At 65.8% G+C, this 56801-nt stretch carries 47 protein-coding genes (1 of these 47 running past the window's edge); 22 read left to right on the top strand and 25 right to left on the bottom strand.

The features are described from left to right. Positions 1 to 712, bottom strand: partial view of a bifunctional sugar phosphate isomerase/epimerase/4-hydroxyphenylpyruvate dioxygenase family protein gene (locus PKKP23_RS24520; protein ID WP_126878793.1) — the 5' portion only. It extends 1223 nt beyond the left edge of the window; 712 of the gene's 1935 nt are visible here — the first part of the coding sequence; the start codon lies at positions 710 to 712; its stop codon lies beyond the left edge, outside the window. 308 nt (positions 713 to 1020) lie between these two features. Between PKKP23_RS24520 and aroQ the strand changes: the two genes are divergently transcribed. The 3 genes from aroQ (at position 1021) to PKKP23_RS24505 (ending at position 3796) form a co-directional block, all read left to right on the top strand. Then, a complete protein-coding gene (aroQ, locus tag PKKP23_RS24515; RefSeq protein WP_126878792.1) occupies positions 1021 to 1476 on the top strand; it encodes a type II 3-dehydroquinate dehydratase in 456 nt (151 codons plus the stop codon). Continuing rightward, positions 1473 to 2327 (top strand): shikimate dehydrogenase, encoded by an 855-nt coding sequence (locus PKKP23_RS24510; protein ID WP_126878791.1) that lies wholly within the window; start codon positions 1473 to 1475, stop codon positions 2325 to 2327. The genes aroQ and PKKP23_RS24510 overlap by 4 nt, the downstream gene beginning before the upstream one ends. Positions 2328 to 2419: 92 nt before the next feature. Further along, complete coding sequence (locus tag PKKP23_RS24505; RefSeq protein ID WP_240659127.1) at positions 2420 to 3796, top strand: MFS transporter; 1377 nt, start codon at positions 2420 to 2422, stop codon at positions 3794 to 3796. Positions 3797 to 3853: 57 nt separating this feature from the next. Here PKKP23_RS24505 and PKKP23_RS24500 read toward each other — a convergent pair whose 3' ends face one another. Then, positions 3854 to 4534 (bottom strand): TetR/AcrR family transcriptional regulator, encoded by a 681-nt coding sequence (locus PKKP23_RS24500; protein ID WP_026121590.1) that lies wholly within the window; start codon positions 4532 to 4534, stop codon positions 3854 to 3856. Positions 4535 to 4740: 206 nt separating this feature from the next. Then, complete coding sequence (locus PKKP23_RS24495; protein WP_126878833.1) at positions 4741 to 6009, bottom strand: NAD(P)/FAD-dependent oxidoreductase; 1269 nt, start codon at positions 6007 to 6009, stop codon at positions 4741 to 4743. A 351-nt stretch (positions 6010 to 6360) separates the two neighbouring features. Between PKKP23_RS24495 and PKKP23_RS24490 the strand changes: the two genes are divergently transcribed. After that, complete coding sequence (locus PKKP23_RS24490) at positions 6361 to 9510, top strand: transglycosylase domain-containing protein (RefSeq protein WP_126878790.1); 3150 nt, start codon at positions 6361 to 6363, stop codon at positions 9508 to 9510. A 101-nt stretch (positions 9511 to 9611) separates the two neighbouring features. On the opposite strand, the gene PKKP23_RS24485 is transcribed toward PKKP23_RS24490, so the two are convergent. The 5 genes from PKKP23_RS24485 to PKKP23_RS24465 form a co-directional block, all read right to left on the bottom strand. After that, positions 9612 to 10877 carry an ROK family transcriptional regulator gene (locus PKKP23_RS24485; protein WP_126878789.1) on the bottom strand — a complete coding sequence of 422 codons (1266 nt, stop codon included), beginning with the start codon at positions 10875 to 10877 and terminating at the stop codon, positions 9612 to 9614. 61 nt (positions 10878 to 10938) lie between these two features. Further along, a complete protein-coding gene (locus tag PKKP23_RS24480; RefSeq protein ID WP_126878788.1) occupies positions 10939 to 11736 on the bottom strand; it encodes an ATP-binding cassette domain-containing protein in 798 nt (265 codons plus the stop codon). A gap of 67 nt (positions 11737 to 11803) precedes the next feature. Beyond that, positions 11804 to 12796, bottom strand: a complete 993-nt coding sequence (locus tag PKKP23_RS24475; protein WP_017775452.1) for an ABC transporter permease — start codon at positions 12794 to 12796, stop codon at positions 11804 to 11806. A 62-nt stretch (positions 12797 to 12858) separates the two neighbouring features. Continuing rightward, positions 12859 to 13869 carry a sugar ABC transporter substrate-binding protein gene (locus PKKP23_RS24470; RefSeq protein ID WP_126878787.1) on the bottom strand — a complete coding sequence of 337 codons (1011 nt, stop codon included), beginning with the start codon at positions 13867 to 13869 and terminating at the stop codon, positions 12859 to 12861. 350 nt (positions 13870 to 14219) lie between these two features. After that, positions 14220 to 14960 (bottom strand): GntR family transcriptional regulator, encoded by a 741-nt coding sequence (locus tag PKKP23_RS24465; RefSeq protein WP_126878786.1) that lies wholly within the window; start codon positions 14958 to 14960, stop codon positions 14220 to 14222. Positions 14961 to 15506: 546 nt separating this feature from the next. On the opposite strand from PKKP23_RS24465, the gene PKKP23_RS24460 reads away from it, so the two are divergent. Then, positions 15507 to 16979 (top strand): NCS1 family nucleobase:cation symporter-1, encoded by a 1473-nt coding sequence (locus PKKP23_RS24460; protein ID WP_126878785.1) that lies wholly within the window; start codon positions 15507 to 15509, stop codon positions 16977 to 16979. Between the two features lie 104 nt (positions 16980 to 17083). On the opposite strand, the gene PKKP23_RS24455 is transcribed toward PKKP23_RS24460, so the two are convergent. Next, positions 17084 to 17539: a VOC family protein gene (locus PKKP23_RS24455; RefSeq protein WP_126878784.1), complete on the bottom strand. Its 456-nt coding sequence runs from the start codon at positions 17537 to 17539 to the stop codon at positions 17084 to 17086. Positions 17540 to 17655: 116 nt separating this feature from the next. On the opposite strand from PKKP23_RS24455, the gene PKKP23_RS24450 reads away from it, so the two are divergent. Continuing rightward, positions 17656 to 18651: a LysR family transcriptional regulator gene (locus PKKP23_RS24450; protein ID WP_126878783.1), complete on the top strand. Its 996-nt coding sequence runs from the start codon at positions 17656 to 17658 to the stop codon at positions 18649 to 18651. A gap of 28 nt (positions 18652 to 18679) precedes the next feature. On the opposite strand, the gene PKKP23_RS24445 is transcribed toward PKKP23_RS24450, so the two are convergent. After that, positions 18680 to 19690 carry a DUF2891 domain-containing protein gene (locus tag PKKP23_RS24445; protein WP_126878782.1) on the bottom strand — a complete coding sequence of 337 codons (1011 nt, stop codon included), beginning with the start codon at positions 19688 to 19690 and terminating at the stop codon, positions 18680 to 18682. A 293-nt stretch (positions 19691 to 19983) separates the two neighbouring features. Next, the gene (locus PKKP23_RS24440) at positions 19984 to 20763 is read right to left on the bottom strand and encodes a TetR/AcrR family transcriptional regulator (RefSeq protein WP_126878781.1); all 780 of its coding nucleotides are present in this window, start codon (positions 20761 to 20763) and stop codon (positions 19984 to 19986) included. A gap of 291 nt (positions 20764 to 21054) precedes the next feature. Between PKKP23_RS24440 and PKKP23_RS24435 the strand changes: the two genes are divergently transcribed. The 4 genes from PKKP23_RS24435 (at position 21055) to PKKP23_RS24420 (ending at position 26913) form a co-directional block, all read left to right on the top strand. Beyond that, the gene (locus tag PKKP23_RS24435) at positions 21055 to 22236 is read left to right on the top strand and encodes an isovaleryl-CoA dehydrogenase (RefSeq protein ID WP_126878780.1); all 1182 of its coding nucleotides are present in this window, start codon (positions 21055 to 21057) and stop codon (positions 22234 to 22236) included. Between the two features lie 68 nt (positions 22237 to 22304). Then, the gene (locus PKKP23_RS24430; RefSeq protein WP_017775461.1) at positions 22305 to 23912 is read left to right on the top strand and encodes a carboxyl transferase domain-containing protein; all 1608 of its coding nucleotides are present in this window, start codon (positions 22305 to 22307) and stop codon (positions 23910 to 23912) included. Between the two features lie 61 nt (positions 23913 to 23973). Beyond that, on the top strand, positions 23974 to 24762 hold the full coding sequence (locus PKKP23_RS24425; protein ID WP_126878779.1) for an enoyl-CoA hydratase/isomerase family protein: 789 nt from the start codon (positions 23974 to 23976) through the stop codon (positions 24760 to 24762). Between the two features lie 126 nt (positions 24763 to 24888). After that, a complete protein-coding gene (locus PKKP23_RS24420; protein WP_126878778.1) occupies positions 24889 to 26913 on the top strand; it encodes an acetyl/propionyl/methylcrotonyl-CoA carboxylase subunit alpha in 2025 nt (674 codons plus the stop codon). Between the two features lie 103 nt (positions 26914 to 27016). Here the strand turns inward: PKKP23_RS24420 and PKKP23_RS24415 are convergent, their stop codons facing one another. The 5 genes from PKKP23_RS24415 to PKKP23_RS24395 all read right to left on the bottom strand — a co-directional run bounded on the left by PKKP23_RS24415 (position 27017) and on the right by PKKP23_RS24395 (position 33093). Continuing rightward, positions 27017 to 27808 carry a phosphate/phosphite/phosphonate ABC transporter substrate-binding protein gene (locus PKKP23_RS24415; protein ID WP_126878777.1) on the bottom strand — a complete coding sequence of 264 codons (792 nt, stop codon included), beginning with the start codon at positions 27806 to 27808 and terminating at the stop codon, positions 27017 to 27019. Positions 27809 to 27826: 18 nt separating this feature from the next. Further along, entirely contained in the window at positions 27827 to 28912 is a 1086-nt protein-coding gene (locus tag PKKP23_RS24410; RefSeq protein WP_126878776.1) for a fatty acid desaturase, read from the bottom strand. Between the two features lie 283 nt (positions 28913 to 29195). Beyond that, on the bottom strand, positions 29196 to 30380 hold the full coding sequence (locus tag PKKP23_RS24405) for a PAS domain-containing sensor histidine kinase (RefSeq protein WP_233411910.1): 1185 nt from the start codon (positions 30378 to 30380) through the stop codon (positions 29196 to 29198). Between the two features lie 122 nt (positions 30381 to 30502). After that, positions 30503 to 31402 (bottom strand): DMT family transporter, encoded by a 900-nt coding sequence (locus PKKP23_RS24400; RefSeq protein WP_126878774.1) that lies wholly within the window; start codon positions 31400 to 31402, stop codon positions 30503 to 30505. Positions 31403 to 31647: 245 nt separating this feature from the next. Further along, the gene (locus tag PKKP23_RS24395) at positions 31648 to 33093 is read right to left on the bottom strand and encodes an NAD-dependent succinate-semialdehyde dehydrogenase (RefSeq protein ID WP_126878773.1); all 1446 of its coding nucleotides are present in this window, start codon (positions 33091 to 33093) and stop codon (positions 31648 to 31650) included. 252 nt (positions 33094 to 33345) lie between these two features. On the opposite strand from PKKP23_RS24395, the gene PKKP23_RS24390 reads away from it, so the two are divergent. Then, positions 33346 to 34659: an Nramp family divalent metal transporter gene (locus PKKP23_RS24390; protein ID WP_126878772.1), complete on the top strand. Its 1314-nt coding sequence runs from the start codon at positions 33346 to 33348 to the stop codon at positions 34657 to 34659. Between the two features lie 185 nt (positions 34660 to 34844). Here PKKP23_RS24390 and PKKP23_RS24385 read toward each other — a convergent pair whose 3' ends face one another. The 4 genes from PKKP23_RS24385 to PKKP23_RS24370 form a co-directional block, all read right to left on the bottom strand. Then, a complete protein-coding gene (locus PKKP23_RS24385) occupies positions 34845 to 36566 on the bottom strand; it encodes a lactate permease LctP family transporter (protein WP_126878771.1) in 1722 nt (573 codons plus the stop codon). Positions 36567 to 36721: 155 nt separating this feature from the next. Next, positions 36722 to 38176, bottom strand: coding sequence for a LutB/LldF family L-lactate oxidation iron-sulfur protein (locus tag PKKP23_RS24380; protein WP_126878770.1), 1455 nt, complete (start codon positions 38174 to 38176; stop codon positions 36722 to 36724). Beyond that, complete coding sequence (locus PKKP23_RS24375; RefSeq protein ID WP_126878769.1) at positions 38173 to 38937, bottom strand: LutC/YkgG family protein; 765 nt, start codon at positions 38935 to 38937, stop codon at positions 38173 to 38175. The genes PKKP23_RS24380 and PKKP23_RS24375 overlap by 4 nt, the downstream gene beginning before the upstream one ends. Continuing rightward, positions 38934 to 39713, bottom strand: a complete 780-nt coding sequence (locus tag PKKP23_RS24370; RefSeq protein ID WP_126878768.1) for a (Fe-S)-binding protein — start codon at positions 39711 to 39713, stop codon at positions 38934 to 38936. The genes PKKP23_RS24375 and PKKP23_RS24370 overlap by 4 nt, the downstream gene beginning before the upstream one ends. 141 nt (positions 39714 to 39854) lie before the next feature. On the opposite strand from PKKP23_RS24370, the gene PKKP23_RS24365 reads away from it, so the two are divergent. The 3 genes from PKKP23_RS24365 to PKKP23_RS24355 all read left to right on the top strand — a co-directional run bounded on the left by PKKP23_RS24365 (position 39855) and on the right by PKKP23_RS24355 (position 43408). Further along, entirely contained in the window at positions 39855 to 40658 is an 804-nt protein-coding gene (locus PKKP23_RS24365) for a FadR/GntR family transcriptional regulator (RefSeq protein ID WP_126878767.1), read from the top strand. 145 nt (positions 40659 to 40803) lie between these two features. After that, the gene (gene argG / locus PKKP23_RS24360) at positions 40804 to 42138 is read left to right on the top strand and encodes an argininosuccinate synthase (protein WP_017775474.1); all 1335 of its coding nucleotides are present in this window, start codon (positions 40804 to 40806) and stop codon (positions 42136 to 42138) included. A 97-nt stretch (positions 42139 to 42235) separates the two neighbouring features. After that, entirely contained in the window at positions 42236 to 43408 is a 1173-nt protein-coding gene (locus PKKP23_RS24355; RefSeq protein ID WP_126878766.1) for a hypothetical protein, read from the top strand. Between the two features lie 112 nt (positions 43409 to 43520). Here PKKP23_RS24355 and PKKP23_RS24350 read toward each other — a convergent pair whose 3' ends face one another. After that, positions 43521 to 44180 carry a transglycosylase SLT domain-containing protein gene (locus PKKP23_RS24350; protein ID WP_168724596.1) on the bottom strand — a complete coding sequence of 220 codons (660 nt, stop codon included), beginning with the start codon at positions 44178 to 44180 and terminating at the stop codon, positions 43521 to 43523. Between the two features lie 296 nt (positions 44181 to 44476). On the opposite strand from PKKP23_RS24350, the gene PKKP23_RS24345 reads away from it, so the two are divergent. Further along, positions 44477 to 45334, top strand: a complete 858-nt coding sequence (locus PKKP23_RS24345) for a class I SAM-dependent methyltransferase (protein ID WP_126878765.1) — start codon at positions 44477 to 44479, stop codon at positions 45332 to 45334. 144 nt (positions 45335 to 45478) lie between these two features. On the opposite strand, the gene PKKP23_RS24340 is transcribed toward PKKP23_RS24345, so the two are convergent. Beyond that, entirely contained in the window at positions 45479 to 46747 is a 1269-nt protein-coding gene (locus PKKP23_RS24340) for an MFS transporter (protein WP_017775478.1), read from the bottom strand. 198 nt (positions 46748 to 46945) lie between these two features. Between PKKP23_RS24340 and PKKP23_RS24335 the strand changes: the two genes are divergently transcribed. From PKKP23_RS24335 to PKKP23_RS24325, 3 genes are all read left to right on the top strand, one after another. After that, positions 46946 to 47668 (top strand): GntR family transcriptional regulator, encoded by a 723-nt coding sequence (locus PKKP23_RS24335; protein ID WP_126878831.1) that lies wholly within the window; start codon positions 46946 to 46948, stop codon positions 47666 to 47668. A gap of 106 nt (positions 47669 to 47774) precedes the next feature. Beyond that, a complete protein-coding gene (locus PKKP23_RS24330) occupies positions 47775 to 49109 on the top strand; it encodes an MFS transporter (RefSeq protein ID WP_126878764.1) in 1335 nt (444 codons plus the stop codon). Positions 49110 to 49166: 57 nt separating this feature from the next. Continuing rightward, positions 49167 to 50057: an amidohydrolase family protein gene (locus tag PKKP23_RS24325; RefSeq protein WP_126878763.1), complete on the top strand. Its 891-nt coding sequence runs from the start codon at positions 49167 to 49169 to the stop codon at positions 50055 to 50057. A 72-nt stretch (positions 50058 to 50129) separates the two neighbouring features. Here PKKP23_RS24325 and PKKP23_RS24320 read toward each other — a convergent pair whose 3' ends face one another. After that, entirely contained in the window at positions 50130 to 50423 is a 294-nt protein-coding gene (locus PKKP23_RS24320; protein ID WP_126878762.1) for a DUF1330 domain-containing protein, read from the bottom strand. 113 nt (positions 50424 to 50536) lie between these two features. Next, a complete protein-coding gene (locus tag PKKP23_RS24315) occupies positions 50537 to 51031 on the bottom strand; it encodes a RidA family protein (protein WP_168724595.1) in 495 nt (164 codons plus the stop codon). Positions 51032 to 51406: 375 nt separating this feature from the next. Between PKKP23_RS24315 and PKKP23_RS24310 the strand changes: the two genes are divergently transcribed. Further along, positions 51407 to 53737, top strand: coding sequence for a putative bifunctional diguanylate cyclase/phosphodiesterase (locus PKKP23_RS24310; protein ID WP_126878760.1), 2331 nt, complete (start codon positions 51407 to 51409; stop codon positions 53735 to 53737). Between the two features lie 156 nt (positions 53738 to 53893). Beyond that, the gene (locus tag PKKP23_RS24305) at positions 53894 to 54235 is read left to right on the top strand and encodes a hypothetical protein (protein ID WP_017775485.1); all 342 of its coding nucleotides are present in this window, start codon (positions 53894 to 53896) and stop codon (positions 54233 to 54235) included. Between the two features lie 68 nt (positions 54236 to 54303). Here PKKP23_RS24305 and PKKP23_RS24300 read toward each other — a convergent pair whose 3' ends face one another. Next, positions 54304 to 55443: a PTS sugar transporter subunit IIA gene (locus PKKP23_RS24300; protein ID WP_240659126.1), complete on the bottom strand. Its 1140-nt coding sequence runs from the start codon at positions 55441 to 55443 to the stop codon at positions 54304 to 54306. A gap of 173 nt (positions 55444 to 55616) precedes the next feature. On the opposite strand from PKKP23_RS24300, the gene PKKP23_RS24295 reads away from it, so the two are divergent. Beyond that, positions 55617 to 55829 carry a ParD-like family protein gene (locus PKKP23_RS24295; protein ID WP_126878759.1) on the top strand — a complete coding sequence of 71 codons (213 nt, stop codon included), beginning with the start codon at positions 55617 to 55619 and terminating at the stop codon, positions 55827 to 55829. Beyond that, positions 55826 to 56593, top strand: coding sequence for a type I methionyl aminopeptidase (gene map / locus PKKP23_RS24290; RefSeq protein WP_126878758.1), 768 nt, complete (start codon positions 55826 to 55828; stop codon positions 56591 to 56593). The genes PKKP23_RS24295 and map overlap by 4 nt, the downstream gene beginning before the upstream one ends. Positions 56594 to 56801 lie beyond the last annotated feature (208 nt).

Below are 56801 nucleotides of genomic sequence, written 5' to 3'. Positions count from 1 at the left end.
GCGACAGCGGTCCCGTGTAGCCGGCTTCCACCACGCGTGCCGTGAAGCCCGCCAGGTCGAAGTCGCCCTGGCCCGGGAAGCAGCGGTAATGGCGGCTCCATTCGAGCACGTCCATGGCGAGCTTCGGCGCGTCGGCAATCTGCACGAACGCGATGCGCTCGCCGGGGATCGCGGCGATCTCGTCGACGCTGTCGCCGATGGCGAGCGTGTGAAAGCTGTCGAGCACGAGCCCGAGGTTCGGATGGTTCACCGCGTTCACGAGCCGCCACGCGTGGCGATACGAATTCACGTGCCGACCCCACGCGAGCGCCTCGTAGCCCGCATACACGCCGGCCTGCTGCGCGGCGAGCGCGAGCGCGCCGAGCTGGTCGGCAATGAGCGCGTCGTCGCGAATCGTGTCCGGCGAAACGTTGCTGCACACGAGGATGCGGTTCGTGCCCAGTTCGTGCATCAGGTCGAACTTGCGCTTCGCGCGTTCGAGGTTGCGTGCGAGCCGCTCGCCGCTCACGCCCTCGAAGTCGCGAAACGGCTGGAACAGCGTGATTCCGAGCCCGAGGTCGGCGGCGATGCGGCGCACGTCGGCGGGCGACCCGTCGAAGTAGAGCAGATCGTTTTCGAAGATTTCGATGCCGTCGAAGCCGGCCGCCTGGATGGCGGTCAGCTTTTCGATGAGCGTGCCGCTCATGGACACGGTGGCAATCGAACGCTGCATGCAAGGCTCCTGCGGGGAGTCGGAGAGGGATCAGGAATCGCGATGAAAAGGCGCCGTGCGATGAGCGCACGACCGTTGCGCCGCACCATCGAACGTTCCATTTGTATCTGTCTGGTACACCGTTGCAGCACGGAAAGCACTGCTGCAATGAATTCGAGGCGGAGTTTATACAAACTAACTAGATCGTACAAATTATCGAAAACCCCCAAAGACACGTGCGGCATTCGGGCGCACACTGCGCGTCAGGCTGGAGAGGCGCGTGCGCAGCCGCCGCGTTTTCCGGGCACTCCTGACATTGAGAGGTCTTGATGAGTTTTGCGTCGGTACTGGTCCTCAACGGGCCGAACCTGAATCTGCTCGGCACGCGCGAGCCGCATATCTATGGAGCGGAAACGCTTGAGGACGTCGCGCGCCGCTGCCGCGAAGCGGGCGAACGTCTGGGTCTTGGCGTGGACTTTCGTCAGTCGAACGCCGAACATCAATTGATTGACTGGCTGCACGAAACGCGCGCCGCGGTGCAGGGTGTGGTGATCAATCCGGCCGCGTACACGCACACGTCGGTGGCCATTGCGGATGCGCTCTCGGCGGTCGCGAAGCCCGTGATCGAAGTGCACATCTCGAACGTGCATCGCCGTGAGGCGTTCCGGCATCACTCGTTCGTCTCGGCCGTCGCCGAAGCCGTAATCTGCGGATGCGGCACCGACGGCTACGTTTTCGCGCTGGAGCGCATGGCAACCATTTTGAAGAGCAAGGGCAAGCAATGAGTACGTCGTCGTTTCTGATTGGCCTGATTGGCGCGGGCATCGGTGGGTCGCTGAGTCCGGCCATGCACGAGGAGGAAGGGCGCCAGCTTGGTCTCAACTACGTGTATCGCCGCATCGACCTCGACGTGCTCAAGCTCGACGCGTCGGCGCTGCCCGAACTGCTCGCGAGCGCCGAGCGCCTCGGCTACAACGGCCTGAACGTCACGTTCCCGTGCAAGCAGGCCATCATTCCGCTGCTGCACGAACTTTCCGACGACGCGCGCGCGCTCGGCGCCGTAAACACCGTGCTGCTGAAGGACGGCAAGCGCATTGGTCACAACACCGACTGGTCCGGCTTCGCGCGCGCGTTCCGGCGCGGTTTGCCGGATGTGTCGCTCGAACGCGTCGTGCAGCTTGGTGCGGGCGGGGCCGGCGCGGCGGTGGCGCACGCCGCGCTGATGATGGGCGCGCGCGCGCTCACCGTATTCGACGTCGACAACGAACGCGCCAGCGCGCTCGCCGCCGACTTGCAGGCGCGCTTTCCGCAGGCCACGGTCGCGTCGGGCGGCGTGCTGGGCGATGCGCTCGCGCAGGCAAACGGCCTGATCCACGCGACGCCTACCGGCATGGCGAAGCTGCCCGGCCTGCCGCTGCCCGCGCATCTGCTGCATAGCGGCCTGTGGGTGGCCGACATCGTCTACTTCCCGATTCGCACGGCGCTCATCGAGGCGGCCGAGGCGGCCGGCTGCCGCACGCTGTCGGGCGGCGGCATGGCGGTGTATCAGGCGGTCGATGCGTTCGGCCTCTTTACAGGCCGCGAGCCCGACGCCGAACGTATGTACCGGCACTTCCAGTCGCTGCTGAACCGCTGAGGGCTACCGCCACTTTTCACGCTCATCGGCGCTCGTCGGTACGTACCCGCGCTCACTACAACAACATCGTTCGAATACACCTGGAGACAACCATGTCCGGATCAACCCAAACTGGCGACGAGCCTCTGATGCCCGCCGCCCGCACGTCCGCCGCCACCGCGCGGCGTTCGAAGGCGCGCTATCGCATTCTGGCGCTGCTCGCCGTCGGCACGATGATCAATTACCTCGACCGCACAGTGCTCGGCATCGCCGCGCCGCAGCTCACGAAGGAACTGGGCATTGGCGCCGCGTTGATGGGGCTGATCTTCTCGGCGTTCTCGTGGAGCTACGTCGCGGCGCAGATTCCGGGCGGCCTGTTTCTGGACCGCTTCGGCAGCCGCGTCACGTATTACCTTTCGATGACGCTGTGGTCGGTGTTCACGCTGTTGCAGGGTTTCGTGAGCGGCGTGGGCGCGCTGTTCGCGTGCCGTCTCGGGCTGGGCGTGACGGAGGCACCGTGCTTTCCGACCAACAGCCGCGTCGTGGCGACCTGGTTTCCGCAGCGCGAGCGCGCCATGGCGACAGGCACGTACACGGTGGGCGAGTACATCGGCCTCGCGTTCTTCAGCCCGTTCCTGTTCGCGCTGATGGGCGCCTTCGGCTGGCGCTCGCTGTTCTACGTGGTGGGCGGCGTGGGCATCGTGTTCGGCGGCATCTGGTGGCTGTTCTATCGCGAGCCGCGCGAGCATCCGGCGGCCAATCAGGCGGAACTCGATTACATCGAAGCGGGCGGCGGTCTCACGCATCGCAAGCCGGCCGATACCGCGGCACAAAATGCGCGGGCTGCGAGCGAAGGCAAGAAAGGCGGCTTCGAGTGGCGCACCATCGGGCGCCTGCTCAAGCACCGGCAACTCACGGGCATCTGCCTCGGCCAGTTCGCAGGCAACTCGACGCTCGTGTTCTTCCTCACATGGTTCCCGACTTACCTCGCCACCGAACGCCACATGGGCTGGCTCAAGATCGGCTTCTTCGCGATCATGCCGTTCATTGCGGCGTCGGTGGGCGTGATGTTCGGCGGCACGTTGTCCGACTGGCTGCTGCGCCGGGGCAAGTCGGCGAACGTGGCGCGCAAGCTGCCGATCATCGCCGGGCTGCTGCTCGCCTCGACGATCGTGCTGGCGAACTACGTCGAAAGCAACGTGACGGTGATCGTGATTCTCTCGGTGGCGTTCTTCGCGCAGGGTATGGCGGCGCTCGGCTGGACGCTCGTCTCCGACATCGCGCCGGACGGCCTGCTCGGCGTGACGGGCGGCATCTTCAACTTCGCCGCGAATCTTGCCGGCATCGTCACGCCGCTCGTGGTGGGCTTCATCGTGTCGGCCACGGGGTCGTTCGTCGGCGCGCTCGCGTTCATCGGCGTGATCGCGTTGGTCGGCGCGCTGTCTTATATCTTCGTGGTGGGGGACATCAAGCGCATCGTGCTCGACTGAACTCGACGGCTGCGTGGTAAAGAGCCGGGGCCCGAACGGGCCCCTGTTTGTTTGCGGTCAGGCTTCCTTGCGCACGAACCGCAGTACGGCGTCGGCGATCATCTCGCGATGCCGCGCCCGCAGCCGCGGATGCGACGGGTCGCGCCCGAACGCGCTGCCGAACGTATAGCGGTTCGACACGCGGTGAAAGCAGAACGAGCTGATGAGCAGGTGCAGGTCGATGGCGTCGATGTCGGGGCGGAACTGGCCCGCCGCCACGCCGCGCGCGAGCAGGTCTTCGATCGTGCGGATCACGCTCGCGTTGCGGCTCTTGAACGACTTCAGCTGCTCGATGTATTTCGCGCCGTGAATGTTTTCGATGGAAACGAGCCGCACGAAGTCGCGGTGCCGGTCGTGATAGTCGAAGGTGAATTCCACGAGCTTGCGCAGCCCTTCGGTGGGGTCCAGCTCACTGATGGGCAGGTCCTGTTCGAGCGTGCGGATGTCGCCGTACACCTTTTCCAGCACGGCCTCGTACAACCCTTCCTTGCTGCCGAAGTAGTAGTAGAGCATGCGCTTGGTGGTGTTCGTGCGCTCCGCGATGGCATCGACGCGCGCGCCGGAGAGGCCCATGGACGAGAACTCCTGGGTGGCCACCTCGAGGATGTTGCGCTTCGTCTGTTCAGGATCGTACTTGCGGCGGGCTTCGGACGGCATGCCGTCGGTTTCGGGGGCGGCGACCCTGCTTGCCTTTTTCATTGTGCGTTTCACGGGCATTGACGGGGCATTCTAGCATGGCGAAAAAGGCCGTCCGGCAAGGATTTGCGCGGTGATGGACCGGTGTTTCGCGCCTTGCTGACGGCTTGCGGATGCCTTGCCTATGGGTTGAGCCGATGGTTTTGGCGATAAACCCCAGGCGGCGCGCACGGCACCGCAGGCGACCAAAAAAACGTCGAACCGATCCCTCAACGCCCGCGGTCCGCGAACGCGTCGCGTGCCTGCATCGCCGTGTAGGTGAGCTGCGCGGCGGCGAGCCCGACGAGCCCGTACGCCCGCGTGAGCCCGAACGCGGCGAACGCTTCGGGTACGGCACGTTCGCCCGTGATGGCCGCGGCCAGCAGTTCGCCCGATACCGTCGTGGGCGCCATGCCGTGTCCGCCGAAGCCGACCGCGTACCAGACGCCGTCGTCGCTCTGCCCGATTTGCGGCATCTTGTGACGCGCGTAGCTCATGAGCCCGCCCCAGGCGTAATCGATACGCACGTCGTGCAGTTGCGGATAGACCTTGAGCAGGTCGCGCCTGAGCAGCCGCGCGATCGCCCCGGGCTCGCGCTCCCGCACCGAAATGCGGCCGCCCCACAGGATGCGCGTGTCGCGCAGCGGCCGGTAGTAGTCGAACGCGAAGCGCGTGTCGTAGACGGCGCTCTCGCAGGCGATGGCGTCGGCAAGCCGCGCGCCGAGCGGTTCGGTCGCCATCACGTAGGTCGCGATAGGCAGCACCGCGCGCTCAACGCGCCGGTAGACGCGCCGCGCGTAGCCGCCGCCCGCCATCACCACGTGCCGTGCCTCGATTTCGCCTTCCGTGGTCTGCACCACATAACCGCTGCCTTCGCGGCGCAAGGCGCGCACCGGTGACTGCTCGTAGAGCTGCGCACCGCCCGCGGCAGCGGCTTGCGCCACGCCGAGCACGTATTTCAGCGGATGAAAGTGGAACGCATTGCGTTCGAAGAGACCGCCGCGATAACGCGTGGTCTTGAGACGCGCGGCGAGTTCGGCTGCGCTGAGCGGCTCCCAGTCCACGCCGAACGACGTCTTCATCAACCGACGTTGCACATCGAGCCGCGCCGGGTCGTCGAACCAGTTCGCGAGGATCACGCCGGCGTCGGTTGCGTCGCAGTCGATTGCATAACGGCGGATGCGCTTGCGCATCAGGTCCACGGCCGACGTCGTGAGCGCGTAAAGCTCGCGCGCGCGGGGCGCGCCGAGAATGCGCAGCAACTCCGCGCAATCCAGGCTGTAGCCGCCGAACACGAACCCGCCGTTGCGTCCGGAGGCGCCGAAGCCCACCTGTTTTGCCTCCAGCACGACGACGTCGCGCACGCCGCGCTCAACGAGCCCAAGCGCGGTGGAGAGTCCCGCCAGCCCGCCGCCGACGATGCAGACCGCCGCGCTGTGCCGTCCGGCGAGCGCAGGCCGCACGGGGCGGGTGACAGTGGCTTCGTAATAGCTTTGCATGGCGAAGACAGGAAGGCGTAGGGGCGGGGGGGAGAGGGTGCCGGCGGGTACCAGCCGGTGCAGGTATTGCGATTGCTCGATCATGCATGAATGCACCAGGCTCGCACTTCATGCGTGACAGTCGGCAATCAACCGGCAGTATCGTGCAGCGCCGCACATTGCGCATAGGAACGGATATGAAATCCGGTGCCGCGCACGAGTGTGTTGTGGTGGCGCGACTGCTGTGAAGCGGTGTTTGTCCGTATTTCCCGAAGTCTGAAAGAGCGAGCTAGACTGTTAAAAAGTTGGGTTTGAAATGTGCAGTCTGGAAGTGCAGTGCAGCGATCTGGCCAACGCCAGGGAGAAGCCGCCATGAATCGGCCGCTGGTTCGATTTCCCGTTCGCGTCGCGAGCGCGGTATCCATCTGGAGATGGATCAAGTGGGGGCTTGTCGCCGCGATTCTCGTCGCCGCGGTCATTGCCGGTCGCATCATCCAGATCGAGATCGAGACCTCGCGGCTGCAGGCGCACTATCTTTCCGAGCTGACCCGCGACGTGGGCTTCACGGTGGGCTCCGGTCCGAGCGACAGCATCCGTTTTCCTTCCCACGGTCCCTACGACGAACGCCTCGGCTACGCGCGCATTCCCGCGTTCGAAGCGCGGCTCAAGGCGCACGGTTTTGCCATCGTGGCGCAGGCGCGCGATTCCGAACGCATGGCCGACCTCGCGGACCGCGGGCTCTTCCTGCCCTATCAGGAGAAAGACGACGCCGGCCTCGTGCTGCGCGATTCGAGCGGCGAGTCGCTGTTTTCGGCGCGCTACCCGATGCGCGTCTACGAGCGCTTCGACGACGTGCCGCCGCTCGTCGCCAACTCGCTGCTCTTCATCGAAGACCGCTACCTGCTCGCGGCGGACCAGCCGAACCGCAATCCCGCCATCGACTGGGGGCGCTTCAGCCGTGCCCTCTTCGACCAGGGCGCGCGCTTTTTCAACCGGCGCCAGCCGACGCCCGGCGGCAGCACGCTCGCCACGCAGATCGAGAAGTTCCGGCACTCGCCCGAGGGCCGCACCGCGACGCCGCCCGAAAAGCTGCGGCAGATCGCGTCCGCTTCGGTGCGCGCCTATCTGGACGGTCCGCAGACCATGCCGGCGCGCCGGCAGATCGTGGTCCATTACCTCAACTCGGTGCCGCTGGCGGCGAAGGCCGGTGTGGGGGAGATCAACGGCATCGGCGATGGCCTTGCGGCCTGGTACGGCCGCGACTTCGACGACGTGAACCGCATTCTGCGCGCACCGCAATCGGGCGCGACGCTCGACGAGCAGGCCCTCGCGTTTCGTCAGGTGCTGTCGCTCCTGATCGCGCAGCGCTCGCCGTCGCGCTTCCTCCTGCACGGCAATGCGGATCTGGAACGGCTCACGGACAGCTATCTGCGTCTGCTCGCGAGCGGCAGCGTGATTACGCCCGCGCTACGCGACGCGGCACTGGCGGCGCATCTGCAATTGAGCACGGCGCGGCCCGCGCATACCGTGCAGTCGTTCGTTGCGCGCAAGGCCGTGAACGCGGTGCGCACGTACCTGATGACCACGCTTGGCGTGAGCAACGTCTACGATCTCGACCGGCTCGACCTGACCGCCACCTCCACGCTCGACAACGCCGTTCAGCGCGCCGTGAGCGATCGCCTCGCGCAGGCCGCCACGCGCGACGGCGCGAACGCCGCGGGCCTCGTGGGCTTCGAGATGCTGACGCCGCGCGACGATCCTTCCAAGATCGCCTACAGCTTCACGCTGTTCGAAAAGCGCGGCGACTCCAACGTGGTGCGCGTGCAGACCGACAGCGTGAACCAGCCGTTCGACATCAACCAGGGCGCGCGCCTGAACCTCGGTTCCACGGCGAAGTTGCGCACGGTTGTGACGTACCTGCAGATCGTGAGCGATTTGCACGCGCGCTACGGCGCGATGACACCCGCGCAACTGAAGCAGGTGAAGCCCGATCCGTCCGACGCACTGACACGCTGGGCCGTGGACTACCTCCAGCACACGCCGGACCATTCGCTGCGCGCCATGCTGGACGCCGCGGTGGAGCGCAAATACTCGGCGAACCCCGGCGAAACCTTCTACACGGGCGGCGGCGCGCAGAGCTTCAACAACTTCGAGTCCAGCGACAACAGCCGCATCCTCACGGTCCACAAGGCGTTCCAGCACTCGGTGAACCTGGTGTTCGTGCGGCTCATGCGCGACATCGTCCACTACGAGATGATCCAGACCTCGGGGCCGCCGTCGCAATGGCTCGACGACCCTGCCGTGCGCCGCTCGTACCTCACGCGCTTCGCCGATCAGGAAAGCCGCGTGTACCTGAAGCGCTTCTACCTGAAGTACCACGGCAAGTCCGCCAGCGACGCGCTCGCCACGCTGCTGCACGACGTGCGCAAGTCGCCGCCGAAGGTGGCCACCGTGCTGCGCAGCGTGGCGCCCGACCAGCCGCAGGTCTGGTTCAACGCGCAGATGCGGGCGGCCCTGAAGGGCACGCCGGGCCAGTGGCTCACCGACGACGACCTCGCGAATCTCTACACGAAGTACGGCGTGGACCGCTTCAACCTGAACGACCGGGGCTACATCGCGCGCGTGCATCCGCTCGAACTGTGGACCGTGAACTACCTGCGCACGCACCGGGACGCAACGCTTGCGCAGACCCAGGATGCCAGCGCCCAGGTGCGCGCCTACACGTACTCGTGGCTCTTCAAGACGCGCTATCACGGCACGCAGGACCGGCGCATCCGCCGCATGGTGGAAGAGCGCGCCTACGAGGCGATCGGCAAATCGTGGCAGGCGCTCGGCTATCCGTTCGCGTCGATCACGCCTTCGTACGGCACGGCGATTGGCGCATCGGGCGACCGGCCCGCCGCGCTCGCGCAACTCATCGGGCTCATTGCGAACGGCGGCAACAAGCTGCCGACGCACAGCATCGAATCGCTCGAATTCGCGCAGGGCACGCCCTACGAAACGCGTTTCGCCAGAACGGCGACGCCGCCGCAGCCGTTGATCTCGCCGGAGATCTCGGCGGTCGTGCATGGCTTGCTGGGCGACGTGGTGCAAGGCGGGACGGCGCGCCGGCTGGCCGAGGGCATGACGTTCCCCGACGGCCGCACGCTCCCGGTGTACGGCAAGACCGGCACGGGCGACCAGCGCTTCAACGTCTATGCGCGCGGGGCACGGCTCATCGAGTCGCGCAAGGTGAACCGTTCCGCAACGTTCGTGTTCGCGATGGGCGACCGCTTCTACGGCACGCTCACGGCCTGGGTGCACGAGCCGTATGCCAGCCGCTACTCGTTCACGAGCGCACTGGCGGTGCAGTTGCTGAAGTCGCTGGCGCCGGCGTTGCAGCCGCTCGTGGATGCGCCGGCGAAGGCGGCGGGGAGTACGCAGGTGGCGAATGCAACGGCACAGACTCAGCCTCGGCCCATGTCAGTCGGTGCGGCAACGCTGCAACGTGTGGCGGCGCCGTCTAACGTGGTCGAGCGGTAGCGAGCCTGGGGCCTGTTGTATCGCATGGGTCAAAGCTGGGCTCGACTCGAAGAAGCCAGGGGCGAGTGCGTGGCACCGAGCCGCGCCTCGCGCCGCCGCCGTCAGTAGTCCGGCTGCGTAGCGGGCTTGAGAAACAGCTCGTGCGTGGGCGCGAAATGCGCGTAGAGCGGCAGAATCGCGCCGCCCATCGCACGTGCGTCTGCGCCGATGGTGCCTTCCAGCAGTTGCGGACGCACCATGCCTTCCCATTCGAAACGGTCCAGCACGCGCTCCGTGCGGCGGATGATCTCGCGCAGCAGTTGCCGATCGAGTTCGCCGTCTATCACCACGGCTTCCAGATCGAGCAGCGCCGCCGCGTTTGTGAGCGTCGCCGCGATGGCGGGGCAGGCGGTGTCGAGCCATTGTTCCGTCAGGCGCCACAACTCCGCGGATAACGCGCGGTGGTCGTGCGCGGCCGTGGGCGGCGCGCCTGCCGCAGCGAACAGACGTTCCAGTACGAAGCCCGAGGCGGCGTGCAGCAATTGCCGGGCAGGATCGGCCGTTGCGTCGTGTGGGCCCGTTGCGCTGCCGGCCAGCGGAATCGAGCCCACCGCGCCCGCGTTGCCGTGCGGACCGCCGTGCAGGCGCCCGTCGATCACGAGCCCGCCGCCGATAAACGTGCCGACGAACAGATACAGGAAGTGATTGATGCCGCGCCCCTGGCCCATCACGAGTTCGGCGGCGCAGGCGGCCGTGGTGTCTTTTGCGAACTCGACGGGCAGGCCCGTCATGGTTTCGATGCGCGTGCGAATGTCGATATCGTTCCATGCCGCGAGCGCCTCGGGCGGCGCGCCGAGAAAGTCGCGCCAGCCGCCCAGCCACAGCGGCGCCGCCACGCCCACGCCCACAATCTTCTTCGCGTGCGCGCCCAGTTGCGCGTTCACGCGCGCGAGCTTGGCTTCGAGCGCCGGAAACAGCATGTGCGGATCCGGGTATTCGTACTCCAGCACGTCGCGTGTGCGCACGTTGCCCATGAAGTCCATGGCGAGCACGTCGAGGCTGCGCCGCCCCACCTTGATGCCGATGGTGAACGCGCCGTCGGGTGCAAGCGCGATAGGCACCGACGGCTGACCGATACGGCCGCGCACGCGCGGCTGCCGTGCAAGCAGGCCGTCGTCGATCAGCCGGTCGACGATCATCGAGACCGTCTGCATGGAAAGCCGCGTGAGCCGGCCCACGTCCGCCTTCGCGAGCGGACCGCGCAGCCGGATGGCCTGCAGCACGATGCGCTCGTTGAACTGCCGCATGCCGACCTGATTCGAGCCGACAGGTTGCCTGCCGGGCTGCATGAGTGGTTGCTTGAGCGGGGTACGGTGGCCGTTTTCCATTGCGGGGGAGCGGGCTGGGCGTGCGGGAAATGAGAGTGAAGGGGCTGGCGCGCAAAGACGTTCAGGCAATCGCCTTCACATCGGCTTCCTTCGCGCCCGTCATGATGGCCACTGCTTCGGACATGTGAATGTCCTTCGTTTTCACGAGCGCCGCGCGCCGCCCCAGCCGCTGGATGTGGATGCGGTCGGCCACTTCGAACACGTGCGGCATGTTGTGGCTGATGAGGATCACGGGCAGGCCGCGATCGCGCACGCGCCGGATCAGCTCGAGCACCATGTTGCCTTCCTTCACGCCGAGTGCCGCGGTGGGCTCGTCGAGAATCACGACGTGGCGCGCGAAGGCCGCGCTGCGCGCCACGGCCACGCCCTGGCGCTGGCCGCCCGAGAGCGTTTCCACGGCCTGCTTCATCGAACGGATGCCGATCTGCAGGCCCTTCATGTGCGCCGTGGCTTCTTCGAGCATGCGCCGCTTGTCGATCATCTTGAGCAGCTTGCCGCGCCAGCCCGGCTTCACGAGTTCGCGTGCGAGAAACAGGTTCTCGGCGATGGTCATGGCCGGAGCCACCGCGAGGTCCTGATAGACGGTTTCGATGCCGTGGTCGCGCGCGTCGAGCGGGCTGCGGAATTTCACGGCGCTGCCGTCCAGCAGGATCTCGCCTTCGTCGGGCACCGTGGCGCCCGAAAGCGCCTTGATGAGCGACGACTTGCCCGCGCCGTTGTCGCCGATCACGGCGAGAATTTCGCCGGGCATCACTTCGAAATCGCAGCCGTCCAGCGCCGTGACCTGGCCATAGCGCTTCACGAGGCCACGTGCCGAGAGCACGGGCGTGGCGGCCGAAGAGGAGGGGAATGTCGACATCGCTTGCTCCTTGCTTGCGAGACGTAGGCTGAGGCTGAGACCGAGGCTGGACTCGTACCGTCGCGCGTCAGGCGCGGCGATGCGAGAGCTTGTCCGCGGCCACGGCGAGAATCACGAGAATGCCGGTGATCAGCACCTGGTACACCGACGACACGCCGATCAGCGTGAGCCCGTTGCGGAACACGCCCACGATCAGCGCACCCAGCAGCGTGCCGACAATCGTGCCGCGTCCGCCGAAAAGGCTCGTGCCGCCCAGCACCACGGCGGTGATGCTGTCGAGGTTTTCCGTCTGCCCGGCCTGCGGATCGCCCACGCCTGTGCGTGCCACCGAAAGCAGTGCCGCGATGCCGTAGATGGCGCCCGCGAGCCCGTAGACGGTGAGCAGGATGCGTTGCGACGAGAGCCCCATGAGCCGCGCCGCTTCGGCGTTGTTGCCGAGCGCGTAGAGATGCCGGCCCGGCACTGTGTCGCGCAACACGAACCACGTGAAGAGGTACATGAAGAGCGTGAGCACCGTGCCGTACGTCACCTGCGCGTGCCCCAGGCCGAACGTGTTGCCGAAGAACATGATCGCGTTGGGCAGGTTCGACACGCTCTCCGCGTTCGAGTAGATCTGCGTGAGCGCGAACGCGATGTTCAGCGTGCCGAGCGTCACGATGAACGGCGGCAGCTTGATACGCGTGATCAGCACGCCGTTCAAGAGCCCGAACAGCGTGGTGGCCGCGATGCCGCAGGCGATGGCGAGCACCGGCGGCAGGCCGAGTATCACGGCGAAGCGCGTCATCACGATGGAGCCGAACGCCATCACCATGCCGCAGGAAAGATCGATGCCGCCCGTCAGTACGATGAGCGTCTGACCGATCGCGATCACGGCGACCACCATCGTCTGCTGGAGAATCAGCGAAAGATTCTCGAACGAGAGGAAGCGGTTGCTCTGCGAGATGAAGAACGCGCACGCGAGCACGAGCGCGAGGAACGGCCCGACGTCGGCGATGGACGGCAGGTGGTCTGCGAAGTGATGCTGGCGCGGGCTCGGCGCCGGCGCGGTTGGAGTCGGCATGATGCACTCCTCTCAGGCAATGACAGCGGGAAGAACGGAAAGCGACACGGCGCCGGCGCTGCTTACTTGTTGCCCCAGCAGTTCTCCAGCCCGAACTTCGAGTCCTTGCTGTCGACGCCGGACATCGGCTTGTCGGTGATGAGCGTGACGCCCGTGTCGTGATAGCCGCTCGGCTTCTTGCCCGTCTTCGCATACTCCACGCCCGCGTTCACGCCGAGTTCGGCCATCTTGAGCGGATACTGCTGCGAGGTCGCCGCAATGGCGCCGGCCTGCACGTTGCGCACGCCGTCACAGCCGCCGTCGATCGAGACGATCATCACGCTCTTGTCTTTGCCCGCGGCCTTCAGTGCGCGCCAGGCGCCCGCCGCGGCCGGTTCGTTGATCGTGTAGACGAGGTTGATGTCCGGCGACTTCTGCAGGCAGTTCTCCATCGCCGTCTGGCCCTTCGCCTGGTCTCCGCGCGTGTCCTGGCTGCACACGATGGACGCGTCGCCTTCCTTGATGCCGAAGCCCTTCAGAAAGCCGTTGTGGCGCAGCACGCCCACTGAGATGCCGGGCGCAAGGTCGAGCGTCGCGATCTTCGCGGGCTTGCCGGCCATGGCCGCCTTCGCGTATTCGCCGATCAGCACGCCGGCCTTGAAGTTGTCGGTGGCGAAGAGGGCGTCGGTGGCGTCCTGCGGCTCGGTCGGCGTATCGAGCGCGATCACGATGGCTCCTGCCGCGCGCGCCTTCTTGATGCTCGGCACGATGGCCTTGGTGTCGCTCGGCGTGATCAGAATCGCTTTCGCGCCGGCCGTGAGCATGTTCTCGATGGCGGTGACCTGGCTTGCGTTGTCGCCGTCGAACTTGCCCGCCGCCGTGAGCAGCTTCGCGCCGTTCTTCTGCGCGGCGGCCTCGGCGCCCTGACGCATCTTCACGAAGAACGGATTGGTGTCCGTTTTCGTGATGAGGCCCACCACGACCTGATCGGCGGCTTGCGCGGACGCGGCGCACCAGATGGCGGAAACGGCGACGCTCAAGGCGGCACACCGGGCGAAGACTCGCCGGCTGACGGGATGCAGATGAAGTCTCATGGAACGCTCCTCCGGTTTCTTGATTGACGGCTGTGGGGTGGCCGGCTGCGTGGCTCGGCTCTGTGGGAGTAAATCAATTGGTTTGATTTAGTACAGCAGCCCCATGCGGCGTCGTCAAGGAACGCTAAACGATGCAAGGCGTCAGGGATCGTTAGAACGAAGGGCGAGAAGCCTTGCGACACAAGGCCTCCGAAATGTCGTGCGTTGCAGCAGGACGAAGGCCGGGATTGGGGTAAATCAGGAGGGCTTTGACGGTGCGTGGCCCGCTTTGGAACGGGCGTGCGGGCGAATTGGCGTGCCGTGTTTGTTGTCGGCTTTGGTTGGCTTTGGTTGGCTATCGTTGGCTTTCCTCAGCTTTTATCGGCGGCGGCCGACGCGTCGCGCGACTGTGTCTGCATCGGTCCGAACACGTCGCGCAGATCGACGTTGCCGTGCGAGGGCCGGTCCAGCATCTTCACCTCGACGCTGCGCAGATGGCGCGACATGAGGTCGGCGGCTTCGGCGGCGTGGCCGGCTTCGAGGGCGGCGACGATGGCGGCGTGGTCGTCGAACGAGCACGGGCTGCGGCCCAGCGATTCGTAGAGCGCCGAGATCAGGGTGGACCGCGCGACGAGGCCATTGAGGCAATCGCAGAGCACCTCATTGCCCGTGAGCGTCGCAAGCTCGGTATGGAACTGGCCCGAGAGGCGAATCCATTGTGCGAAGTCGCGGCTCTCGAACGCCTTGCGCTCCTGGCCGATCAGGCTCTTGATCGTCTTGAGGTGCCGCGGCATGCCGCGTTCGCCCGCCACGCGCTCGATCACGGCCTGCTCGATGATGCGTCGCATCTCGAACACTTCATGCACCTCCTTCAGCGACGGACTCGCCACATAGGCACCGCGGTTCGGCTCCAGATCGACGAGCCGTTCGCTCGCCAGCTGGGCGAGGGCGAGGCGGATGGGCCCGCGCTTTACGCCGAAGATGTCGCACAGTTGCGCTTCGGTGAGCTTGGTGCCTGGCGCCAGGCGGTGTTCGAGAATGGCGGTGCGGATGTGAGCGGCAATCGCATCGGGTTTCAGATTGCCGGTTCCGTTGGTATTCGTTTCTGTCATGGCGGGCAGGGTTCGGATCGCGCTCCATCGTAGCGCGAATACAAAGACTGTCAACAATGTGGGATGCGCGGCAAGCGCGTCTTCGCGGGCAGGATTGTTATCAATATCTGGTGCGGGCTATGCCGCGTAGCGGTGCAAATGCACCGGAATAGCGCGGCGTTCAGCACTTGTTTATCTTTTGACCCTGCCTTGAGGTGTCGAAATAATTCGACCTGCCAGGAAATTTGTTGACAATCTTTTTGGCCACTTTACGATGGGCCTCCAGCAACTCGGGTAATACGCGTCGGCCGCCGCGTGTGCCCCGCAGTCCATGCTTGCAGTCGTCGTTTGCAGATTGGCAGTGAATGCAGTCGCAGCGCCGCTCCACCTATTTTTCCAACCGGCAGCACCGAAGTACCCCCGCGCTTTCTTCGCCGAAGGCGCGGCGCTGCATCGTCCGTTCGCAGCGCCGCGCAGGGTGGCGGGAGAGTCCATTTCGATCCGGCGCGATCGAGGCCGACCCTCTACGCAGGCCTCGCAGCGCGCTCCCTTCGACTGGAGGCCGTCATGGCTGATCTCATCAATTCCGCCGCCATTCCAGGGCGGCCTGCGGATGCGCAGGACGACATCGCGGCGCGCGCCGGCTACAGCGAGCGCCTGTGCAACGACGACCTCGCGCCGCTCAAGGACCAGCACTGGGGCGCCTACAACATCTTCGCGTTCTGGATGTCCGACGTGCACAGCGTGGGCGGCTACGTGTTCGCGGGCAGCCTCTTCGCGTTGGGACTGGCAAGCTGGCAGGTGCTCGTTTCGCTGATCGTGGGCATTGCGATCGTGAACGTGTTCTGCAACCTCATCGCCAAGTCGAGCCAGAAGCACGGCGTGCCGTATCCCGTGATCTGCCGCGCCACGTTCGGCGTGCTCGGCGCGAACGTGCCCGCAGTGATTCGCGGGCTCATCGCCGTGGCGTGGTATGGCATCCAGACCTACCTCGCGTCGAGCGCGTTCGTGGTGGTCGTGCTGAAGTTCGCGCCTTCGCTCATGCCGTACGCGGACGTGCATCAGCACGGCTGGCTGGGTCTCTCGTACCTGGGCTGGGCCGGCTTCATGGTGCTGTGGCTCTTGCAGGCGCTCGTGTTCTGGAACGGCATGGAGACCATCAAGAAGTTCATCGACTTCGCGGGGCCAGCCGTCTACGTCGTGATGTTCGTGCTTGCCATCTACATGGTGGCGCGCGCGGGCGTCTCGAACATCGGGCTCAACCTGGGCCAGGTGAAATACAGCGGCTGGGACGGGCTGCCCGTCATGATCACCGCTATCTCGCTGGTGGTCTCGTATTTCTCGGGGCCCATGCTCAACTTCGGCGACTTCTCGCGCTACTGCAAGAGCTTCGGCAGCGTGAAGCGCGGCAACTTCTGGGGGTTGCCGGTCAACTTCCTGGCGTTCTCGGTGATCACGGTCATCACGACGTCGGCCACGCTGCCTGTGTTCGGCCAACTTATTACGGATCCCGTAGAAACGGTGAGCCGCATCGATCAGCCGTTCGCGGTGGTGCTCGGCGCGCTGACCTTCATGGTGGCCACCATCGGCATCAACATCGTTGCGAACTTCGTTTCGCCCGCGTTCGATTTTTCCAACGTTGCGCCCAGCCGCATCAGCTGGCGCGCGGGTGGCATGCTGGCGGCCGTGGCGTCGGTGTTCATCACGCCGTGGAACCTGTTCAACAATCCCGAAGTGATCCACTACACGCTCGACGTGTTGGGCGGTTTCATCGGGCCGCTGTACGGTCTGCTGCTGGTGGACTACTTCCTCGTGAAGCGCCAGCAGGTCGTGACGGACGAGCTTTACTCGATGTCCCCGCAAGGCGCCTACTGGTACAGCAACGGCGTGAACTGGCGCGCGGTGGGCGCGTTGCTGCCGGCCGCGGCGATTGCGGTGGCGTGCGCGTTCGTGCCTTCGCTGAAGGCGTTCGCGAACTTCTCGTGGTTTATCGGCGTGGCGCTGGGTGGGGTGTTCTACTGGGTGCTGGCGCGCCGTTGATGTTTGCGAGCGGCCGCGCGATTGCTCTCGCGGCCCGCGCGCATGAAAGCTTCCGCGCTGCCCCCCCGTTTCGTGATGAGACGCGGGCGCAGCGCGCTTCACGTCTACTTCGCGAACAGCGACGCCATATTCGCGAACGCCTTGATTTCCAGTGCGTTGCCCGACGGATCGAGAAAGAACATCGTCGCCTGTTCGCCCACTTCGCCCTTGAAGCGGATATGCGGCTCGATGATGAAGTCGATGCCCGCCGCTGTCAGCTTCGCCGAAATCTGTTCCCACTCCGGCATGGAAAGCACGACGCCGAAATGGCGGACGGGCACCGCATCGCCGTCCACGGCGCTTGTCTTGCGGTGCCCGACTTCCTCGGGCGCGAGGTGAGCAACGATCTGGTGCCCGTAGAAATTGAAGTCCACCCAGGCGTCCGAGCTGCGTCCTTCGGGGCAGCCCAGCAGCGCGCCGTAGAACTCGCGCGCGGCGGCGATGCTGTGAACAGGGAAGGCGAGGTGGAACGGCGGAATGGAGGTGGATGCGATGTTGGAAGCGGCGGCAGTCTGGCTCATGGCGATGGGCGGCTGTGCGATGTGACCGGTTAGAAAACGCCCAGTCTACTCATGACGGAAATTGGCGAGAAACGATATATTTTCGTGCTCAGCACAAAATTTATCGATGAATCACCATGCTTCGCGAACTCAAGACTTTTCTCGCCGTGGCCGAGCACGGCACGTTTTCTGCAGCCGGCGCGCGCATCGGGCTCACGCAGTCCGCGGTGAGTGCGCAGATGCAGCGGCTCGAAGAGGAACTCGGCGTCGCGCTGTTCGATCGCACGGGGCGTTCGGCGCGGCTCTCGCCCGCAGGTCGCGAGACGCTCGCGCTAGCCGGCGAATTGATGACGCTCTACGCGCGCCTCGGCAAGCGTGGGGCGGCCGCGCAGAAGACCGGCGTGCTGCGCGTGGGCGCAATCGCTTCGGCGCAGACGTCGTTTCTCGTCGGCGCCATTCATGCCTTTTGCGGCCAGTGGCCGGGCTGGCGCATTCGCGTGGTGCCGGGCGTGTCGCTGAATCTGCTCGGGCAGGTGGACGCGGGCGAGATCGACGTCGCCGTCATCATTCGCCCGCCGTTTGCGCTGCCTTCCGAACTCGAGTGGCGCACGCTCGCGGTCGAACCGTTCGTGCTGCTCGTGCCCGATGCGCTTGCCGCCACGGACTGGCGCACCGTGCTCAAGACAGCGCCGTTCGTGCGTTACGACCGCAGTTCGTTCGGCGGGCGCGTGGTGGACCGCTTTCTGCGCCGTACGCGGATGACGGTTCGCGACGTAGTGGAACTCGATGAACTCGACGCCATCGTGCAGTTGGTGGCGCATGGCGTGGGTTGCGCGCTGGTACCGAAGACGTTGGGGCTCACGGCATGGCCGCCGGGCGTGACGGCCCTCGATGTTGGCGACCCGTCGTTCTGCCGTGAGATCGGCCTGGTAGAGCGGGCACCGCACAGCCGCAGCGAGGCCGCGCATGCATTCGCCGATGCGGTGAGCCTTGCGGCACAGTCGTGGCCGGCGCGGGCGGCGAGACTGGAGAAACCGGGCAGGGCGAAGAAGACGGCGCAGCCGCAGCCACGTGGGGTGAAGCCCCAACCCGCAGCCACACCGCGCGCCGCAAAGGCGCGGGGAGCACGCTAATCCCGCGCGCCCGCGGCGGACCTTTCTCTTACGCTTCGAGCGCCAGCGTCGCAAACGTGGCGAGCCAGTGCTCGCCCATGTAGTCGCCGGCCACGTGATCCAGTGCGGTCGCCAGATGCGTTTGTGCGGCGTCGAGCAGCACCGGCACGCGCGGGTCGGCGCTCGGCAGCACGCGCGCGAGCGACCGTTGGCACCACGCGCGGCTCAGGTTGAGGCCATCGAGATGCGCAATCTTGCCGTCGCTGCGGTCCGTGACCGTCGCGGGCGTAAAGAGCGTGGCGGGCTCGCGTGCGTCGAGCCCCGGCAGGAAGCGTGTAAGCCAGGGCTCGAATTCGCGCGGCGCCAGCACGCGGCTCATCAACTCCGCTTCCATCAGCGAGGGCGAGAGGAACTCGTCGCCGGACGGCTCCCATGCCTGGCACGCCGCGTCGTTCAGGTACCAGCGCCTCGCCGTCTCTTCGATCAGCGCGGCCAGCGAATCGCGCGACGTGCGCCGCGCGAAATCCAGCGCTAGCGCGAGCGCGAACGCCGTATTGAAGTGCGTGCCGACGCGCAGCGGATACGTCGCCTTCGGCAAGAATTCCTCGAAGCGTTCGACGAAGGCCTCCGTGAGCGGCGCGAGCGTCTGCGACCAGCGCGGCGCCTGGGGCACCCTCAATTCGGCGGCTTCGGCCGCGAGCGCCAGCAGCCATGCCCAGCCGTAGGGCCGCTCGAAGCCGCGGTTGTGCGGCAGGTCGAGGTAGGCGCGCTCGCCGGCCACTTTTTCCTCGGTGAAATGCTCATCCACCACGGCGACGATCTGCGGGGCTTCGGGCAGCCCCGGAAAGCGGTCGATCAAGCGCAGCACGAGCCAATAGCCATGCACGCACGAATGCCAGTCGTAGCTGCCGTAGAAGATGGGATGCAGCGCACGCGGCCCTTGCACGTCCTGCGGACCCGCGAGCGAATGCGTGAGCTTGTTGGGGTACTCGCGCGTGAGGTGCCCGAGCGCGAGCGTGGCGAATTTCGATGCAAGGGCGGAGGTGAGTTGTGCGGACATCGGCGCCTCGTGGGGATTGGGGGGAGCGGGTACGGGGAAGAGCGGAAGAGCAGCGGCGAATCTTACACGACAGATTATCGATAAATAATCGATAAAGTGAAGGGAGGGGAAGCGCGGGTGGCGTGACGAGGCGGCTCGGGTGCTCGTTACCACGCGCGGTCAGCTTTGCGCCCGGACTAGCGTGGCCAGCGCCCAGGCGCCCCCGGCCACGCTAGCCGCCAGGCGCCGCTACGGCAGACGAGGCGCAATCGGCACGATCGGCCGCTGGGGCGGCACCCCGTCACCCGCACCGCTCAATCCTCCCGCGCCGCTGCCGCGCCGTCGCCTTGAACGCTTGCCCGTCCGGACTGGGCCGCCCGCGCTGCCTCCAGCCGCTTCGCGGCTTCGCCCACCTCCTGGCTGAACTGCACGAGCGCCGCGACTGCCACGTCGGGTGGCTGCAAGGCGGCCCAGAGCACATCGATGAGCCGCTCGGCGGTGGTTTCGATATCGATGCGGCGGTTCGCCAGCGTGGCGTCCCACAGCACATGCTCCATCGGCCCGAACACGAGCGAGCGCAACAGCCGCAGCGGCATGTCGGAGCGCACCTGTCCACCTTGCTGGCCGCGCGCGAGCACGCGCATGAGCGGCGCCGTGTAGCGGCGTTGCAGGTCCGTGAGCGCTTCGGACAGATCGTGGTGACGTGTGCGGCCTTCGGAGAGCACCAGCGCGCACAGACCCGTGCCGTTCACGAGCATGAGCCGCAAATGCGTACGCACGATGAACGCAAACTGCTGGCGCACGGTGCCGTCGCGCGGCAGGCCTGTTTCGATGGCGTCGATGATTTCGTCGTACCAGTCGCCGATCACGCGTGCGCATAGCTCCCGCTTGCCGCGAAAGTAGCTGAACACGGTGGCCTCGGAAATGCCGAGCCGCTGCGCGATCTCCGCCGTGGTGGCGCGTTCGTAGCCTTTTTCCGAGAACACGTCGCGCCCGGCCTGAAGAATTTCCTTCACGCGCTGCTGCGACTTGCGTCCGGCAGGCTGCCGGCGCGAAGCGGGCGAGGGCTGGGCGGCTGGGGTGGCGGGCGACATATGAGTAAAGGTCACTTTTAGATAGGCAGTTCAGGCGGATGCGCGCGACTATCTGCGAAGGATAGCCCATGTTACAGGCCTGCGGAGATTGATCAAGAAATCTGAGTCTGGCTCAGAAATACCTATTGACGTATACGTAAATGTGGCGTGAAATTCGCGTTGACCGGCGCGCTCAACGTGCGCCCCAAGCGCCCCAAGCGCCCCAAGCGCCCCAAGCGCCCCAAGCGCCCCAAGCGCCCCAAGCGTCTTTACGGCGTCTTTGAGCGCCCTCACAAATACCAGGAGACATCGATGACCAACGTGCCCGGCCTGCAATTCCCGCTCGGTGAAGAAATCGAAATGCTGCGCGACAGCCTGACGAGCTTCGCGGCGAAAGAGATCGTGCCGCGCGCCGCCGAAATCGACCGCACCGACCAGTTCCCGATGGACCTGTGGCGCAAGTTCGGCGACCTGGGCGTGCTGGGCATGACGGTCTCCGAGGAATACGGCGGCGCGAACATGGGCTACACGGCCCACATGGTCGCGATGGAGGAAATCTCGCGCGCGTCGGCGTCCGTTGGGCTTTCGTACGGCGCGCATTCGAACCTTTGCGTGAACCAGATTCACCGCAACGGCACCGAAGCGCAGAAGCGCAAGTACCTGCCGAAGCTGGTGTCGGGCGAGCACGTCGGCGCGCTCGCCATGAGCGAACCCAACGCGGGCTCCGACGTGGTGAGCATGAAACTGCGTGCCGACCGCAAGGGCGACCGCTACGTGCTGAACGGCACGAAGATGTGGATCACCAACGGCCCGGATTGCGACACGCTCGTGGTCTACGCGAAGACCGACCCCGAAGCGGGCGCGCGCGGCATGACGGCGTTTATCGTCGAGAAGGGCATGAAGGGCTTTTCGGTGGCGCAGAAGCTCGACAAGCTCGGCATGCGCGGCTCGCACACGGGCGAACTCGTGTTTCAGGACGTGGAAGTGCCCGAAGAGAACATCCTCGGCCAGGTGAACGGCGGCGTGAAAGTGCTGATGAGCGGCCTCGACTACGAGCGCGCCGTGCTGGCCGGCGGCCCCATCGGCATCATGGTCGCGGTGATGGACGCCGTGGTGCCCTACATCCACGACCGCAAGCAGTTCGGCCAGTCCATCGGCGAATTCCAGCTCATCCAGGGCAAGGTGGCCGACCTCTACACCACGCTCCAGGCTTGCCGCGCGTATCTCTACGCCGTGGGTCGTCAACTGGACACACTGGGCCGCGAACATGTGCGTCAGGTACGCAAAGATTGCGCGGGCGTGATTCTCTACACCGCCGAAAAGGCCACGTGGATGGCCGGCGAAGCCATCCAGATTCTGGGCGGCAACGGCTACATCAACGAGTACCCCGTGGGTCGCCTGTGGCGCGACGCGAAGCTCTACGAAATCGGCGCCGGCACGAGCGAGATTCGCCGCATGCTGATTGGCCGCGAGTTGTTCGCGGAAACGATGTAACGCGCTACCGAACAAGGCGCGACCTGACAACAGGCACTCAAACAGCAACCCAGCGGAAAACTCACGCGATGCCGATCATCGAAACGAAGCTCAATCCGCGCTCGGACGACTTCCGGGCCAATGCGGCGGCGCTCGAAGCGCTCGTGGCCGACCTGCGCGAGAAGGTGGGCAAGCTTGCGCTCGGCGGCGGCGAGGCGGCGCGCGACAAGCATGTCTCGCGCGGCAAGCTGCTGCCGCGCGACCGGATCGCGCAACTGCTCGATCCGGGCACGCCGTTTCTCGAACTCTCGCAGCTCGCGGCGTACGGCATGTATCACAACGATGCGCCGGGCGCGGGCATCATCACGGGCATTGGCCGCATCGCGGGCCAGGAATGCGTGATCGTCTGCAACGACGCCACCGTGAAAGGCGGCACCTATTACCCGGTCACGGTGAAGAAGCACGTGCGCGCGCAGGAAATCGCCGCGGAAAACCGGCTGCCGTGCGTCTATCTGGTGGACTCGGGCGGCGCGAATCTGCCGAACCAGGACGAAGTGTTTCCCGACCGCGACCACTTCGGCCGCATCTTCTACAACCAGGCGAACCTCTCGGCCGCGGGCATTCCGCAGATCGCCGTGGTGATGGGCTCGTGCACGGCGGGCGGCGCCTACGTGCCGGCGATGAGCGACGAGTCGATCATCGTAAAGAACCAGGGCACGATTTTTCTGGGCGGCCCGCCGCTCGTGAAGGCCGCGACGGGCGAGGAAGTGAGCGCCGAAGACCTGGGCGGCGGCGACGTGCACACGCGCCTCTCGGGCGTGGCCGACCATCTCGCGCAAAACGACGCGCATGCGCTCGCGATTGCGCGCAGCATCGTGGGCAACCTGAATCGCTCGAAGGCGGCCGGGCTCGCCTTGAAGCCACCGGTGCCGCCGCGCTTCGACGCAAAGAGCCTCTACGGCGTGATTCCCGCCGACACGCGCAAGCCCTTCGACGTGCGCGAGGTGATTGCGCGCATCGTGGACGACTCCGCCTTCGACGAATTCAAGGCCCGCTACGGCACCACGCTCGTCACGGGCTTCGCGCACATCTGGGGGCACCCGGTGGGCATCGTCGCGAACAACGGCATCCTTTTTTCCGAGTCGGCGCTGAAGGGCGCGCATTTCATCGAGCTGTGCTGCCAGCGCAAGATTCCGCTCGTGTTCCTGCAGAACATCACGGGCTTCATGGTGGGCCGCAAGTACGAGAACGAAGGCATTGCGCGTAACGGCGCCAAGATGGTGACGGCCGTGGCCACGGCGAAGGTGCCGAAGTTCACGGTGATCATCGGCGGCTCGTTCGGCGCGGGCAATTACGGCATGTGCGGACGCGCTTACTCGCCGCGCTTTCTCTGGATGTGGCCCAACGCGCGCATCTCTGTGATGGGCGGCGAGCAGGCCGCGTCGGTGCTCGCCACGGTGAAGCGCGACGGCATCGAGGCGAAGGGCGGCGCCTGGTCCGCGGAAGAAGAAGAAGCGTTCAAGCAGCCCATTCGCGATCAATACGAGCGCCAGGGGCACCCGTACTACGCGAGCGCGCGCCTCTGGGACGACGGCGTGATCGATCCGGCGCAAACGCGCGACGTGCTGGGTCTCGGCCTTGCCGCCGCGATGAACGCGCCCGTGGAAGAGACGCGCTTCGGCGTCTTCCGCATGTGATGGCGCATGTAATGGCGCATGTGACGACGCATGTGACGACCGATCTGACGGAGAAGCGGCGATGCAATACGAAACTCTCGGCGTAACGTTCGCGGGCCACGTGGCGACGGTCACGCTGAACCGTCCCGACGTGCGCAACGCGTTCAACGAGAAGATGATCGCGGAACTCACGGCCGTGTTCGGCCTGCTCGACACGCGCGCCGACGTGCGCGCCGTCGTGCTCGCGGCCAACGGCAAGGCGTTCTGCGCGGGCGCGGACCTCAACTGGATGAAGAAGATGGCCGGCTTCTCCGACGAGGAAAACCGTGCCGACGCGCTGCGCCTCGCGCACATGCTGGCGGCCATTTACCGCTGCCGCAAGCCCGTGATCGCGCGCGTGAACGGCGACGCCTACGCGGGCGGCATGGGGCTGATCGCGGCATGCGACATCGTCGTGGCCGCGGAAACGGCGCGCTTCTGTCTCTCCGAAGCGCGGCTCGGGCTTATTCCCGCCACCATCGCGCCGTACGTGATCCGCGCGCTCGGCGAACAGGCTGCGCGGCGCTACTTCACCACGGCCGAGGCGTTCGACTGCGCGACGGCGCTGCGCCTCGGTTTCGTCGGCGAAGCGGTGCCCGAAGACCAGCTCGACGCCACAGTCCAGCAGATTGCCGATTCGCTTGCCACCAACAGCCCGAATGCGGTGCGCGAATGCAAGCGACTCGTGCAGGACATGGCGGGCCGCAGGATCGACGAAGCGCTGATCGAAGACACGGCCGCGCGCATCGCATGCATTCGTGCGAGCGAAGAGGGCCGTGAAGGCGTGGCGTCGTTTCTCGAAAAGCGCACGCCGGCGTGGCGCGCGGGGTGAGAACCGCCAGACCTTTCATGGCGCAGCGAAATCACTGAACCCACACGGCGCGGGCGCCACGCGAACCCCGCGTCGAAACCTCACAACAACACCAGGCAGCACGACCCTGCTCCAGCGAGACAGCTCATGTTCAACAAGATCCTGATAGCGAACCGTGGCGAGATTGCCTGCCGCGTCGCCGCCACGAGCAGGCGGCTCGGCATCGCCACCGTCGCCGTGTATTCGGATGCCGATGCCGGCGCAAAACACGTGGCCGCCTGCGACGAGGCGGTGCATATCGGCGGGTCGGCTGCGGCCGAAAGCTATCTGCGCATCGAACGCATCATCGAGGCCGCGCGCGCCACGGGCGCCGAGGCGATTCATCCGGGCTACGGCTTTCTCTCCGAGAACGAGGACTTCGCGAGCGCCTGCGAGCGGGTCGGCATCGTCTTCATCGGGCCGCCGGTGGAAGCCATTGCCGCGATGGGATCGAAGGCGGCGGCCAAGGCGCTCATGCATGCGGCGGACGTGCCGCTCGTGCCGGGCTACCACGGCGATGACCAGGACTCGGCGCTGCTGCAGCGCGAAGCGGACCAGATCGGCTACCCCGTGCTGCTGAAGGCCAGCGCGGGCGGCGGCGGCAAGGGCATGCGCGTGGTGGACCGGCACGAGGACTTCGCGGCGGCGCTCGCGTCGTGCAAGCGCGAGGCGGCGGCCAGCTTCGGCAACGATCGCGTGCTGATCGAAAAGTATCTGACGCGTCCGCGTCACGTCGAAGTGCAGGTCTTCGCAGACCGCCACGGCCACACCGTCTACCTGTTCGACCGCGACTGCTCGGTGCAGCGGCGCCACCAGAAGGTGCTCGAAGAAGCGCCCGCGCCGGGGCTTGCCGCCGACGTGCGCCGTGCCATGGGCGAAGCGGCGGTGGCCGCGGCGCGCGCGGTGGGCTACGTGGGCGCGGGCACGGTCGAGTTCATCATGACCGGCAGCGGCGCGTTCTATTTCATGGAAATGAACACGCGCCTTCAGGTCGAGCACCCGGTCACGGAAATGGTGACGGGCCTCGACCTCGTGGAGTGGCAACTGCGCGTGGCGGCCGGCGAGCCGCTGCCGCTGCGCCAGGACGCACTGACGTGCACCGGCCACGCCATCGAGGCGCGCATCTACGCCGAGCATCCGGCGCGCGGCTTTCTGCCTTCCACGGGCACGCTCAAGCATTTGCGCATGCCGCAGGGTGCGGCGTTCGCGCTGGGTACGGCGGGCGAGCGCGCGGCGGTGCGCATCGACAGCGGCATTCGCGAAGGCGACACCATCACGCCGTTCTACGACCCGATGATCGCAAAGCTGATCGTCTACGGCGCCACGCGCGACGAGGCGCTGGCGCGTATGAAACGCGCGCTCGAAGCGTGCGAGGTGGTGGGGCCGCATACCAACGTCGAGTTCCTGCAGCGCCTCGTCACGAGCCATCCGTTCATGACGGGCGAACTCGATACGGGCCTGATCGAACGCCATGCCGATTCGCTGTTCGGCGTGCACGAGAAGCCCGTGCGCGAAGCACTGGCGCTGGCCTGCGCGGCGTTGCTCTCGCGCGAAGGCGGCATGCCGCAGGGCGGCTCGCCGTGGGACGCGCTGTCGCACTGGCGGGTCAACGGCGCTTACACGCAAAAGCTCGCGTGGCGCGATCCCGAATCGGAGGCGGCGTTCGACGTCGTCTTCTCGCGCGACGGCGACACGCAGACGCTGCATTACGGAGGCAAGAGCGAGTCGTACCGTTGGTGGCGCGGCGAGGGCGCGCACGAGTACGGCGCGACCATCGGCGACGGCGTGGCCGAAAGCCGTGCGTCAGGCCGCGTTTTCGCCGACGGCGACGTCTTCCACGTGTTCTGTAACGGCGCGGCGCTCGCATTCGAGTGGCAGAACCTGCTCGCCCACGCGGCGGACGCCGAGCACGGCGAAGGGCGCCTGACCGCGCCGATGCCGGGCAAGGTGATCGCGGTGCTCGTGGAGCCCGGCGCGATAGTGGAGAAGGGCGCGCCGCTCATCGTGATGGAAGCGATGAAGATGGAGCACACCATCGGCGCGCCGGCTGCCGGCAAGGTTACCGAAGTGCTCTACGGCGTGGGCGATCAGGTGGCCGACGGAGCGCAGTTGCTGGTGATGGAAGCCCAGTGAACCGGACGCGGTACCGGCGGCCCGGCGCGTTTGCGTCGGGCGGGCTTTCGTTCCAGCCGGTCGCGACGCATCCGCATTGCGTTGCTTCGGAACCCCTTTCGCGTCACGCGAGGTGCGGATAGCCGGCTGCTTCGGCCTCTCGCGCAAGCGTCACGATGCGATCGTAGGCATTGGCGGCCGGCACCGAAAAGCCCTTTAGACGCAGGACCCGCGCGCGGTTGGGGTCGGCTTGCAGGGCGATGTCCAGCGCACCGCGCAGACGCTCGAGCAACGCCGCAGGCGCCGTGCGCGCGGCCACGAGCGGCAGCCCCGGTGCGGGCGCGGTCCAGCCGATGCTGCGCACCGTCGCGGCGAGCGCCGGCAGGCTGTCCTGCACGAAGGCGAAGGTCACGCAGTCGATGGCCGCCACGTCCGCGCGGCGTTCCCCCAATGCCTGCAACGAGCCGAGGTGCGATCCCGTTTCCAGCACTTCGCGGAAGAAGCGGCCGTCGCGCGCGAGCGGCGCAACGGCGTGCCGGAACAGGTTCATGCCGCTGTTCGAATCGTCCTGATTGAACGCGGCGCGCGCACCGCGGCACGCTTCGAGCGACCGGTACGGCGCGTCGGCGCGCACCACGAGCAGGCTGCGGTAGTGGAGGCCGTCGCAGCCCGGTGCGTCGAAGTGCGGCGTCGCGACCACCTGCACGGTATCTGCAAGCGAATGCATGAGCGGATAGCCGCATGTCTGCGAGAGCAACAGGCGGTCGTCGCGCCAGAGTGCGTAGAGGTCATCGTCGCGCGCTTCGATGCGTGCGCCCGGCGCTGCCACGCGCAGCGTATCGGCGAGCAGCGCGCGCCAGTGCGAGGCCAGCGCGGGCGTGACGTTGTACATCGGCAGCGATGCAATCCAGTTCATGCGGGCGATTCTGGCACATCAGCCTGCGAGCCGCGCCGGGGTGTCGTTGGCCGCCGGCGCCGGGCCATGAACGGATGGCGCCGGTAGGCGTTCGTGTAAAAGCGCAGGCGCAGGCGGCGCGCCGAACGAGAGCGTCTGCGTTTGTGCGGGATCTGGGAACGGACGTACCCCAGGATGCACCGCATGCGCCACGGGCGTCCACGCGTGATGCCGGAACCATTCGCCATAGCCCTTCACGAGAAAGCCGCCGTTGCGCGCGAGGTAATCGTCGCGACGGTCGAGATACACGGCGCGCAGCGCGAACCACGGCACGAACGGCAGGGCGTGATGCACGGCGTGATAGTTGTTGTTCAGAAACAGCAGGCGCCAGAACAGCCCCGCTTCGTTGATGGCCGAGCGCTGTTCATGCGCGTGATGCGGCCGATGCTCGCAAAAGGCCCGCACGGCGGCAAGCGCAAGCGACCCGTAGCCGATCACGAAAACGAAGAGCCACGGCGGAATCGCGCACCGGCGATCGAGCCAGCTCGCGAGCATGGCGAGCGCCGCGCCGTGGGCGAGCCACGCCGGCACGTCGCGATAATCGCCGCGCGCGATCTTGCGAACGGCATCCCCCGCCGTCGCGGCGATCGACCAGGCCGGCCCCGTCAGCACGCGACCGGCCAGGGTATTCCTCGCCATCAACAGCGCGCGAACCAGCGGCGACGCCCGACGCCAGGTGTTAGCCGTCACGAACCAGCTTTCGGGGTCCGCGCCGGGATGCGTGAGATGCGGATCGTCGTGATGCTGCAAATGCGAGTCGCGATAGATCGCATAGGGAAACCACACGGCGAGCGGCGCGCACCCGATGATCGCGTTGACACGGCGCCAGCGTGTGGGGTGGCCGTGCAGCAACTCGTGCTGCAGCGACGAATACCCCGCACCGAACACAATGAGCAGCACGGTTGCGAGCGGCAGGCCGAGCGCGGCGGCGTGCAGCGCGGTGCCGAACCATCCGCCGTAAATGACGACGATGGCGAGCCACGTCGGCCAGCGCGTGCGCCAGGTCCAGCTGCGGGCAAGGCGCGCGAGCGCGTCGCGCTGATCGGTGTCCAGATAGTTCGCCATGCCGCCGATCCTACGGACCGCACGGTGCACGCGGAACCAATTCGTTGCGCAAAGCTTTTGCGCGAGTGAAGAAAAAGCAAATGACGGGAGACGTGAAAAGCCGGGAAAGCAGACCGGAAAACGCAGTTGAAACGTGGTTAAATCGCACGTGGCTAAAGCCTGGTTGCGGCCTGGTTATAGCCGGGTCATAGCTTGGTTAGAGGCCGGTTAAAGCGGCGTTAAAGCGACGTTAAAGCGCAATCGAGAACAGCGACCCGGCGCGAGGCGAATGAAAGCCTCGCTGTCATTCGTCCTGTGCTGACCCCACCGCCGCAAGCGGCAGACTCACGGCGAGCCGGAAACCGTTGCCCGGCGAGGTATCCACGAAGACGTCGCCGTCCAGCAGCCGCGCGCGCTCGCGCACGCCGAGCAGGCCAAACGAGCGTTCCTTGCGTTGGGCATCGGGCGCCATGCCGACGCCGTCGTCGGCGATCCGCAAACTGCATTCGTTCCCGGACGCAACCAGTTCCACGTGCGCATGCTTCGCGTGAGCGTGGCGCGCCACGTTCGTGAGCGCCTCCTGGGTCATGCGGAAAATTGCGGTGGCGGCAACTTCGCTGAACGCGACATCGTCGGCGTCGAAGTGCAAGGTGGCCTGCACGCCGTAGCGGCGCGTGAAGTTCTCCGCCATCCATTCGAGCGCGGCCTGCAAGCCGAGGTCGTCGAGTATGGGCGGACGCAGGTCGGACGCGATGCGCCGCAGCGCGGCGGCCATGCCGTCCATCTCGCCTGCGAGGTCGGCCAATGCGGCGCGCGTCTGCCGGGCCGGCGCATCGTCGCCCAGTTGACCTTCCAGCAGCGCGATGCTCATTTTCATGGCCGTGACGCGCTGGCCCAGGTCGTCGTGCAATTCGCGTGCAATGCGCGTCTGCTCGCTTTCCCGCACCTGGTCGATGCGGGCCGAGATCAGCCGCGCGTGTTCGAGTTCTTCGAGCCGCCTGCGCTCGGTCATGTCGCGCGTCACCTTCGCGAAGCCGAGCAGGTCGCCCGACGCGTTGCGCACAGCCGTGATGAGCACGTTGGCCCAGAAGCGCGAGCCGTCGCGGCGCACGCGCCAGCCTTCGTCTTCGACGCTGCCTTCGGTTGCCGCCGTGCGTAGCTCACGCTCGCACTTGCCGGCGGCAACGTCCTCTTCGGGATAGAACACGGAGAAGTGGCGGCCCACGATCTCGTCGGCGCGATAGCCCTTGATGCGCTGGGCGCCCGCGTTCCAGGTGGCAACCGTGCCGTCGGGAGCGAGCAGGAAGATGGCGTACTCGCGCACCGTCTCGACGAGGATGCGGTAACGCTCGTCGACGGGAACCCTGGCCGCCGTGGCAACCGGGTCGTTCGACTCAGACGCTTTGTTGGTGGGGCTCAAATGCGTCACCTCGCAAAAAGCGTTGTTGCACGGGCCTGCGAGCGCGACTCGCGTGGCTGCGCGGGTCATAAAAAGCGTTATATCAATTCCCTTCGCGCTATTCCAGTAGACAAATCGAGCAGAACCCATGCCTGAGGGAAGAAGCCTTTACCCTCGGGCATGTGTCCATTCGCCTTGCATGTGTTCGCGCGTCAGAACTGCGGTCCTTCGGGCGGCCGCCTGCGAATCGCCACGGCAATCGAGCTGCCCACGATCAACGCGATGCCGGCGAGCGACACCACACCAATTGCCTCGCCCCACGCCACGTAGCCAAAGAGCGCGGCCCACGCCACGCTCGTGTAGTTGTAGGGGGCGAGCACGCTCGCATCGGCCTCGCGGAACGCCACGGTCATCAGGTACTGGGCGACGGTGGCGAACGCACCCAGCAGCGCCATGACGGCGAGGCCATCCAGCGTGGGCGCACGCCACGAGAACGGCAGCGACGCGCCCATCACCACGGTGCCCACCGACGTGAAGAAGAGCACCGTGAGGGCGGAATCGTCGCGTGCGTGAATGCGCTTGATCTGGATGATCGAGAGCGCGCCGCACAGCGCACTGCACAGCAGCAGCACCGGGCCGAGCCAGCTCGACTGGCCGCCACCCGGCCGCACCACGAGCAGCACGCCCGCAAAGCCGACGAGGGCGGCGAGGGCGTCGCGCGCCGTCAGCGGTTCTTTAAGGAGAAACGGGGCAAGCACGATGACGAGCAGCGTTTCCGAGTACGCAATGGAGACCGCTTCGCCGAGCGGCAGATACGGCAGGCCCGCGAAGAACAGCGCTGACGCGCCGAGCAGGGTGATGGCGCGGATGGTCTGCCCGCGCACGTCCATGCTTCTGAGCCGCACGGAGAGCGGCGTGCCGCGCATGCAGAGCGCGAGTGCCGGAACGAGGCCGAACAGCATCCGGAAGAACGTCACCTCGTTGGCCGGGTAGGCAAGCGCCACGAACTTGCCGAGCGCATCGACCACGGCGAAGCAGAACATGGACGCCAGCACGAGCGCGATGCTGCGCAGTGGGACGGTACGCGCGGATGCGGTGGCGATGGGCGGCATAGGCAGACGGAGTGGGCGGGCGGCAGTGGAGGGCAGGTTCGATCTTATCGCTTGCCGACCGTGCGCTGCGGCTCGCGATTGCGCGCCTCGTCGAGGCAAACGTGCAACGGGGAAAGAACGGGAGGACAAAAGAAAAGCGCCGCGTTTTTGTTCGCGGCGCGCGGTGTTCGTGACATGCGATGACATGGCCGCCCCGAAGTGGAGCGGCGTGTCATCGCGTATTCACATCGGCAAAGCCGCAGGCGTCAGACTGCAGCCACCGTCACCGACTTCGTCACGAGATACGGCTCCAACGCTTCCGGGCCGCCTTCCGAGCCATAGCCCGAGTCCTTCACGCCGCCGAACGGCATCTCCGGCCACGGCGTGGCGGGCTGGTTGATCCACAGCATGCCCACTTCAAGCCGCTGCGTGAGCAGATGCACGTTGCGGAACGAGCGCGTGAACGCGTAGCCCGCGAGGCCGTACGGCAGGCGGTTCGCTTCGGCGATGGCCTCTTCGAGCGAATCCACGCCGCGAATCGCCGCGATGGGGCCGAACGGTTCGTTGTTGAAGACGTCGGCCGTGAGCGGCACGTCGGTCAGCACCGTGGGCGCGAAGAAGTTGCCGTCGCCCGCAAGACGCTCGCCGCCCGTCGCAACGGTGGCGCCTGTCGCGCGTGCGTCTTCCACGACCTTCGCCATCGCCGTGAGGCGGCGCGCGTTCGCGAGCGGCCCGAGCTGCGTGCCGTCGGCAAGGCCGTCCCCCACTTTCAGACCTTCCGCATGCTTGACGAGCGCCCGCGCGAACTCTTCACGCACGCTGTTGTGCACGAGAAAGCGCGTGGGCGAAATGCAGACCTGGCCCGCGTTGCGGAACTTCGCGCCGCCCGCTGCCTTGACTGCCAGTTCGATGTCCGCGTCTTCCGCGACGATGACGGGCGCGTGACCGCCCAGTTCCATCGTGGCGCGCTTCATGTGCTGGCCCGCGAGCGCGGCGAGCTGCTTGCCCACGGGCGTGGAGCCCGTGAAGGTCACTTTGCGGATGACCGGATGCGGAATCAGATAAGCCGAGATTTCAGCGGGGCTGCCGAACACGAGGCCCACCACGCCGGCGGGCACGCCCGCATCGACGAACGCGCGCAGCAGTTGGGCGGGCGACGCCGGGGTTTCTTCGGGCGCCTTCACGAGGAACGAGCAACCGGTGGCGAGCGCGGCGCACAGCTTGCGCACGACCTGATTGACCGGGAAATTCCACGGCGTGAACGCGGCGACCGGGCCCACCGGCTCCTTCACGACCATCTGCTGCACCGAAAGATTGCGCGGCGGCACGATGCGGCCGTAGGCGCGGCGGCCTTCGTCCGCGAACCATTCGATGATGTCCGCCGCGGACATCACTTCGATACGCGCCTCGACAACCGGCTTGCCCTGCTCCTGGGTCATGAGGCGCGCGATGGTGTCGGCACGTTCGCGCACGAGCGCGGCTGCCTTGCGCATGGTGGCCGCGCGCTCGTGGGCGGGCACGTTGCGCCACACTTCGAAGCCGCGTTGCGCGGCCGCGAGCGCACGATCCAGATCCGCAATGCCGGCGTGGGCCACCGTGCCGATGACCTTGCCCGTTGCCGGATTCACCACGTCGATCGTCTTGCCGCTTTCGGCGTCGCACCACTCGCCGTTGATCAGTAGTTGCGTATCCGCGTAGCCTGAAACCGCCATACCGTATCTCCCGTTCTTCGTTCAGATAAACCGCCCGGCGCGCCGGGACCTGCAGAGCGCCTGCTTGCCGGGGTGTTCGGGACACCGGGCCGGCAGCCGGCGGGCAAACACGCACTTTCGCATAAATCCGGAGTTTCGGCAGGAAGGGCGAAAGGGCCACAAGGCGCCTACCCAGGCTCGCTGTCCCGACCCTGCGTACAATGTGGCCGCACTTCCACGGCTACGGCCATCGACTCCCACGTCCCACCACGCATGCGGCTTCCGACCATCCCCACGGCCCCGTTCTGTCCTTCCGAAGTGAAGGGCAGCATCGTCATCGACGCGGGCGTTTCCCGCTGGACCAAGCTTCGCCGCTTCGCTGGCCCGGGGTTTCTGGTCGCGATCGGCTACATGGACCCCGGCAACTGGGCGACGGATATCGAAGCGGGCTCGAAATTCGGCTACGCGTTGCTGTGGGTCGTCGCGATGTCGAGTCTCGCCGCCATCTTCTTGCAGATGCTCGCCGCGCGCCTGGGTCTCGCCTCGGGCATGGACCTCGCGCAGGCCAGCTACACCCGCTATGGCCCGTTCGGCAAAGTCCTGCAATGGATCACGGCGGAAATTTCGATCATCGCGTGCGACATCGCGGAAGTGCTCGGCTGCGCGCTGGCCTTCAAGCTGCTGCTGGGCGTGCCCGTCGCGTGGGGCATCGTGCTGACCGCGCTCGATACGATGATCGTGCTCGGCTTGCAGGGCAAAGGCTTTCGGCAGGTGGAAGCGATTGTGCTCGCGTTGATCGGCACCATGATGTTCTGCTTCGTCGCCCAGCTCGCCATGGTGCCGCCTGACTGGCACGCGGTCGCGCGCGGCCTCGTTCCGGGCGCGCCCCCGCACGACAGGAAAGACGCCATCGTGCTCGCGCTCGGCATCGTGGGCGCCACGATCATGCCGCACAACCTTTATCTGCATTCGTCGGTGGTGCAGACGCGGCGTGTAGTGGGCGGCGTGCGCGGCGACGTGCATGAGACGCTCGCGCTGGTGCGCGTCGATACGTGGGTGTCGCTGCTGGTCGCAATGCTCGTGAACGCGGCCATCCTGATACTCGCGGGCGCCGCGTTTCATGCCACGGGCCAGACCGGCGTGAACGACATCGAGCAGGCCTACAAGCTCATTACGCCGATCGTGGGCGGCGGCGCGGCATTGCTGTTCGGCCTCGCGTTGCTTGCCTCGGGTCAGAGTTCGACGCTCACGGGCACCATCGCGGGCCAGGTCATCATGGACGGCTTCATGCACGTGAAGATTCCGTGCTACCAGCGTCGTCTGATCACCCGCGGTCTTGCGCTCGTGCCGGCGCTGATCGGCGTGCTGTGGCTGGGGGACGGGGCGGTCGGACAGTTGCTGGTCTGGAGCCAGGTGCTGCTCAGTCTGCAATTGCCTTTCGCGATGTGGCCGCTCATTCGCTCCGTGAGCGACCGCGCCGTGATGAAGGATCACGCAATCGGTCTGCCCACGCAGATTGCCGCGTGGGTGCTCTTTGCGGTCATTACGGGGACGAACCTGATGCTGATTGCCGGCGTGGCGGGGTAGCGCGGCGACGGGTCCGCTTCAAAGCTTCAAAAGGACGAGGTCCGGTGGCGTGTGGCACCGGGCCTCGTTCGTTTTCCGCTGCTCCGAAGGCCGTGTCCAGGTGGCCGCATCGGGGCGACCGACCTGGAGGCGGCCAACCCGGAGGCGGCCACCGCCGGTGTCCAGGCAGACACCCGACAAGACCGTCAGTGCGGAATCATCCCCGTCAGCACATAAGCCTGCAGCAGCGTGATGACACCTACGATTGCCGCAAAGAACAGGCTGTGCCGCACGGTGAACCGGAACAGCGACGCTTCCTTGCCGACGAGACCCGTTGCGGCGCAGGCCACCGCGATGGACTGCGGCGAGATCATCTTGCCGCTCACGCCGCCCGACGTATTCGCTGCGACCAGCAGCGTGTTCGATACGCCGATCTGATGGGCAGTCGTGTTCTGCAACGACGCGAAGAGCGCATTCGACGAGGTGTCCGAGCCGGTCAGGAATACGCCGAGCCAGCCGAGGAACGGCGAGAAGAACGGGAACGCGGCGCCCGTTGCGGCGAGGGCGAGGGCGAGCGTCGACGAGATGCCCGAATAGTTCGCGACGAACGCGAAGGCGAGCACGAGGCCGATCGACAGCACCGGGCGGCGCAGTTCGCCCACGGTCGCGAAGAACGTGGCGACGGCGGCGCGAGGCTTCATGCGCAGCAGAACGATGGAGATGAGCGCTGTCAGCAGGATCGCCGTGCCGGTTGCCGAGATCAGGTCGAGCTTGAACACGGCGTCGAAGGGCTTGGCCGACGAGACGATGGGCGCGGTGCGGATCACGAGCTTGTCGAGCGCGGGCACGTGAATGCTCAGGATGGTTCCGGCGAGCGCGCCCTTCGCGGCGAACAGCGCCTTGAACGTCTTCGTGCTCCAGACGGTGACGATCGCGGTCAGCAGCAGGAACGGCGCCCATGCGCGCACGGTCTGCGCGGCCGAGTACGGCGACGCCTTACGCGAGCCGGTGCCGAATGAGGCACCAGCGGACGCATCACCACCGAAGCCACCACCCAGCGCCGCGGCGCCGCCGCTCATGCCGAGGGACGAAGCCGCCGCAGCGCCCGCGCGGCACGGCTGCCACACCTTCAGGAACGAGGCGAGCGCGACGAGACTGACGAGCGACGACGTGATGTCCGGCAACTCGGGCCCGATGTGGTTCGACGTGAAGTACTGCGTGACGGCGAAGCTGCCGCCCGCGACGAGCGCCGCGGGCCACGTTTCCTTGACGCCGCGCTTGCCGTCCATGATGAACACGAGCCAGAACGGTACGAACACCGAGAGCAGCGGCAGTTGACGGCCCGCCATCGCGCCGATCAGGAACGGATCGATGCCCGTCACCTGGCCCGCCACGATGATCGGAATGCCCATCGCGCCGAACGCCACCGGCGCGGTGTTCGCGATCAGGCACAGGCCCGCGGCATACAGCGGCTCGAAGCCGAGGCCGACCAGCAGCGCGGACGTGATGGCGACCGGTGCGCCAAAACCCGCTGCGCCTTCCAGGAACGCGCCGAACGAGAAGCCGATCAGCAGCAGTTGCAGCCGCTGGTCGTCGGTGATCGAGAGCACCGACGCGCGGATGATGTCGAACTGGCCCGTCTTCACGACGATCTTGTACAGGAACACCGCGGTCACGATGATCCACGCGATGGGCCACAGGCCGTATGCAAAGCCGAAGCCTGCCGATGCGAGCGCCATTTTCACCGGCATGCCGTACTCGAAGATCGCAACGGCGAGCGCGAGCAGCAGCGTGATCGCGGCCGCGACGTGGCCTTTCAGCCGCAGTCCCGCGAGCGCGATGAAGAAGAACAGGATGGGAATCGCCGCAATGGCGGCGGACAGCCACAGGCTGCCTGATGGGGTGTAGCTCTGGGTCCAGGGTTGCACAGGGTCTCCTCCCGAAGGGATGGTTCAGAAATCGTGGGATCGTGGAAATCGTGGATGACGCGCCGCGTTCTCCGGCGGCTCGCGTGAAGCAGGCGGCCCGCGCACGTCCGTCGCGATCGACGGGGTGCGCGAGCCGCACATGGATCAGGTGTCTGCTACTCCGGTTGGCCGCGTTCGCGCAGTAAGTCATGCAGGCTGCGCGGCGCGGGTGTGAGCGGTGTGCGATGGCGAGTCCAGCCCATCTGCTGCGAGGGCGCGAATGCGCGCAGACGCGTCGCCGCCCAGCGCAGCACACGAAACGCGCGCGGATGCGCGAACGCGCCGCTCCAGAAGCGCCATACAAATTCTTCGCCGCGACTGTGACGGGCGCCCTGACCGCGCAGCGGATGCGCCACCGCCTCATCCGGCGCGCGGTTCGACTCAGTGCGCAGGCGCACGAGCAGTTGCGGAATCGGAATGCGCACCGGGCACACCTCGCCGCATGCGCCGCACAGGGTCGACGCGGTGGGCAGGTCGGCGGTGGCGTCGAGGCCGAGCAGGTGCGGGGAAATGATTTTTCCGATCGGCCCGGGATAGGTCGTGCCATACGCGTGGCCACCGATGCGCGTATAGACCGGGCAATGGTTCATGCACGCGCCGCAGCGGATGCACTGCAGCGTTGTGCGCAACTCTTCGTCCGCGTAGGCCTGGCTGCGTCCGTTGTCGAGCAGCACGACGTGCACCTCGCGCGGGCCGTCGAGTTCGCCCTCGCGGCGCGGGCTGCTGATGAGGTTGAAGTACGTCGTGATCGGCTGGCCTGTTGCTGAGCGCGTGAGCAGGCTCGACAGCGGCACGATGTGTTCGAGCTTCGCGACCACCTTCTCCATACCCATGATGGCGATGTGCACGTCAGGCACGGTGGTCGAGAGGCGGCCGTTGCCCTCGTTTTCCACGAGCCACAGCGTGCCGGTGTCGGCGGCCGCGAAGTTCACGCCTGAGAGGCCGATGTCCGCGTCCACGAACGCGCGACGCAGCGCGCGCCGGCCCGTCTGGATCAAGGCGTCCACGTCTTCCGTGTAGGGCGTGTCCGGAATGTGCTCTTCGAACAGATGCGCGATGTCGCTCTTCGTCTTGTGGATGGCCGGCATCACGATGTGCGAGGGCTTTTCGCCCGCCATCTGGACGATGTATTCGCCCATGTCCGACTCGATGCAATCGATGCCGCGTTCGGCGAGGTAATGGTTGAGTTCGATTTCCTCGCTCGCCATCGACTTGCCTTTGACGATGCGCTTCGCCCCGTGCCGCTGCGCGATCGCGTGGACGATGGCGTTGGCGTCGTCCGCGGTCTCGGCCCAGTGCACCTGCACGCCGTTGGCACGCAGCTTTGTTTCGAGCTGTTCCAGCAGTTCGGGCAAGCGCGCAAGTGCGTGCTGGCGTACGGCCTCGCCGAGGTCGCGCAGGTGTTCGAGTTCGTCGGCCTCGGGGAACTGCGCGCGCCGCTTGCTCTGCAGGAAGTCCATCGCGCCGCGAAAGCTCTTGCGCAACTGCGGGTCGTCGAGCGCGGCGCGGGCGCGCGCGCGGAAGTCGGCGCTCGGCACGAAATGCAGCGGGCTTTCGTGGGTGGTGCTCATGCGGCGGCCTCGTCGGTCACGATGACGACCCACAGCGCACGCGGGCCGTGTGCACCGTAGGCGAGGGTCTGCTGGATGTCCGAGGTCTTCGACGGCCCCGAGATCATCACCAGATTGGTCGGCATGCCGTCGCGCCAGCGTTCGGTAGCCACGGCCGCATGCAGGTCGAGGTGCAGCGTGTTGGCGTGAATCAGCGCGACGTGCAGCGGCGGCACGAGCGACACGGTGCGCGGCGAGCCGGCGTCCGGTTCGACGATCAGTGTGCCCGTGGCCGCGATGCCGGAGCGCACGACGGTGAAGCCCGCGTCGATGGTTTCGAAGAGTTCGTCCTTCCAGGCTTCGATGGGCCGCGCGTACGACTGCGCCGCGACGCTGTCGGGCAGCGCGCGCACAAGCGCGACGCCTTCCGCGCGGCTCGGGTCGATCAGCACGCGCCGCACGCCCGCCGCCGCGAGCCGGCGCGCGAGTTCGGCGGCCCAGGTGTCGGCGCTCGCCCGGAATACGTCGGCGTGCGAGGCTTCGAGCATCTGCTGGAAACGGTCGAGGCGGGCTGGCTGGGAATCGTCAGCATCGTCAGCACCCGGGCGACGGGTCGCGTAATGCGCGTCGATGCGACTATCGATCGAGCCGGCGGTCGATGCCGCCGAGGCAGGTGCGCTCGCGCGCAGCCGGTCGAGAATGCGTGCGCGGGCGCGGTTCGATTCGCCGGCCGCATTCGGCCGCGCGGACACGTCGTGCAACGTCGCGGGAGCGCGGCTCATGCTGCGTTCTCCTTGCGTTGCGTGCGACGCCAGAGAAACGACGCGAGGTGCTCCACCTTCAACGGCGCGTTTTTGTGCGCGGCCGCGTGACCGATGTTCAGCAGGCAGCCGCAGTCGGCGGACACCAGCCGTTCGCAGCCGGTCGCACATGCGGATGCGAGCTTGTCTGCCACCATCGCGCCGGAAATGTCCGGATGTTTCAGCGAGAACGTGCCGCCGAAGCCGCAGCATTCGGATTCGCGCTCGTGCTCCACGCGCGTCACGCCCGGCAGCGAATCGACCAGTTCGACGCCGTGCTCGCGCGTGCCCATTTCGCGGCGCGCGGCGCACGAGGTGTGCAGCACGACGCGCTCGTCGGCGCCGGCGCCTGCTTCGCTGAAATCGACCTTCAACACGCGCAGCAGGAATTCGCCCAGTTCGTAGACGCGTTCGGACAGGTCGCCCACGAGCGCCGCCTGCGGGTCGTTCTCGAACAGACGCGGCCAGTGGTGCCGCATCATGCCCGCGCACGAACCCGACGGCACGATGACCGGCCACGGGTTCGCGAACAGTTCCAGTTGCGCGCGCGCGACTTCGCGCGCCTTGTCCGGGTAGCCGCTGCTATACGCGGGCTGTCCGCAGCAGCTCTGGTTGCGCGGGAAGTGAACCGTCACGCCTTCGCGTTCCAGCAGGCACACTGCGTCGACGCCGGCCTCGGGCACGAACAGATCGACGAGGCAGGTGCCGAACAGATAGACGTCGGCGGGCGGGGTGGCGGGGTAGAGCCGTTCCTTCATGAGTCGCTGATATCCGGTTTCGTGCCGCGGCGGGGCGGCGGGGACTGTGGCGCATCATTCTCTGTTCCGCCATTTGGGACAAACTGGTTGGACCACTGCTCAAAATCGCGGCACAATGGCGACCTTGACGAGGACCGGACGATGGCGGAAACAGGGCATGCACGCGGCCGCGTGGAAGCGGTGATGCGAACCATGGAAACGGCGCTGCTGAACGGCAGTTGGCCGGCGGGCGCACGGCTGCCGGGCGAGCGGGACCTCGCGGCGCAGTACGGCGTGTCGCGCAACACGGTGCGCGAAGCGATCCAGCGGCTTGCCGCGCGCGGGCTGCTACAGAGCCGGCACGGCACCGGCGTGTTCGTGACCGAACAGTTGCGCACGGGCGTTGCGTCGCCGTGGGGGCAGCTGATTGGCGATCATCCCGCGCTGCGCGACGACATTCTCGAGTTTCGCCGTGTGCTGGAAGGCGCAACCGCGTATTTCGCGGCGCTGCGCGCGGGCCCGGAGGATATTGCGCGCATCCGCGCGGAACTGGCCGCACTCGAACGCAGCCGCGCCACGGACGACAAGGCGGCCGAGGCGAGCGCCGACACGCGGCTGCACGAGGCCATCGCGCTCGCGTCGCACAACGCGATGTTCCTGCATCTGCACACGAGCGTGCTGAGCGTACTGCGCGAGCACATCACGATTCACGGCACGGGCTTGCGCGAGCAGGGCGACGAATCGTCTGCGATGCTGCTGCAGCAGCATCGCACGCTCTGCGACGCGATCTGCGCGGGCCGGCCCGAGGAGGCGCGCACCGCGATGCAGGGGCACATCGACTTCGTGCGCGGCCGGCTGGCCGACGAAGTTGCACGGGCCAAAAGTGGTCGGACCTCGCCCGATTTGGCCGCACAGCGCAGCGTTGCGCCCTCCGGTATTCGGGTAAACACAGGGGGTACGCCGTGATGATCGGGACGTCCTAAGCGTCTCTCAGGCGCCATTTGCGCCCCGCAATTTCCTTTCGATAACCTGTCGAACCTTGCCCGGAACCGCCACACAGCGGATACTTGCACATTTCCCCTCTTCCAGACTCCATTCAGCGGTTATCCGTATGACCACAATTCTCGAAAGTCTCCCGGCCGGGCTGAAGGTCGGCATCGCGTTCTCCGGCGGCCTCGACACCAGCGCGGCACTGCACTGGATGCGGCTCAAGGGCGCCGTGCCGTTCGCGTACACCGCGAACCTGGGCCAGCCCGACGAGGACGACTACGACTCGATCCCGAAGCGCGCCATCCAGTACGGCGCAGAAGGCGCCCGGCTGATCGACTGCCGCGCCCAGCTCGTCGCCGAGGGCATCGCAGCGCTGCAATGTGGGGCATTCCATATCTCGACCGCGGGCGTTACCTACTTCAACACCACGCCGATCGGCCGTGCCGTCACGGGCACCATGCTGGTCGCGGCGATGAAGGAAGACGGCGTCAACATCTGGGGCGACGGCAGCACGTACAAGGGCAACGACATCGAGCGCTTCTACCGCTACGGCCTGCTCGTGAACCCGGACCTGAAAATCTACAAGCCGTGGCTCGACCAGCAGTTCATCGACGAGCTGGGCGGCCGCGCCGAGATGTCGGAGTTCATGCGCCGCGCGGGCTTCGAGTACAAGATGTCGGCGGAAAAGGCCTATTCGACGGATTCGAACCTGCTCGGCGCCACGCACGAAGCGAAGGACCTGGAGAGCCTGGAAAGCGGCATCAAGATCGTGAACCCGATCATGGGCGTGCCGTTCTGGCGCGACGACGTGCAGATCGCGAAGGAAGAGATCACGGTGCGCTTCGAGGAAGGCCAGCCGGTGGCGCTCAACGGCGTGACGTACACCGACGCGGTGGAACTGCTGCTCGAAGCCAACCGCATTGGCGGCCGTCACGGTCTGGGCATGAGCGACCAGATCGAAAACCGCATCATCGAAGCGAAGAGCCGCGGCATCTACGAAGCCCCCGGCCTCGCGCTGCTCTACATCGCGTACGAGCGCCTCGTCACCGGCATCCATAACGAAGACACCATCGAGCAGTACCGCGACCACGGGCGCCGTCTGGGCCGGTTGCTGTATCAGGGCCGCTGGTTCGATCCGCAGGCCATCATGCTGCGCGAAACGGCGCAACGCTGGGTGGCGCGCGCCATCACGGGCGAGGTCACCATCGAACTGCGCCGCGGCAACGACTACTCGATCCTCAGCACGCGTTCGCCGAACCTCACGTACCAACCCGAACGCCTTTCGATGGAAAAGGTGGCTTCCACGTTCTCGCCGCGCGACCGCATTGGCCAGCTGACGATGCGCAACCTCGATATCAAGGACACGCGCGACAAGCTGCGCATCTATTCGCAGGTCGGGCTGCTCGCTGCGGGCGAAGCATCGGCGCTGCCGCAGATCAAGGACGACACGAAGTAATCTGCTGTGCCCGGATGTGTGCGGGCACAGGAAGAGAAGGGGCGCTGAGGCGCCCCTTTTTTGTTGGCGTGAGGCGCGCCGATATTGGCGTATAGCGATGCGTTTCACGCTGTCGGCCCAGCGATCGAACCGCCGAAGCCGGCTTCGGATGCCCGGCCATGTCTTCGCGATCCCCCTCCGCGCGGCGGGCATGCTGCTACGCTGGGATTCACTTTCATTCGCGCAGGAGAACCCCATGGCCGAGCGCATTCGGAGCGACTTGTCGCGGTACGGTCCGTTCGTTCCTGATCCTGCCGCGCTGGACGAATCGCCAGAGGCGCGCGCTACGCCGACGGCGCGGTCCGTTCCGGCGTTAGCGGCGACCCTTGTCGGGCTTACGCAGATCGGGTCACGAACGCCTTCCGACGCCGTCTCGCTTGCAGCGGCCGCAGCCGTGGCGGGCGCCGCCGGAGCGGCGCCGCTTCAGGCGGCGACCTGGAACGGCGCGCAGTTTCGCATCAAGTCCGCCGAACCGGTTGTGGGAGCCTTGTTGCAGCAAGACTCCCTGCCGGTGAGCGCAAAGCCGCTGTTTGAGGTCCGCGCCGCAGAACGCCCCGCGTTCGACGTGCTGCGCAGCCAGGCGGACGCCATTCGTGCTGCGTTGCGCAAGGTGCTGCGCGAGCGTGACCTTGCGGCCAACACGACGCTTTTGCCGTTTGTCTTCAAGCATGCCGATGGCCGCTACCGCATAGGGATTGCGGGCAACAGCAAAGCAGCGCTTGATCTGCTGAACGACGCAAAGGTGAAGCCGCTGGTGGCGGGCCACGTCGTGGTGCCGATGCAAAAGGGCGCTGACGCGCCGGCCTACCCGCGCTCGCGCAACGACAAGCTGGACGAGACCACGGCGCACCATGCCGAACAGCAGGCGCTGCGCTGGGCGGACAACCGCGCGGACGTGCAGGGCATCGCGTATTTCGCGCCCACGGCGCACGTGTGCGAGGGGTGCCTGCAAAGCATCTACGAGCGCGCGCCATACGACCGGACCGCCCAGGCCTTCACGTTCGATCCCGATGAAGCGATCGCGCGCGAGGCCCGCGCACCGGAGTTTTTCAAGAAGGAGATATTGCCGGCGTGGCTCATTCCGGGCGGCAAGGACCGGGCGGTGAAGGCGTTGCAGCGAGCAGTCGATGGTACGAAACCGACGCTGAAAAGCGTCGCGGCGCATTTTGGCATTTCGCCTCGCACGCTCGCCAAATGGAGCAAGGAGCGTCAGCGCGACGGGAAATCGTAGCGGCGCGGTCTGGGTGCGTTCTGTTGTGTTGTAGCGGCGGCTTTCCGCCCGGAAGGCGAATCGCGACGAACCCGCGGATGTTCCCGGCGAGCGCGCGCCGGATGGACTGGGGTTACTGCGTCCCGTCGGCGCTGCTTGCGGCGGGGGCCACGTCGAAGTCCTTCGCGCGCAGGCTCACCTTTTTCGCGTAGGCCGACGAGCCGCCGTAGCTCTTCAGTGCGGTGCCCACATCGCCGCGCGCGGACTGTAGATACCCATGCAGGATGGCCGAGCCGGCTTCGATGTTGTCCGACGCCTCGTTGAGGTCCATGTTTTTGACGAGTTGCCTGTGTGCTGCGGGCACCACCTGCATGAGGCCCGTTGCGCCGTGCGCGCCGCGGGCCGTTTCCTTGAAGCGCGATTCGATCGAGATGATGGCGAGCACGAGTGCCGGCGGCAGCGAATACTTCTCGGCCGACGTCATCACCGCCGCCGAGATGCGCTGAGCCTTTTCGCGTGCAAGGCCGAACTTCGCCATCAGCATGGCGGAAATCTTGTGCATCTGGGTCGCCACGGGTCCCGCGATGGGCTCTGCCACGGGGCTGGCGTCCGATGCCGCGGTGCTCGTGGCCGATGCCAGCGGCATGCTGGCCGCGGCATCGCGGCTGTCCGCAATCGTGGCCGACGCCGTTGCTGTATCACTGGTGAGGGCATGCGCGCGCACGGGCTCTTCGGCGCCGGCGTGCAGGCAGATCCCTAACATGAACAGCAGTGCGTAAGAGGGTCGGCTCATCGGCTGAAGTGAAGTGGGGTGGACCGGCATTATAGCGGCGGCAATATCCTGCATGCTCAAGCCTCGAGGGCGCGGTTCGCACGCCGAACCGCTGCGGGGCAAGCGTTGTACTGAAGGACGAAGGAAACAGAGAAACACCTGCACCACGGTTCAGGTGGATTGCCGGCGGTACCCGTGCGCAGCCGTGACACGTCAGGCGAATGCCTGCCCGAATGCACGGAGGTGCCGGTCGCTACACTACCGCGCAACATTGCGCCCGCGAGGGCAGGAGACGCATTTGCTGGAGGAGAACCATCATGCATGACAGGCAGACCGAGGCGCCCGACAGCACGGCCGTGCGGGTGGCATTATGGCGCGCCATGCACGTCCAGGTCGACGCGCCGCCGCACGTGATCGAAGACGAAGTCGGACTGCAGCTGGCTGATCCGGACGGGAACTGGCGCGAACGTCCTGACATGCATCCGCAGGGCACGCAGGGCTATCGGGCATCCATCGTGGGCCGGGCTCGCTTCGTCGAAGATCTCGTCGCCGAACAGGCCGGCCGGGGCGTAACGCAGTACGTCCTACTCGGCGCGGGGCTGGACACCTTCGCGCAACGCAGGCCCGAGATTGCCGCGCGCATGACCGTGTTCGAAGTCGATCAACCGGGCGCTCAGACATGGAAGCGGCAGCGTCTGGAAGAACTCGGCTTCGGCGTGCCCGCCTGGTTGCGGCTCGTGCCCGTGGATTTCGAGGCCGGCGCATCGTGGTGGGAGCGCATTGTCGCGGCGGGGTTCGACGCGGGGCGGCCCGCAATCGTGTCGTCGACGGGCGTGTCGATGTATCTGACGCGCGACGCCGTTGCCGCGATGCTGCGCCAGATCGCCGGGCTCGCGCCGGGTTCGACCTTCGCCATGACGTTCCTTCTGCCCCTCGATCTCATCGACCCTGCCGAGCGCGCCCAGCATGAAATGGTGTATGAGCGGGCGCGTGCGGCCGGCACGCCGTTCCTGAGCTTTTTCCGTCCAGCGGAAATACTGGAACTGGCACGTGCAACGGGTTTCAACGAGGCGCGCTACGTGTCCACAGAAGACATCGTTGCGCGCTATTTCAGCGGTCGAAGCGACGGGCTCCGGCCATCGAGCGGCGAGGCGTTCCTCGTGGCGACGACGTAGCGGGGCTCGCTCGCGCACAGGCATCCTGCTTCACGCAGATGCACTGGCGTGCCGGCGCGGCAAGCCAGTGCACGTGATCCCACGGGCACGCTGCAGCAGCGGTTGCGTGTTTACGGATGGCGGCCCGGCGCTACCCGTTCGCGTTCATTGCCCTGCCGAGATGCCCACCTGCTCGCGCCGTCCGCTGGAAGCACTGGCCACCAGCATGCCCGCGCCGAGAAGCGCGAGACACACCACCGGAACGAGCATCGGCGCACCAGCGTTGCCTGCCACCTTGCCCACATAGGGCATCAGGTTCTGGGCAAAGAAGCCGCCAAGATTGCCGATGGAGTTGATCGCGGCGATGCTTGCCGCAGCACGCGCGCCGCTAAAAAAGCGTGGCGGCAACGACCAGAAGCATGGGTAGAGCAATGGAATGCATGCGCCGCCCAGCACGAGTGCAGCGAATCGCAGCGGCAGGCCGGGCAACACGAGGCTCAGAGCGAAGCCGATGACGCCGATGCCGGCCACGATCGCCATCGCCTTGAGGACCACGCCTTCGCGCTTGAGCCTCGCGGGCAGCCACAGCAGCAGAAGTGCACCTAGTGCCCACGGAATCATGTTCAGCAGGCCGTTCGTGGATGAAGCGATTCCACCGCTCTTGAGCAGCGTGGGCAGCCAGTACGTCACGCCATAGAGCGAAGTCGACATCAGCATGTAGGCGCCCGCGAACATCAGCACGCGCCAGTCGATGAACGCGCGCCACGGATGCCCGGATACCGTGCCGGCGGGCGCTTCGCGCTTGAGTGCGGCGAGCACGATCTGCTTCTCGTCCGCGGAAAGAAAGCGTGCGCGTTCGACGGATTCGGGCAGGAACCGCAGTGCGACCAGTGCGACGATGACGGCAGGCGCGCCCGTCGCCATAAACACCCACTGCCAGCCGGCGAAGCCGAATTGACCATCGAGCGACAGCAGCAGCCCGCCTGCAAGCGACCCCAGCATGTTCGCGAGCGCGCTGCCCAGCGTGAAGAAGCCCAGCATGCGGGTGCGCTGGCTCTGCGGGAACCACAGCGTCAGATAGAAGATCACGCCCGGATAGAAACCGGCCTCGGCCACGCCGAGCGCAAACCGGAATACGTAGAAGAGTGTCGTGGAATGCGTGAAAGCCATCGCCACCGTGATCACGCCCCACGTGGCCATGATGCGCGCGAGCCAGAGGCGGGCGCCAAAGCGGTGAAGCGCCAGGGTGCTGGGCACCTCGAACAGCAGATAGCCGATGAAGAACAGCGAGGCGCCAAGGCCATACGCCGTCTCCGTCATGCCGAGTGCGTGCACCATCTGCAGCTTCGCGAAGCCGACGTTCTGCCGGTCGATAAAGGCGATCAGGAACATGACCACGAGCAGCGGCATCAGCCGGCGCGCAATCTTTTTCATGACAGCCTGCTCGGATAAGGGGGGATGGTTCACAACAGGTCTCCGGAATTGGAATTCATATATATGATTGGTTGAATTGGAACGCAGGCCAATGGGTATAAACCCGTCCTCGCTCGGCAAGGCATGATGCACGGGTTAGTCCCTATCCGTCGAACATCCAATTCATGCAAACATATATATGAATTAAGGAGAATCATGATGCATGCGGACGACCGGCTCCCTCGCTACCAGCAAGTGCGCGATGAACTCGTGGCACTCATCGCGGCTCACCACTGGCGACCGGGCGAGGCCATTCCCACCGAACAGGCACTGGCGAAGCAATACGACGTAGCCGTCGGCACCGTGCGCAAGGCCGTGGATCTGCTCGTGGCCGAAGGTCTGCTCGAGCGTTTCCAGGGGCGAGGAACCTTCGTGCGTCGCGCCAGTTTCGACAGCTCACTGTTCCGGTTCTTCCGCTTCCAGACGCGGCAGGGCGAACGGCGCGTTCCCGAGAGCCGCATCCTGCGACGCGAGGTTGTTGAAGCACCGTCTGCCGTGGCCACCACCTTGCAGATTCCGAACGGCAGCAAGGCGATCCAGATGTCCCGGCTGCGGTTGATCGACGGGGTGCCGATGCTGACCGAAGAAATCTGGCTGCCTTTTGACCGCTTTGCCGCCTTCATGCAGCTCGAACTGGAGCAGATCGGCGATCTGCTTTATCCAGTGTATGAAGCGCAGTGCAATCAGATCATCGCGTCGGCCACGGAAACGCTCACGGTGGAGGCCATCGGGCCACTGCATGCGCGACTGTTGCGCATCGAACCCGGCACGCCCGCCGTGGTGATCGAGCGTCTCGCATATGGATACGATCGGCAGCCGCTGGAATGGCGGCGTTCCCGCGGGCCGGCAAGCGAGTTCATCTATCAGGCCGAGATTCGCTAGCACGTGCAAAGCGTTTCAATGCACGCGAATGCACTGCACTGAAATACAGCCGCACCACAACGATTAAACGATTCCCGTAGCGGAATTCAGGACACAGGAGACAGCCATGTCCGGTTGGTTCAGGGAAATATCCGCCAACGAGCGGCGCACGTTCTGGGCATGCTTCGGCGGTTGGGCGCTGGACGCACTCGACGTGCAGATGTTCAGCCTCGTGATTCCGGCGATCATCGCCCAGTGGTCGATCAGCCGCACGGAGGCCGGTCTTGTGAGCGGCGCGACGCTCGTCGCGTCGGCGCTGGGCGGATGGATTGCGGGCATGCTCTCGGACCGAGTGGGCCGCGTGAAGACGTTGCAGTGGACCGTGGCCTGCTTTGCCGTCTTCACGTTTCTTTGTGCGTTCGCGCAGAACTATCCGCAGTTCCTCGTGCTGAAGACGCTGCAAGGTTTCGGTTTCGGCGGCGAGTGGGCCGCGGGTGCCGTGCTCATGGCGGAAACGATTCGCGCCGAGCATCGCGGCAAGGCGATGGGCAGCGTGCAAAGCGCGTGGGCAGTCGGCTGGGGTGCCGCGGTGCTGCTCTATGCCTTGATGTTTTCCGTCATGCCGGCGGCCACCGCATGGCGCGCCATGTTCGCCCTCGGCATTCTGCCGGCGCTGCTTATCGTCTATGTGAGGCGTGGTGTGCAGGAACCCGATGCAACTGCATTGAAGTGCACCGGCCAGAACACGCGTAGTGCAGATGCATCGGCGGATGAACCGGCACTCGATGCAGTGTTTGGCATCTTCTCGCCGCAGGTGCTTCGCATGACACTGATCGGCGCACTGCTCGGCGTCGGCGCGCATGGCGGCTACTACGCGCTGATGACCTGGCTGCCCACGTATCTGAAAACCGAACGTCATCTCTCGGTGCTGGGCACGGGCGCGTATCTGGCAGTGGTCATCGTTGCGTTCTTCGCGGGGTGTCTTGTGTGTGCGCAACTGCTCGATCGCATCGGACGGCGCACGACGATTCTGGCCTTTGCGATCTGCTGCGTCGTTACGGTGGTCGTCTATCTGTTCATGCCGCTCAGCAACGCGGCCATGCTCGTGCTCGGTTTTCCGTTGGGCTTCTTCGCGGCCGGCATTCCGGCGAGCATGGGCGCGCTGTTCAACGAGTTGTATCCGCATGGCATTCGCGGAACGGGCGTGGGCTTCTGCTATAACTTCGGCCGCGTCGTGTCGGCGGGCTTTCCCGTGCTGGTGGGCCATATGTCAGCGAACATGTCGCTCGGTACAGCCATCGGCATCGATGCCGCGCTCGCTTATTCGATCGTCGTCCTGTCGGTGCTGATGCTGCCTGAGACACGCGGTCGCACGCTCGGTGGCCTGCCCGCGGGCTCATCGGACGAAGCCGCGCGCGAAGCGGAAGGGGCACATCGGTTTTCGCAGGCGCATCGTCACTGAGCGCGCCTCGCCGTAGCAACGCCTGCCGAGCGGAGAATGTGTAGTGGAGGAACCTCAATGATCGTAACGTCCGGTGCGGCTTCGGTTCGCCGTGATGCGGAGCGGCCCGCACGCGAGCCGTTTGCCGTGACCGCCATCGACGCGCACGCGCACGTGTTCGAACGCGGCCTGCCGCTCGCCGCGCAACGCCGGTATGTGCCCGACTACGACGCGCCGCTCCCGGCGTATTTCGCGCAGCTCGACGGCTGCGGCGTATCACACGGCGTGCTCGTGCAACCCAGTTTTCTCGGAACGGATTGCAGCTATCTGCTGGCCGCGCTGCGCCGTGAACCCCGGCGGCTGCGCGGCGTTGCCGTGATCGAGCCCGACTGCGGCTTCGGCACGCTCGCAGCGATGGCCGAAGCAGGGGTGGTCGGCATTCGACTGAACCTGATCGGCTTGCCGGACGCGCCACTCTCAAGTCACATTGCGCCGGGCACACTCGCGCACATTCGCGAACTGGGCTGGCATGTCGAGGTGCACGCGGAGGCCGCGCGCATCGAGGGGATCGTTGCGCCGCTATTGGAGCGCGGCGTGGAGGTGGTGGTCGATCATTTTGGTCGACCGGAACCTGAACTCGGCGTGAGAGACCCGGGGTTGCGTCGATTGCTCGAAATAACGCGAAGCGGGCGGGTGTGGGTCAAAGTGTCCGCGGCGTATCGCAACAGCGTGGGCGACTCGGGCGAAGCGTTCGCGCGTGAGGCGTTGTCTCTCTTGAAGGAAGCCGCAACGGTGGAGCGGCTCATGTGGGGCAGCGACTGGCCACATACGCAGTTCGAAGCATCCGCGAACTTTGCGTCGACCTTCGGTATCGCGCAGCGGCTCTTCAGCGAGGAAGCCGAGCGCCGTGCGGTGCTGTGCACCACAGCGGCACACTTCTACGGCTTTTGCGAAGCAACCGTGCGCTGACCTGTCGATACGAATCGAAGTGCGAGGGCGGCAGCCGCTTTCATTCACACCCTCGCACGCATGGCGGCCCGCTTATCCCTTCACGCCTTCCACGAGCACCGCGCGATAGCGCGAACCCTTGAAACGATGCTGGGCAACCTGCTGGTAGGCCGGGCTGTCGTACCACGCGCGCGCTGCCTGCGTATCGGGGAATTCGACGACCACCACGCCTTCGGGCGCATCGCCTTCAAGCACCTGCTGCGGTCCGTATGCCGCGAGCACCTTGATCGGATGGCCCTTGAACGTCTCGCCTACCTTCTTCATGTAATTGTCGAGTTCGCCCTGATCCTGCGTGCTTTCGCGCGTGAACACGATGTACGTCGCCATGGCCTGCCTCCTTTCTCCGTTTGGGGTCTGGCGATGATGCCACGAAACCGCGAGCGCTGTTGAAGGCGGCGCAGCCCACGCAAGAGGCCCTGCAGCGCAGCGGCGTATCGCGTTCAGCGTGGCTTGCCGGCGTCTTCGAGCACCGCCACAAGATCCAGCTCCACCGTCGCGTTCTTCGGCAACTGGTAGACGCCCACCGAGGTTCGTGTATGCCGCCCCGCGTCGCCCAGCACACCGTGCAGCACGTCAGACGCACCGTCGGCCACTTCGCTTTGCAGCGTGAAGTCCGCTGCGCATTGCACGTAGACGGTGATCCGCAGGATGCGGCGTATGCAATCGAGCGACCCGGCTTCGCGCGCCAGCAGTGCCAGCGCGCGCATCACGCAAACCTGCGCGGCGCGTTGCGCATGGGCAAGCGAGACGTCAGCGCCTGCGCGTCCCGTTACGACCACCGCGTTGTCTACACGCGGAATCTGTCCTGAAACATAGACCTCGCTGTCGTTGCGCATGACAGGCACGTAGTGCCCGCCTACCTTGATTTCGCCGTCGAAGCGATAACCGAGCGTGGCAGCGATGTCGTCGAATCGGGTTTGTCGTGAAGAGGTCATGTCGCAGGCATGCGGCTGAATGGAAGAGCGTGCAGCGTAGCATTCCGGATGCATGGCTGCCATCGCGGCCGTCGGTACGATCAGCGTGCGATGCGGCATCAAGCGTCAATAGCGGCAGGCGCCATCGCTCTCGAAAGCCGTATAGTCCGACAAATCGACGCGGTCGCAGCGTGCACCGCGTCTGGGCATCTCCTGACGCGAATCCGCACACGAACGCTCACGCCCGTCAGCCGGAGTGCCTATACTTCACACGCTTTGCGCGCATTCTGGTCGAACCATCGCCGTGACGCGGACACCATCCGTGTAAGCCCGACTCAACCATGCCGGGATCCTGCCGTTAACGGACAGGGGAGCAATCCAATCATGAAGCGTCCAATGAGCGCAGATAAGGACACGGGTTCAGGGGCCAGCAAGGCTCGCTACGGTTCGGCTCTTGCCGAAGAAGTGCTCGCCTCCGAGCAGACGGTGCTACGCCTCATCACGCGCAACACGCCTTTGCCGGCGTTGCTCGAGGAGGTGTGCCGCCGCGCCGAGGCGCTGCTCGGCCACGAGGCGCGATGCTCGATCCTCCTGCTCGACGCCGAAGGGCGCCACATGCTGGTGGGCGCAGCGCCGTCGTTGCCGAAGGACTACAGCAACGCGATAGAGGGGCTCGAGATCGGCCCTGACGTCGGGTCGTGCGGCACGGCAATGTTCGAGCGGCGCATGGTGATCGTCGAGGACATCGCGACCGATCCGCTATGGGCGCCGTTCAAGGCGCTGGCTTTGCCGCATGGCTTGCGCGCGTGCTGGTCCGTGCCTTTCGAAGACGAGTCGGGCAAGGTGTTGGGCGCATTCGGCGTCTATTACCGCACGCCGCGCGGGCCTACTGCGCAGGAAGAAGCGATTCTGCGCGACATCAGCAGCAGCGTGGGCCTTGCCGTCCATCAGGACGCCATCGCGCGGCGGCTCGCACAGAGCGAGGAATACCACCGGCTCGTCGTCAATCATCTCAACGAAGGCATCGTGGTGCAGACGCCCGCCGGTGAGGTCATTGCGTGCAATCCCAGCGCGCATCGCATGCTGCATGCGAGCGGCAATCTCGTGGGACGGCAGATCGGCAGCGTCATTCTGCGCGCGTGCCGCGAAGACGGAACCGTCATCGAGGAAGCGGACCAGCCGACGCGCTGGGTGCTCGCGAGCGGCAAGCCTCTCGTGGGCCTTACGCTTTCGCTCGATCTCGTGGACGGCGACACGGTGTGGATTACCGAAAACGTCGTGCCCATCATCAAGCCGGGCGAGAGCGAGCCGAGCGCGGTGTTGATCTCGTTCAACGACATCGGCCCGGTTCGCGCGGCCCAGCAGCAGCTTCGATATCTCGCCACACGCGACTCGCTCACGGGGCTCTACAACCGCGCGTATCTCGCAGACCGCATGCGCGAGATGCTCGACCCCGCGGGCACGCCGGATGCGCTGGACGCACTGGCGAGAGCGGCCCGGCCCGAGCATGCCGCGGTGCTTTTCATCGACCTGGACGGCTTCAAGAAAGTCAACGACACCGCCGGCCACGATGCGGGCGACGCGTTGCTCTGCAGCGTCGCGCAGCGGCTGGCGGGCTGCGTGCGCGCGGAGAACACGCTTGCGCGCGTGGGCGGAGACGAGTTCGTGATGCTCGTCGCCGATCATGGCGGCCCGGACGCGCTCGCGCGGCTCGCACGCCGCGTGGTGGACACCGTGGCCGTACCGTTCGCGGTGGCGGGCAACGAGTACTACCTGGGCGCGTCCATCGGTATCAGCCTCTTTCCCGAGCACGGCCGCGATGCGACCACGCTGATGCGCAACGCCGACGCCGCGATGTATCACGCGAAACAGCACGGTCGTAATCAATTCCAGTTCTTCACGGAGCAGTTGAACCGGCATCTGCAACGCCGCTTCACGATCGAGCGTGCACTGCGGCGTGCAATGGCAGCGGGCGACCTGAGCCTCGTCTACCAGCCCATCGTCGACGGACGATGCAGCCGCACGGCCGGCGCCGAGGCGCTGCTGCGGCTCAATGACCCGGAACTCGGCCCCGTGACGCCCGCCGAGTTCATCCCCGTAGCAGAAGACACCGGGCTCATCGTGCCGATGGGCCGCTGGGTGATCGAACAGGCCTGCGCGCAGGCCGCGGAATGGCGCCGCACGCTCGCGCCGGACCTTGTGGTCGCCGTGAATCTCTCGCCGCGTCAGCTCAACGACGACCTCGTCGAACACGTCGCGCAGACGTTGGCGCGCACGGGCCTCGCGCCAGCCGCGCTCGAACTCGAAATTACCGAAGGCCTGCTGATGCGCGACAGCGAGACCGTGCTGCCCATGCTGAAGGCGCTCACGGACATGGGCGTGCACATCAGCGTGGACGACTTCGGCACGGGCTACTCGTCGCTCTCGTATCTGAAGCGCTTTCCGCTGCACAACCTCAAGATCGATCGTTCGTTCGTGAATGGCTTGCCCGATCATCGCGACTCGGTGGCGATTACGAGCGCCGTGGTGGCGATGGCGCATTCGCTCGGTATGACAGTGACGGCCGAAGGCGTGGAAACGCGCGAACAGGCGCTATTTCTTCGGTCTATCGGCTGCGACAAGCAGCAGGGCTACTTCTTCAGCCGGCCCATGCCCGCATGCACCTACGCGGAGCGGCTGATGGCGCCGCCTGTCGGGCTGGGCGTGCTCAACGAAATGAGCGCCTGACTGTGGCGGTTGAGGTTGCGCAGGCACACTGACGCTGTGCCCGATTGCCGCGTTGGCCGACCCTTTTCGGCCAGATGCGGTATTTTTGTGTTTTGTTTACTCCACGAAGACTATGCTCTAGCCATCTCCACTGGCAGGGCAACCTCGCAGAACACAATGGCTCCGATTCAACCGGCCCGGGCGTTCGAGAGCGGCGCAGACCGCAATGAACCCCGCGCCCCGCGCAACAACGTCATCCCGTTTCCTTCTTCCCGCGTCCTGCTGCCCATTACGCTCGATTGCGCGAATGCCGCATCGACGCGCGAGCGACTCACGGCGCTGCTCCATTCCGCGCTGGGCGTGTACGTCGCACATACGCAAGCCGTGCATGACGGCACGCGTGTCGGGGTGCGCGTGCACCTTGACATCTCGCCCGACGATCTCGACTTTGCCATTCATACGTTGATTGCCACGGTGCCCGAGGCGACCATCGGGCATGTGAGACGGCGCACGGCGTAAGCGCTGCGCGTGTGACGCGGCGGGTGACAGGCCGGACGTTTGTTCGTGAAGCGCGACGGGCTGCGCGTTCAGGCGTCGGTAGAGTCGTTGCCGCTAGTGTTGCCGCTGCGGTTTTGCGGGAGCGGGACGATGACCTGCGAGCCGGCGATCGATGCGCTCCGTTGAGCCGATGCGTCAACGCCGCTGCCTTCGTTCGCTTCGCCTGGTGGCGATGCCGATGTGGCGTTTGTCCCGGACTTTCGTTCATACGCGCTTTGTTCATACGCGCCGCCGAACAACCGGCATACCGCAGTCGCGTCGTCACATGCGTGCAGTTGATCCCGAAAGCGCTGATCGCAAAAGCGCTGCGCGACGTCTGCGAGCAGATGCAGGTGCGTGCTTGTCGCCCATTCGGGCACGAGCAGCATCACGACGTCGCGCACGGGCTTCGCGTCGGGTGCATCGAACGCGATAGGCGTGGCGAGCCGAGCGTAGAGCGCCACGGCTTCGCGCAATCCTTTGACCTGCCCGTGCGGCACGGCCACCCCCTGACCCAGACCCGTCGACCCCATTGTTTCGCGCGCGGCGAGCGCCGACGTGACCGTATCGGCGGGCAGGCCCGCTTTATGTTCGGCGAGTTCGCCGAGCCGTGCGAACAGCGTTTCGCGATCCGCGATTTCCAGATCGAGCAGCACACGTGCGGGCGAAAGCAGCCGCGCCAGCGTCGCGCCGGCCTGTGCGGCCTCTTGGCTGGCTGAGTCTGCGGGCGATTCGGCGCGCGCACGCGCGTCGCCGTGGATGAGGTCCTGCCAGGCGCCAGTGGGCGCGGCCGGAATTTCGAGCAACCGACCGATTTCGGCCGTGGGCGCCAGATGTGCCACGCGCAGCATCGCGCCGCTCACCGCGGACTTCGGCAGGTACAGCGAAAGACGCACGCGGCCGGCGGCGTGCAGGGAGGTGAGGCGCAGCGTCCAGGGCTGGTCGCAGCAGTCGCGGATCAGCGCCTTGCGCAACGGCGTGGCGTGCTGCGGGTCCACGGTGACGTGCATCATCACGTAGCGGCTCGTGGATGGGGGGCGACGGGTGTCGGGGGTGACAGGCGGTTTGGATGCGATCGGGTTGCCGTGGCGGGCCGTGCCGGCGATGTCGGTTCGCGGTTTGCGGATTTTCAGGAGAGCCATTTTCAGGAGAGCCCCAAGGGCGCGCAGGGCGGACAGCGGGTGCGTCATGGGGGACTCGTGGTGCTGGGGGGGAGGTTTGAAGACTATACGGGAGGTGGGGGCGTTATCGACCCGGAGCGGTCCTCGTCAGGATAGTTGCGGGCGTCTCCTGCCGGAAAGCGCTTGCACTCCCGTCCGATTTGAATATACGATTAGTATATGTTTCGTATATGGAGGGGCGGGTGGGCATTGTCAATATCGACGACGATTTGCACGATCAGATACGAAAGGCAAGTGCAGTGTCGTGCAGGTCAATTAACGCGCAAGCTGCTTTCTGGATCAAGGTCGGCATGTTGTGCGAAATGAATCCGACGATGGGTTTCAATGAGATCGTCGCACAGGAAATGCGAGCCGCTGGCGTTGTAGCACCAGCCATCAAGGCGGCTTCGATATGACCAAGAGACCGGAAGAAATCGCATTACTGGCGGAGTCGGGCAAGTTGCTGGCGAATGTGTTCGGCTATCTGGATCAATTGAGCTTGATCGGCATGTCCACGATGCAGGTGAACGATCTGGTCGATAGCTTCATCGTCAATGAACTCGACGCACGCCCAGCAAGCAAAGGACAGTACGGGTATGCCTACGCGCTCAATTCTTCCCGCAACAACGTGGTCTGCCATGGCGTTCCGTCCACGGCAGATATCTTGCAAAGCGGGGACATCGTTAATTTCGACATCACGTTAGAGAAAAATGGCTATATCGCTGATTCCAGCAAAACGTACCTTGTTGGTGACGTGTCGCCGCGGGTTAAACAGCTCGTGCAAGTGACTTACGAAGCGATGTGGAAGGGGATCAGCGCCGTTCGTCCAGGCGCGAGGCTTGGCGATGTGGGTTATGCCATTGAGCGGCACGCTCGCAGAAACGGCTATTCGGTCGTAAGAGAATATTGCGGGCATGGCATTGGGCGGGAAATGCACGAGGATCCACAGGTGCTGCACTGGGGAAAACCGAAAACGGGTTTGATGTTGCGGGAAGGCATGGTATTCACCATCGAACCGATGATTAACCAGGGGCGTTCCGCCGTTTGGACTGAAGACGATGGCTGGACGGTCGTTACACGCGATGGGCAACTGTCCGCGCAGTTCGAGCACACCGTAGCCGTGACCCGAAACGGCGTACGTGTCTTAACGCTGCGTCCCGAGGAAACGATGCTCAATTGACGGCTCGGCAACCACGCGTTGGCGCATACGGGCGCGAGGTCGTCATTCGTGGCGGCTCCGCGCATCGCTTCGGTCCCAGGGGGAGGTATCCGGAATTCCGTGTGTGAGACGGGTAAAAACTCAGATTCCGATGTTGAATCGTTCGGGGTAAAGCAGCGCGAATTGCGTCATTGCACTTTTCCAATCGTGCCGAGAGCCGGTCCACTTG

This window comes from Paraburkholderia kururiensis JCM 10599 = LMG 19447, assembly GCF_003986935.1.
Taxonomy (GTDB): domain Bacteria; phylum Pseudomonadota; class Gammaproteobacteria; order Burkholderiales; family Burkholderiaceae; genus Paraburkholderia; species Paraburkholderia kururiensis.
This window is presented reverse-complemented; position numbering and strand designations above follow the sequence as displayed.

Bases quoted from the DNA above. Each gene is read 5' to 3' on its own strand.
- aroQ (WP_126878792.1), top strand. From the start codon at position 1,021: ATGAGTTTTGCGTCGGTACTGGTCCTCAACGGGCCGAACCTGAATCTG.
- PKKP23_RS24510 (WP_126878791.1), top strand. From the start codon at position 1,473: ATGAGTACGTCGTCGTTTCTGATTGGCCTGATTGGCGCGGGCATCGGT.
- PKKP23_RS24505 (WP_240659127.1), top strand. From the start codon at position 2,420: ATGTCCGGATCAACCCAAACTGGCGACGAGCCTCTGATGCCCGCCGCC.
- PKKP23_RS24500 (WP_026121590.1), bottom strand. From the start codon at position 4,534: ATGAAAAAGGCAAGCAGGGTCGCCGCCCCCGAAACCGACGGCATGCCG.
- PKKP23_RS24495 (WP_126878833.1), bottom strand. From the start codon at position 6,009: ATGCAAAGCTATTACGAAGCCACTGTCACCCGCCCCGTGCGGCCTGCG.
- PKKP23_RS24490 (WP_126878790.1), top strand. From the start codon at position 6,361: ATGAATCGGCCGCTGGTTCGATTTCCCGTTCGCGTCGCGAGCGCGGTA.
- PKKP23_RS24485 (WP_126878789.1), bottom strand. From the start codon at position 10,877: ATGGAAAACGGCCACCGTACCCCGCTCAAGCAACCACTCATGCAGCCC.
- PKKP23_RS24480 (WP_126878788.1), bottom strand. From the start codon at position 11,736: ATGTCGACATTCCCCTCCTCTTCGGCCGCCACGCCCGTGCTCTCGGCA.
- PKKP23_RS24475 (WP_017775452.1), bottom strand. From the start codon at position 12,796: ATGCCGACTCCAACCGCGCCGGCGCCGAGCCCGCGCCAGCATCACTTC.
- PKKP23_RS24470 (WP_126878787.1), bottom strand. From the start codon at position 13,869: ATGAGACTTCATCTGCATCCCGTCAGCCGGCGAGTCTTCGCCCGGTGT.
- PKKP23_RS24465 (WP_126878786.1), bottom strand. From the start codon at position 14,960: ATGACAGAAACGAATACCAACGGAACCGGCAATCTGAAACCCGATGCG.
- PKKP23_RS24460 (WP_126878785.1), top strand. From the start codon at position 15,507: ATGGCTGATCTCATCAATTCCGCCGCCATTCCAGGGCGGCCTGCGGAT.
- PKKP23_RS24455 (WP_126878784.1), bottom strand. From the start codon at position 17,539: ATGAGCCAGACTGCCGCCGCTTCCAACATCGCATCCACCTCCATTCCG.
- PKKP23_RS24450 (WP_126878783.1), top strand. From the start codon at position 17,656: ATGCTTCGCGAACTCAAGACTTTTCTCGCCGTGGCCGAGCACGGCACG.
- PKKP23_RS24445 (WP_126878782.1), bottom strand. From the start codon at position 19,690: ATGTCCGCACAACTCACCTCCGCCCTTGCATCGAAATTCGCCACGCTC.
- PKKP23_RS24440 (WP_126878781.1), bottom strand. From the start codon at position 20,763: ATGTCGCCCGCCACCCCAGCCGCCCAGCCCTCGCCCGCTTCGCGCCGG.
- PKKP23_RS24435 (WP_126878780.1), top strand. From the start codon at position 21,055: ATGACCAACGTGCCCGGCCTGCAATTCCCGCTCGGTGAAGAAATCGAA.
- PKKP23_RS24430 (WP_017775461.1), top strand. From the start codon at position 22,305: ATGCCGATCATCGAAACGAAGCTCAATCCGCGCTCGGACGACTTCCGG.
- PKKP23_RS24425 (WP_126878779.1), top strand. From the start codon at position 23,974: ATGCAATACGAAACTCTCGGCGTAACGTTCGCGGGCCACGTGGCGACG.
- PKKP23_RS24420 (WP_126878778.1), top strand. From the start codon at position 24,889: ATGTTCAACAAGATCCTGATAGCGAACCGTGGCGAGATTGCCTGCCGC.
- PKKP23_RS24415 (WP_126878777.1), bottom strand. From the start codon at position 27,808: ATGAACTGGATTGCATCGCTGCCGATGTACAACGTCACGCCCGCGCTG.
- PKKP23_RS24410 (WP_126878776.1), bottom strand. From the start codon at position 28,912: ATGGCGAACTATCTGGACACCGATCAGCGCGACGCGCTCGCGCGCCTT.
- PKKP23_RS24405 (WP_233411910.1), bottom strand. From the start codon at position 30,380: ATGACCCGCGCAGCCACGCGAGTCGCGCTCGCAGGCCCGTGCAACAAC.
- PKKP23_RS24400 (WP_126878774.1), bottom strand. From the start codon at position 31,402: ATGCCGCCCATCGCCACCGCATCCGCGCGTACCGTCCCACTGCGCAGC.
- PKKP23_RS24395 (WP_126878773.1), bottom strand. From the start codon at position 33,093: ATGGCGGTTTCAGGCTACGCGGATACGCAACTACTGATCAACGGCGAG.
- PKKP23_RS24390 (WP_126878772.1), top strand. From the start codon at position 33,346: ATGCGGCTTCCGACCATCCCCACGGCCCCGTTCTGTCCTTCCGAAGTG.
- PKKP23_RS24380 (WP_126878770.1), bottom strand. From the start codon at position 38,176: ATGAGCACCACCCACGAAAGCCCGCTGCATTTCGTGCCGAGCGCCGAC.
- PKKP23_RS24375 (WP_126878769.1), bottom strand. From the start codon at position 38,937: ATGAGCCGCGCTCCCGCGACGTTGCACGACGTGTCCGCGCGGCCGAAT.
- PKKP23_RS24370 (WP_126878768.1), bottom strand. From the start codon at position 39,713: ATGAAGGAACGGCTCTACCCCGCCACCCCGCCCGCCGACGTCTATCTG.
- PKKP23_RS24365 (WP_126878767.1), top strand. From the start codon at position 39,855: ATGGCGGAAACAGGGCATGCACGCGGCCGCGTGGAAGCGGTGATGCGA.
- argG (WP_017775474.1), top strand. From the start codon at position 40,804: ATGACCACAATTCTCGAAAGTCTCCCGGCCGGGCTGAAGGTCGGCATC.
- PKKP23_RS24355 (WP_126878766.1), top strand. From the start codon at position 42,236: ATGCGTTTCACGCTGTCGGCCCAGCGATCGAACCGCCGAAGCCGGCTT.
- PKKP23_RS24350 (WP_168724596.1), bottom strand. From the start codon at position 44,180: ATGAGCCGACCCTCTTACGCACTGCTGTTCATGTTAGGGATCTGCCTG.
- PKKP23_RS24345 (WP_126878765.1), top strand. From the start codon at position 44,477: ATGCATGACAGGCAGACCGAGGCGCCCGACAGCACGGCCGTGCGGGTG.
- PKKP23_RS24340 (WP_017775478.1), bottom strand. From the start codon at position 46,747: ATGAAAAAGATTGCGCGCCGGCTGATGCCGCTGCTCGTGGTCATGTTC.
- PKKP23_RS24335 (WP_126878831.1), top strand. From the start codon at position 46,946: ATGCATGCGGACGACCGGCTCCCTCGCTACCAGCAAGTGCGCGATGAA.
- PKKP23_RS24330 (WP_126878764.1), top strand. From the start codon at position 47,775: ATGTCCGGTTGGTTCAGGGAAATATCCGCCAACGAGCGGCGCACGTTC.
- PKKP23_RS24325 (WP_126878763.1), top strand. From the start codon at position 49,167: ATGATCGTAACGTCCGGTGCGGCTTCGGTTCGCCGTGATGCGGAGCGG.
- PKKP23_RS24320 (WP_126878762.1), bottom strand. From the start codon at position 50,423: ATGGCGACGTACATCGTGTTCACGCGCGAAAGCACGCAGGATCAGGGC.
- PKKP23_RS24315 (WP_168724595.1), bottom strand. From the start codon at position 51,031: ATGACCTCTTCACGACAAACCCGATTCGACGACATCGCTGCCACGCTC.
- PKKP23_RS24310 (WP_126878760.1), top strand. From the start codon at position 51,407: ATGAGCGCAGATAAGGACACGGGTTCAGGGGCCAGCAAGGCTCGCTAC.
- PKKP23_RS24305 (WP_017775485.1), top strand. From the start codon at position 53,894: ATGGCTCCGATTCAACCGGCCCGGGCGTTCGAGAGCGGCGCAGACCGC.
- PKKP23_RS24300 (WP_240659126.1), bottom strand. From the start codon at position 55,443: ATGACGCACCCGCTGTCCGCCCTGCGCGCCCTTGGGGCTCTCCTGAAA.
- map (WP_126878758.1), top strand. From the start codon at position 55,826: ATGACCAAGAGACCGGAAGAAATCGCATTACTGGCGGAGTCGGGCAAG.